This is a genomic window from Paracoccus beibuensis, from assembly GCF_026162625.1.
Lineage (GTDB): Bacteria > Pseudomonadota > Alphaproteobacteria > Rhodobacterales > Rhodobacteraceae > Paracoccus > Paracoccus beibuensis.
The window spans coordinates 1-46,489 of sequence record NZ_JAOTBD010000029.1 but is presented as its reverse complement, the minus strand read 5'-3'; the positions used below and the strand labels follow the sequence as shown (position 1 = coordinate 46,489).

Below are 46,489 nucleotides of genomic sequence, written 5' to 3'. Positions count from 1 at the left end.
TGAGACCCGCGGGAGGGAACCGGCCGCCGGTCCCAGGCCGGTGACCCACGGTATCCAGCGCCTCTTCCGGAAACCCCAAGAAACGCCGTTCCTGATCGGGGACTAATTCAGCGTCCTGCTAAGGGCTGATGCCCGACGGAAGCAGCTGCGTCAGGCGCGGTGCCGCCGGGTCGGTCACGTCATAGACGCCGATGACCGAGGCGCGCTCGGACGCGACGAAGGCATCGGGTGTGCCATCGAAGGTGGCCACGTCGATGCTTTCGGGTTCGACGCCCTTCGCATCCGAGCGCTTGTCCGGATGGTGGCCGATCTGCACGATGGCCTGTTCAAACGTGGCGCCCGAATCGTAGACCACGTTGTCCTGGCGGTCGAAGATCGACCAGCCGCGCGAGCCGCCTTCATAGTCGCCCTCGTTCGCGGTGGCGAAGTGGTCGTCGTCTATCCACTTCACACCGTCCGGCTCTCGGGGAAGGTCGGCTAGGCTGTCGGCGAACGACAGCGCGCCGTCTTCCATGGCATCGACGCCCTCCACGACACGGTGCCGGCGCTGAAGTCCGCGGCGACGGTGCCGTCAGCGCCGATGATGGCGATGTGGTTGTTCTCCTGAAGCGTGACGACGATTTTGCCCTGGTCGTTGATGTCGACATATTCAGGCTCGGAGTCGTCGCCCGCAATGTCGGCCAGCCCCGTCAGCTCGATCCGCTGCAGGCCGTCGCAATCCACCTCTCGGTCACGCACCGGAAGCTTGACCACGAAGCTGCCGTCCGGGGCCTTGGCGGACCGAGTCGGGCTGGCCGCCCAGGTCGCAGGACTGCACGACCTCTCGGCTGGCCAGGTCGAGGACCCGCAGTTGCCCCGAAGGTTCGGCGAACGAGGTCGAGGTGTCGACCCCGGCGACCGATGATGACGGCAGTGGTCGGCTCGCCCTCCATCGCGGCATTGCCAAGCGGCTTCGGCGCACCGGCGTCGGTGATGTCCAGGAAGCCCAGCACGCCCAGGGGGCTGTCGGAATAGACCAGCGTGTTGCCGTCTTCGGAAACCGAGATGACCTCGGCCGAGGCTTCGCGGCCCCGGTCCTCGTCCACGGCCATGTTGCCGGGCATCGCGAAGGACGCGATGCGGTTGAAGGTCGTGTCGGCCATGGCGGGCATGGCGGCCGCAATGGCAAGGGCCGAGGTCAGGAGGGCGCTTTCGTGCAAAGTTTTCATCCCGGTCATCGTTTCGTTGCGGCCTGCGTGCCGCAACAACGCGACAGGTCGGTGACGGCGCGGTGTCGGTTCGGTGACGGCAACCGCAGGAAAAGAGGAACCTCTTGGGGCGCCCGAACGTTGTGCGCCACGGCCGATCCCGCCGTCCAGCAGCCGCACTTGAGAGCCAGAAGGGGAACCCGCCATGATCAGCCTCAGCGTCAACGGTGAAGACCGTCAGTTCGATGGTGACCCGGACATGCCGCTTCTGTGGTACCTGCGCGACGAACTGGGGCTGACCGGCACCAAGTTCGGCTGCGGCATCGCCCAGTGCGGGGCCTGCGTGGTGCACATGGACGATTATCCGACTTTCGCCTGCGTCACGCCGATGGCCGTGGCCGAGGGCACGCAGGTCAAAACGATCGAGGGGCTGTCACCCGACGGAAACCACCCGGTGCAGGTCGCCTGGCGGGATCTGAACGTGTCGCAATGCGGCTACTGCCAGGCGGGCCAGATCATGCAGGCCGCAGCCCTGGTCGATTCGACGCCCGATCTGACCGACGAGGACATCGATACGGTCATGACCGCGAACCTCTGCCGTTGCGGAACCTATCCGCGCATCCGCGCCGCGATCCAGCAGGCCGCACAGGCGGGGGGCAAGTAATGCGCATTGCAAATGTCAGCCGCCGTTCGGTCCTGCTGGGCATGGGGGCGGGCAGCCTCGTTCTGGCCGTCGGTCTGCCGCCCCGCGCACAGGAACCGGAAGAGCCCGTGAAGTTCGGTGCCGACGCCATGCCCAATGGCTGGCAGGACGACCCGAACGTCTTCATCTCGATCGCGCCCGACGGGATCGTCACCGTGACGGTGCATCGGTCCGAGATGGGGCAGGGCGTGCGCACCTCGATCGCAATGGTGGTTGCGGACGAACTGGACGCCGAATGGGAACAGGTTCGCGTGACGCAGGCGCCGGGTGACGAGCCGCGATATGGCAACCAGGATACCGACGGATCGCGTAGCCTGCGGCATTTCTTCCAGCCCATGCGCCGCGCCGGGGCAGCCGCCCGCACCATGCTGGAGGAAGCCGCGGCCCAGCAATGGGGCGTACCGGTCGAGGAGGTCCGCGCCGCGAACCACCAGGTCACGCACGAAGCATCGGGAAGAACCCTCGGCTATGGCGAACTGGCCGCCGCCGCCGCCGAGCTGGCCGTTCCCGATCGCGAGGGGCTGCGCCTGAAGAACCCGGCCGAGTTCCGCTATGTCGGCAAGGACAGCATCGGCCTTGTGGACAACATGGACATCACCACCGGCCACACGACCTACGGGATAGACGTGCGGCTGGACGGGATGCTCTATGCGGTGATCGCCCGCCCGCCGGTCTTCGGCGGCCGCGTCGCCAGCCTCGATGACAGCGCCGCGCTGGAGGTTCCGGGTGTCGAGCGGGTAATCACCATCGACCCGCCCACCGTCCCGACCGCCTTCCAGCCCCTGGGCGGCGTCGCCGTGGTAGCACGAAACACCTGGGCCGCAATGAAGGGCCGCGAGGCGCTGAAGATCGAATGGGAGGACGGCGAGCACGGCACCTATTCCTCGGACAGTTTCCGCGCGCAGCTCGAGGAGGCGGTCAGCACCGCCGACGGCAAGCTGGTCCTGAACCGGGGCGACGTGGACGAGGCGATGGCTGGCGCGTCCGAACGGGTGGTGGCAGAATACTACATCCCGCACTTGGCACAGGCCCCGATGGAGCCCCCGGCCGCCGTGGTCGATGTCCGCGACGGCAGCGCCGAGGCTTGGGCCTGCGTGCAGGCGCCGCAGGTGACCAGGCTGCGCCTGGCCGAAAGGCTGGGCATCCCCGAAGACAAGGTGACCGTCAACGTCACCCTGCTCGGCGGCGGTTTCGGGCGCAAGTCCAAGCCCGATTTCGTGCTTGAAGCCGCGATTCTCAGCCAGGCGATGGGCGCGCCGGTCAAGGTCACCTGGACGCGCGAGGACGACCTGCATCACGGCTTCTACCATACCGTCTCGGTCGAGCGGATGGAGGCGGGGTTGGACGAAGCGGGCAAGCCGGTCGCCTGGCTGCACCGCACTGCCGCGCCCACCATCGGGTCGATCTTCGCCCCGGATCCCAAGGAAAAGCTGCCGTTCGAGCTGGGCATGGGCCTGACCAACATGCCGCTGGACATCCCCAACGTTCGCGCGGAAAACCCGCAGGCGCCCGCGCATGTCAGGATCGGCTGGTACCGGTCGGTGTCAAACATCCCCCACGCCTTCGCGATTCAGTCCTTCGTCGCGGAACTGGCCCACGCGGCGGGGCGCGACCCCCGCGACTATCTGCTGGAGGTGATCGGCCCCGAGCGGCTGATCGACCCGAGCGAGATCGGCGACGTCTGGAACTATGGCGAGAACCCTGAACGCTATCCCATCGACACCGGTCGCCTGCGCCGGGTGACCGAAACCGTGGCCGATGCCATCGGCTGGGGCCGCCAGATGCCGGAGGGTAGCGGGCTGGGACTGGCCGCCCATTACAGCTTCGTCACCCACGTCGCCGTCGCGGCCGAGGTCGAGGTCACGGACGGCACCGTCCGCGTGCCGCGGGTGGAAATCGCCGTCGACTGCGGCGCGCATGTGAACCCCGACCGCATCCGTTCACAGATGGAAGGGGCGGTCATCATGGGCGTCGGACAGGCACTGACGTCGCAGATCACGTTCCAGGACGGGCGTGCGCAGCAGGACAACTTCGACACCTACCTGATCCCCCGGATGGAGACGGCGCCGCGCCAGATCAACGTCCACCTGGTCAGTTCGGGTGGCTACGACCAACCGATGGGCGGGGTGGGCGAACCTGGCCTGCCGCCCGTCACCCCCGCCATCGTCAACGCGATCTTCGCGGCCACCGGCAAGCGCATCCGCAGCCTGCCCGTCGGCGACCAGTTGCGCAGCTGAGGAGAAACCCATGGCACTGACCAAGATCCTGCTGGCCTTGGGCATCGGCATCGCCGCCGGCCCCGCCGCGGCAAATTGCGCCGATCGCATCGCCTTTCTCGAGGAGGTGCTGGACGAGGCGGCGAAGCTGTCGATGTCGACCTCGTCCGGCGGCCAGGGCGTCGCCGGTGCCCGCGAATCGCAGGCCATGAACGAGGGCGAGGTGATCGAGCCGACCGTCCCCTACCAGGACCCGCCCGAAGAGGCCGAAGCCGTGGAAGAGGCCGACGAGGCGGGCGAGGGTGGCGACGAGATCCTGCAGGCCCGCGCCCTTCTGGGCGAGGCACAGGCCTTGGAGGACGACGGCGAAACCGCCGCCTGCGAGGCGCAACTGCGCGAGGTCCTTGTGGAACTGATCCGCGACTAGGCGGGCGCCGCCATTGCGCGGGTCGAAAACATCGGGTCGCCCGGCATGCTGCGCAAGAGGTAGGCCGCCGCCACCGACAGCAGAAGCGTCGCCGGGACGATCAGCGCCAGGATCGTCACGCCCGGGGCCTGTCGGGCCAGCGGGCGCAGCGCCATGAAGAAGCCGTCGACGAAGAACTGGTGCAGCAGGAAGATTTCCAGCGCGCGGCGACCCAGGAAGGCCGTTGCCTGCGCGACTGCCGACAGGCGCGCCAGCAGGAACTGCAGCATGTGAACCGTCGCCAACGTGGCCGGGACCGCCAGCGCCAGCCGGTGATAGCTGCGGAACGCGTCGGCATCCAGATAGAGCAGATAGGAACCGGCCCAGGCCAAAATCGCCGCCACGCAGGTCGTCCAATGACCCCGGCGCGGTTTCCTCAGCTGCTGGGCGAAGACGAAGCCCACGGCGAAGAACAGGAACCCGCGGATCCCCAGGTTCCAGGTGGTCAGGTGCAGGCCCTGCGGAAGGTTCATCCGAAAACGTTTCCATCATCAGCACCGACGCAAGGACCGCCACCGCAACGATCGCCGCGCCACCTGCCGGGCGCAGCACCATGCAGAAGGTCCCGAGAAGCGCGATGGCATAGACGAACCACATGTTGCCGATCGGGTCGAGCAGCAGAAGATTCAGCCGCGTCGGCAGGTTGCTACCCAGCCACGGATAAAGCGGCACGCCGATCTGGAGCCAACCCCAGACCAGAACGATCCACAGCGTCCAGCCAAGCCGCCGCCGGACGAACCAACCTCAGCCACGCCTTGGGGGGGGGCGGAGAAGACGATGCCGGAACAGATCAGGAGGGCCGGGATGCGGACAAGGCCGATCATGTCGTGGATATTGTCGATCAAGTGATGGAAGTGCGTTCCCGCGTCTTTCAGCTTGGCGGTGATCGCCAGGCGGCAATGGTGCAGCACGACCTGCGCCACCTTCACCTCGCGCAGCGCATCAAGCCAGATTTCACGGTCCTTTGCCAAGCGGACCGCCAAAAATAGCGCCGTGCAGTCTTCGCAGGCCATTCTCCGGGTTGATCAATCGGGAATTGCTTCATTCGGGTTGCGCTGGTGGGCTGCAGGCACGCTGCGGCTGGCGCCGGATCGAGCAGTTGCCCTGCGGCTTGCCGCATCGGACGGCGTGCGCTTGACGTGTTGCGGGACTACGGCCGCGCTTGCAACAGGCTGCGACAGGATCGTGCAGAAAAGGACATCGTGATGAAGGCACTGGCCGTATTCGTGTGGCACAACATCTCGGGCGCGCTGGCGGCCAGCGTGATGTCGCGGATGACCGACGACGGCAAGGCAACGGTCGCGGCCCCGCGCCGCAGCGCCTAGGACGGGTCCTGCCGGAGGGCGGGCAGGCCGACGCCCGCCGCCTCGAACCCACCATCGGCGGCCAGCACCTGGCCGGTGACATAGGACGCGCGGTCTGAACAGAGGAAGGCGATGGCTTCGGCGATCTCGGATTCGCGGCCATAGCGGTTCAAGGGCAGGGCGTCGTGATAGGCCGCGCGGATCGCCGGCGTGTGAACCGCCAGCGCCAGCTTCGTGCCGACAGGGCCGGGGGCGACGCAGTTGGCGCGGATGCCCCATTCGCCCAGTTCCACCGCCTGCTGGCGGGTCAGGTGGATCACCGCCGCCTTCGACGTCCCGTAGGCCACGCGCAAGGTGCTGGCGCGCAGCCCCGAGATGGATGCGATGTTCACGATCGACCCGCAACTTTCACGCAGATGCGGGATCACCGCCTGAGAGGTCAGGAACACCCTGTCCAAATTCACGGCCATGATCCGGCGCCACGTCCCAAGGTCCGTCTGGGCCAGCGGACGGAAGTCCGCGACGCCTGCGTTGTTCACCAGCGCGTCGATGCGGCCGGACCAGCCGACCACCTCCGCGACCATCCGCGCCACCTGATGGGGGTCGGACACGTCGCAGGCGAAGGTCTTGCAGCCGGGGATGTCCAGCGTCTGCAGCTCTGCTGCGTCGACGTCGACAAGGGCCACCTGCCAGCCCTGCGACTGCAGAAGGCGGGTGGTGGCAAGGCCGATGCCGCGCGCGGCACCGGTGACTATGGCGGTTTTCATGCTTGCGCCTCCTTTCAGCGTAGCCATTCGACCAGCCACAGCGACATGGCGGGAAAGGCCGCGACCACCGCCAGCCCTACAAGTCCCGACAGCAGGAAGGGCAGCGCGCCGCGTGCCACGCTCTCGATCGGCAGGCGCGACACGTTGGCCGCGACATAGAGGTTGACTCCGACCGGCGGAGTGATCAGGCCGATGGCCAGGTTGATCATCACGATGACCCCGAACCAGACCGGGTCCCAGCCCAGTTGCCGCATCACCGGCAGGATGATCGGCAGGGTGATGAACATCACGGTTATCGCGTCCATGAACATGCCGGCGACCAGCAGGATCAACATGATGACCAGGAGGATCACCCATGGATTCTCGCTTATGCCCAAGAGTCCGGTCGAATAGGTGCCGACCAGATCCTCGACCGTTACGACCCAGCCGAAGAGCGCGGCGTAGGCGACGATCAGCATGACCGTCGCCGACGATGCCGCGGCCTCGGCCAGCGTCTCGTAAAGCATGCCCCAGGTCAGGCTGCGATAGATCAGGGCGCCGACGAACAGCGCATAGACGGTGGCGACCAGCGCGGCTTCGGTGGGGGTGAACATGCCGGAATAGATGCCGCCCAGGATCACCACGGGCGTCAGAAGCCCCCAGAAGCTGTCGCGGAAGCTGCGCCACAGGCGGGCGCGATAGGGCAGATCGGCGTAAGGCGGCGGGGCCAGCGCGGCCATTCCCGGCCCCGTGGCGGCGTGGCGCGGCAGCAGCGGCACGACCGCGACCATCGTCAGGCCCACGAACAGCCCCGGCAGGATCGCGGCGATGAACAGCTGAGAGATCGAGACCTCGGCGATGACGCCGAAGATCACCAGCCCGATCGAGGGCGGGATGACGATCGACAGCGCCGCACCAGCGCAGACGAGGCCGGCTGCATGGGCGCGGTCGAACCCGTCCTCCTCCATTCCCTTGATGATCATCGGGCCGATGGCCGCGACCGAGGCCGGGCCGGACCCGCTGACCGCCCCCCAGAAGAGGCAGACGACCGTGCCCACGACGCCCATGCCCCCCGGAAAGCCGCCGACAAGGACGCGGAAGAAGCGGATCATCCGCTCGGCGATGCCGGTCGAGCCCATGAGCGCGCCGGCCAGGATGAAGAACGGGATCGCCAGCAGCGAATAGCGCGCGATGCCGGCGGTGATCAGGTCGCCCACCAGGTCGAGGCCAAAGCCCATGCGCCACATGGCATAGATGGCGGACAGGCCGAGCGCGAAGGCCACGGGCACCCGCAGCGCCAGCGCCAGGAAGAACAGCACGATCATCTGCGTGCCCGGCTGGGACAGGATCTCGGTCATCGGGCGGCCCGCATCTGGCGCAGTTCCTCGGCGCTGTGCTGCAGGAAGCGCAGCACGATCAGCAGGAAAGCGAACGGCACCGCCGCCTGATAATACCAGGCCGGGATGCCAAGCGCATAGGATTTCAGGCCGTTCCCATAGAGCGTCAGCAGCGCCTGCCAAGCGAACCAGGCCGACAGCACCAGCAGCAGGACCGACAGCGCCACCGACAGCAGGAAGACCGGGACCCGAAGCGCCCGGGGCAGCGCGTCGACCAGCGCCGTCACCGCAAGATGCTGTCCATGACGCGCCGCGATGGCCGCCCCCAATACGGTCAGCAGCAGAAAGCCGTTGGTCAGCAGCTCCTCGCTGGAGGCGAGCGAGTAGTTGGTGGCGTAGCGCACGACGACATTGGCAAAGCCCACGGCCGTCATGACCAGGAACAGCAGGGCGCAGAGCAGCTTTTCAGCGTCCCGCAGGATGAAGGCAAGCATGATGACCTCAGGGGGGGCGGGGGGCGGGCCCAAGGGGGCCCGCGCCGTCAGTTGGCGCCGTCGATGGCGGTCTGGAAGGCGCCCACGATCTCGGGGCCGACGCGTTCCGCCCACTGGTCGAAGGCGGGCTGTGTCGCCTCGCGGAAGGCGGTCAGTTCCTCAGGCGTCGGCTCATAGACCTCCATCCCGTGGTCGCGCAGGAAGCCGATGCCCTCGGCCGTGCCCTCGCGTGTGATCTGGCGCTGCCAGGTCATCGCCTCGGCGGCGGCCTCGCGCAGCATGGTCTGGGTTTCGGCGTCGTAGCTGTCCCATTTCTGCTTCGAGATCCCGAGGAAGATCGGGTCGTAGGAATAGTGCCAGGTCGTCAGGTGCTTCTGCATCTCGTAGACCTGCTGCGGGATGATCACCGCGCCGATCGGGTTTTCCTGACCGTCCACGACACCCTGCTGCAGCGCGGTCAGCGTCTCGCTCCACTGCATCTGCTGGGGGTTGGCACCGAGCGCGTTCATCACGTCGATATACATCGGCCCCGCAACGCGCATGTTGAGGCCCTTCATGTCCTCGGGCGACTTGATGGGCCGGGTGTTGTTGGTGACCTCACGGAACCCGTTCTCGCCCCAGGCCAGGACGACGATGCCCTTCTCCAGCAGGATCTCGGACAGCATGTCCGCCGGGCCGCCCTCGGCCGTGGTGGCGTCGACCTGTTCATAGTTGTCGTAAAGGTAGGGCAGCGAGAAGACCGCCATTTCCGGCACCAGCGGCGTCACGTTGATGGCCGAGGTCACGACCAGGTCCAGCGCCCCGCGGCCGACCATGTCGGCCTGGCGCATCTGGTCGCCGCCGGCCAGTTGGGCGTTCGGGAAGACGCGGACGTCGATCTCTCCGCCGCTGCGTTCCGCCAGAAGCTCGCCGAACTTCTCGGCCCCTTTCTGCCAGGTGGTGCCGTCGCCGACATTGTGCGACAGGCGCAAGGTCTCGGCCGAGGCCGCGCCCAGGCCCAACGTTCCGGACAGTGCCGTGGCCAGGGCAATGCTTGCCCAACGTGCAAAACTCATCTGCTGTTTTTCCCCCAGTTTCCGAATGCGTGCGGTCGGCACGCGGCAGCCACCCTCCCGTGGCCTCGGTCCACATGATGAACTTTGGCGAGAGCCGTTTGCAACCGCATTGTGTCGTCCAGAAGGCTTTCGCCCTTCGCCTCGCGCGGCTACTCTGGCCGAATGAGATGCGCGATCCTTCTTCCGGTCCTGGTGCTGACGGCACTGCCCGCCTGGGGCGCCGATCCACTGGCAGGCGTCTGGCGGACGCAGCCGGGGCGCGACGGCGGCTATGGGCATGTCAGGATCGCGCCCTGCGGCAGCACGCTCTGCGGGACGCTGGAGCAGAGCTTCGATGCGACAGGTCGCGCGGTCATGCGTGCCGGGACGGGTGCGCTGATCCTCAGCGGGATCGCGGCGACGGCGGATGGCCGCTATGGCCAAGGCCGCATCCTGAACCCCGAGACGCAGAAGGATTACGCCGCGCGCCTGACGCTGAAGGGCGACCGTCTGGAGGTGGCCGGGTGTGTCATGACGATCTGCCGTGTCGCGGGCCTTTGGCAGCGGGTGAAATGACGCGGTGTCGACCGATTACATGCGGGACGCCTGCAACGCCGCCTGAAGCCTGTTCTGAACCCCCAGCTTGCGCAGCACCGACCTGATGTGAATCCGGACGGTGCTGTGGCTGATCTCCAGCTTGGCCGCGATTGTCTTGTCGCAGCTTCCCGAAGAGAGGTGCTTGAGGATCATCCGCTCGCGCTTCGTCAAGCTTTCGAACGCCAACGGAGCAGGCATCGGCGCCTGACGAGGCTGGACGAGCCGTTCGACTACGGCGCTGGGCAGAATGCAGACATCACGCTTCATCGCGCCAGCGTAGTGCCTGAGGTCCAGGGCAGAGACCGAGGGCGGCAGGATCGCGCCGACCTTTCCCACCAGGCTGCGCAGCGCGTCGAACTGGTCGTTGTGTCGCAGGATCAAGAGACAGTGGTGCAGATCCAGACCTTCTTCAGCGAGCGATTCGATTTTCGTGATGCAGGTTTCCGGATCAGAGATTTCCCAAAACAGCAGCCCCGCAAACATTTCCGAGTTCAGGTAATCATCAGGGTCGGCAGCACTTTCCACGTCCCAGAAATGTTTCTTGAGAGCCGTGTGCAAGAAATTTCTGATAAGGTCGCTGTCGCTAGCGATACGGATGCAAATGCTCATGGGCTCTCGTAAATTCAGGGGAACCTTAACAGAAGCGTGACCGCATTTGCACGGAAGGCAAGAACAAGTGGGCCTGTACTATCATAAGCTGTACAAAAAAGCAGGTCGCAATCCAAGTACCCGCCCTTGCCGCAACCTGCGGTAGATAATCTCTTAAATTCCGCAACTACTGCGTATATATTTCTGCCTCAGCCGATTCGTGCATTCACTGAAGTATTTTGTGCAGACGTTAGCGGAAGCACTTCCGAGGGTTCTGGTGGGACTAGGCAACCTGTTTAAGTTGGGTTGCGAAATAGAAAACTGAGACCGGGTTTCTAATCACTTTGACGATAGGCGATACTGTGCCGCCGACCGACACTGGCCTCGTGTTGAAGGCAAGTGAGCCAATTGAATGTTCGGTTTTACCAAGTTGCGCTTTTGTCGGCCGCCAGGTCCTCGGCAGCCTTTGTCCCAAGTATCGAGCAATGGCAGATCGCGCTGTTTCAAGGCTGCCTCTCCTTCATCCGTTTCAAGTCCGCGACCGCTGCATCGGGTTGCCGTGCCAGCGGTCGCGGACAGCTGTTTCTGTCGCGTTCCGGTGTTGCATGTAATCGATGCCAGAACGGACGCCGCTCAGCGGCCTGTCCTCGACCCGCCATTTCCGGACCAGGATCGAACTGCCCGCCGACGATGTCGACCCAGCCGGCATCTCCAGCGATCGCGCCACAAGGCTTGATCGATCTTCTCCGCATGCTCGTCATTAAATCTCTGTGCCAGCGAGGCAACCAATGGCCCTTCCGATCGTCTTCCAGGATACCGATTTCCAGATCATCGACACCGCCACGACCGTTTTGCGTAACGCAAGCAATCCGGAGGCGAACGCCGGTGATCCTGCTCAATACACCCCAGAGGGGCTGCGTCTGGGTTATTCCGGAACCGGCTATCTGGATCTTGGAGGCTTGAACGGACCGAAGTTCAAGATCGCCATACCGGCATCCGAACTCGACGGTTCGGGCAATTACGGTTTGGTCATCAAACTGGCCAACGGCGGCACCGGTGCCGCAACGAATCGGCCGATTCAGGTTCGCCACGGCGACACGGTGATTGTTGACGTCCCCAATACGAACACCACCAGCTTTTCAGTGTGGGAGACGCTCAACTTCAACATCACGCTGAATCAGATCAATGGTGACGGCAATTACGAGCTGACCTTCTTTCAATCGGGCGATGCTGGACCCAACTTCGATGGCGTCGCGATTGTTGCGGAAGGCGAGACCTACAGCTTCCTCGCTCCTGAAATCGACGGCGACAGCTTCACCCTGGCTGAAGGCGAAACTGCCGCCGGGGCCGTCAAAGCAACGGATGCCGACGGCCAGTCGGTGACCTACGAGATCACTGGCGGCGCAGATGCGGCAGCCGTCGCGATCGACGCGGGAACGGGCGCCATGACGCTTGTGGCGCCGGCCGATTTCGAAGCGAAAGCGGCTTATGAAGTCGAAGTGACGGCGACGGACAGGGCCGGTGACGCCACCGTGCAGATGGTCTCGATCGCCGTGACCGATGTGAACGAGGCGCCTGCGGCCCCCGTCTTCACCCTCACGGCACCACTGACCGAGGATACACAATCTGGCGAGGTTGTCGGGGTTGTTGTCACCTCCGACCCCGAGGGAACTGCCGTCACCGTCTCGATCAGCGATGCGCGGCTGATGGTGCAGGACGGGCAGGTGATCGTCGCCGAGGGCGCGTCCTTCGCCGCAGGCGAGAGCGTCGAACTGACCTTGACGGCCACTGACGGTACGCTCTCCTCCACCAGCACGGTCAGCCTCGACGTCGAAGCCACGGAAGAGCCGGTGGAAGCCGGGATTCCCGTCACCTTCTCGGCATCGAGCGTCGTGACCTATGCGGGCGTTCAGGACGCCGGCAGCGATTTTGCCGTCACCGACGGCGGTGCGACCCTGCAGTTGAATGACAATCACTGGAAACGCGCCTTCCTGAGCAGCGACTATGTGATCACCGCCGATACGAAGATTTCGGTCGACGTGATGATCGGCGCCAACAAGCCAGAGCTGATCCTTGTCGGGTTCGACCAGGACGAGCAGATGAACGACCGGGAAGGCAACCTGTACCTTCTCGACGGCGAACACACGGACAAGCTGTTCGTGAACATGAAGGGGACCGGCACGCCGCTGGAAAATGGCGCCGTGCGCTATGTGATCGATCTGGGTGCCCATGCCGGCAAGTCGATCGACTCGCTTGTCTTCGCTTCGGATGACGACAATCCCACTGTCGGAGGTCTCGGCTCAGTCAGCTTTACCAACGTGAAGCTGATCGACGACAGCGTCCCTGTCGATCTCGCGCCGACGGTGCCCGTGTTCACCGGCTCCACGACGCTGCCGAGCGGCCTGTCGGAAGGCGACGTTGTCGGAACTCTTGCCGCGACCGATCCCGAAGGAAAGCCGGTGACGTTCACGTTGAACGACGACCGCTTCCAGGTCGCCGGGAACCAGGTCGTCGTTGCGGCAGGTGCGACCTTCGCAGAGGGCGAGGCGATCACCCTTGCGGTGACTGCCTCCGACGGCAGCCTGACGTCCAACTCCACCTTCACGTTGACCGTGGAAAGTGATGACGAAGAGCCTGCCGGAAGTTCCCTCGACGTCATGTTCGACAATGTGGTCGGCTATGCGGGGCGACAGGACGGTGGGCGCAACTTCACGGTCACCGACGGCGGCAGCACGCTGGAGATGAACGACAATCACTGGAAGCGCGCGTTCCTTGGCAGCAGCTATACGATTACGGAAAACACGGTCATCGCCGTCGACATCGTGATCGGCGCCAACATGCCCGAACTCGTCGGCATCGGATTCGATTTGAACGAGGACCCGATCGACCGGCAGGCCAGCATCTACCAACTCGACGGAACCGAATCCCAGGTCCGGTTCGTGAACATGGTCGGAACCGGCACTCCTGTCGAGGGCGGCGCCACGCGCTTCCTGATCGACTTGAGTGCCCATGCCGGCAAGACGATCGACTCGCTGGTCTTCGTGGCCGATGACGACCGGGCATCGGACGGCCTCGGCTCGGTCAGCTTCGGAAACGTCCAGCTGATCGAGAAAGGGTTGATCCCGGACACGAACCAGGCACCCGAAGTTGTCGGCGGCGGCTTCGTGGACATGAGCGTGGTCGAAGGCGGGCCGATCGAAGTCGATCTGCCGTTCCTCGACCCCGAAGGCGCCGATCTGAACTTCAGCTTCACCGTGACCGATTCAACGGGTGCGGATGTGACGGCGCAGTTCGGTGGACTGTCCTTCGACGGCGTGGTCATGACCGGGACGCTGCCCAAGCTGCCCGGCACGTTCACGGTGACGGTGACGGCAAACGATGGCGAGGCACAAAACGCCACGGCCAGTGACAGCTTCCAGCTGACGCTGCAGAACGTCAACGACGCGCCGGTCACCGAAGACGTCGCGCTCGAGCCGTTCTTCGGCGCGATCAACGAGGACTTTCCGGCCATCCGGATCAGCGACTTCGCAGAATACTTCAATGATCCGGACGGCGATGCCCTGGTGCTGTCGGTCAACCCCGACACCTTGCCCGAAGGCATGACATTCGATGCCGCAGCGGGACTGATCCTGGGAACCCCGACCGAAGGCGGCAACTTCGCGGTCGAGATCATCGCCACGGACCCGGGCGGGCTTCAGACGACGCTGGATATCCAGGTCGCGATCGACGCGCCTCAGGTCGGAGATACCTTCACCATCGAGGCCGAGAACTTCACCGGCCTGGACGAGGCGACCGGCTTCTTCGCAGCGCCGGCCGTCGGGGCCTCTGGCAACCAGCTGATCCGCACCAACACGAACGAAGCCGGTGTGGTGTCGACTACCCTGGGCAACGTTCCTCCGGGATTCTACACGATCTCGATCACGGTTTATGACGAGACGGACGGCGACGCCCCCTTCTCGATCAGCGTGGACGGCGTCTCGGTCAGCGGCGACGCGAACTTCAACGACGAAGGCACCTGGCTCAACGGCAACGGATCGACGGGACGCGGCGACGCGGGCCAGATCGGCAACCGCAAGATGCTGAGCTTCGACCAGGTCGTGTATATCGGGCCCGACTCGGTTCTGACGCTTTCGGGCATGGCCGACATGGAGGTGCTGCGGGTCGACAGCCTGACGCTGACCCGCACGCTGGGTGGCAACCTGCCGCCCGCTGCCCCGTCGCTGGACAATGCCACGGTGGCAGAAAACGCCGCAGGTGCCGTCATCGGCACCCTTGATGCGACGGACCCGAACGGCGACGCGGTCACCTTCTCGACCGACGATGCACGCTTCGTCATCGAGGGCGACAGCCTGCGCCTTGCCGATGGCGTCTCGTTGGACCACGAAGCGGGCGGGACGGTGCAGGTCTCGGTCACGGCGACCGATGCCAGCGGCAACGCGACCACCGCGACGCTGGACATCGCGGTCGAGGACGTGAACGAGGCACCGGTCATCGCCGATGGCGCCACCATCGAGGACGTCGCGCTCGAGCAGGGGGCGGGCGTCAGCATCGACGTCGCGACCGCTCTTGGTGCGACCGATCCCGAAGGCGACGGGGTCACCTATGTCGCGCAGCTGGCGGACGGATCGCCGCTGCCGGCCGGCATCACGCTGGAGGGCGGCACCCTTGTGGTGGCGGCGGACATGCCGCAGGGCAACTATCCGATCCAGATCGTCGCAAGCGACGGCAGCCTGACCAGCGCACCGGTCGAATTCACGGTCAATGTCGGCGCCGCGCCCGAGTTCGTGCCGTTCACGATTCAGGCCGAGGACGCGACGATTTCGCTGTCGACCGCCCCTGACGGCGATGCAACGGTGACGGTGGTGCGCGACCCGGCCAACCCTGAAACGGGCAGCTTCACCGGCTTGCGCCCTGGCTTCACCGGCACCGGCTATATCGACTATGGCGACGACGCCGGCGACACGCTTGGCTTCGACATCAACGTGCCCGAGCCGGGCGAATACATCATCAAGATCCGGTACGCATCGCAAAGCGCTGCCGGTGCGCCCCGCGTGCTGGACATCGCCGTGAATGGCGAGGCGGCAACGACCACCGTCTTCCCGTCGACCGGCGACGATACGAACACGTCGACGGGCGGGTTCAACAACTGGGGCACGCTCAGCATCCCGGTCACCCTGAACGCCGGCGCGAACAGCTTCAGCCTGGCGATCCCCGCCGGTATCACTGCCGGTCCGAACATCGACAGCATCGAGGTCACGCGCGCCGAGTTCGAGGACATTTCGGCCGATGCCGACGAGAAGCCGCTGTTCATCAGCGGACCCGACGGCGAGCTGTCCGAGACGCAAGCCGCGTCGATCAACTTCAACCTTGCCGGCATCGACGCCGACATCGTCAAGACGCAGGTCAGCTTCGACGGAGGCGCGACGCTGGTCGAGGTCTTCCCTGACGCCGATGGCGACTTCACCGTCGATGGCTCGGCGCTGGAGCCGGGGTCCTACACGGTGACGTTCATCGTCACCGACGAGGTCGGCAACCAGGCGCAGGTGACGATGCCGATCACCGTTGCCGCGCCTGACGTCGACGGCATCCTCATCCAGGCCGAGGACGCATCGGCCGTGGTGGTGGACGACACCGGCGCGCCCACCGATGGCGGCTTCACGCGGGTCGTCGATCCCGACAATCCGGACGCCTTCGGCAACTATCGCGCCGGGGCCGTCGGTGACGCCTATGTCGACTTCGGCGCCAATGCCGGCGACGCGATCACGATCACGGTCGATGCGCCGACGGCGGGCACCTACCTCGTGTCGATCCGCTATGCCAACGGCGGCGCGACGAACCGGCCGCTGGACCTGTCCGTGAATGGCACCGACTCCGGCTCGCTCGACTTCGCACCCGGTCCCGTCGTCAACGTGAACGGCCAGCCGAACGGCTGGGAAAGCTGGGTGGTCGAGACGGTCGAACTGCAACTGGCCGAGGGGACCAATCAGATCCGGCTGGAGATCCCGGCCGGCGCCACCTCGGGACCGAACATCGACCAGCTGCTCTTCGAATATCAGGATGGCGACGTGGTGGTGCCGCCCTTCTCGGCCACGATCGAGGGTGAGTCCTTCACGATCACCGATCCCGAGCCGACGCCCGACACGGTCGCCCGCACGCCCGAAAATCCCGAGGCCGGTGCGAACGCCGGCAATAGCGGCCCCGGCCTGGAATTCGACGCCGACGGCCTTCGCCAAGGTCATGAAGGCGACGGCTACCTGGACATGGGCGGCGAGGTCGGCGACAGCGCCGGCTTCTCGATCGACGCGCCCGGCGCCGGTGTCTATCAGCTGACGATCCGGTATGCCAACGGCTCGACCGCCGACCGCCCGCTGAGCCTGTCGATCAACGGCGCCGAACAGACGGTGTCGTTCCCCAACAGCGGGGGCACAACGGGTACGGGTCTTGACTGGAACGTCTGGGCCGAGGTCACGCTGGACGTTACTCTGGCCGCGGGTCCTAACCAGATCAGCTTCACCAACCTGACGACGGCCGGTCCCAACATCGACAACGTCACGCTGAGCCGCGACGGGGACGAGGTGCGCGAACAGGCGACGTTCGAGGAGGTGGTGAAGATCAACTTCCAGCCGCCTGCCGGCCAGACCACCAGCGGCCTTCCGGCCGGTTTCCAGACGCCGGACGGCTATGTGGCCGATACCGGTGCCGCCTTCGGCGATCGCGGCAACGGCCTCAGCTTCGGCTGGGTCACCGAAGGCAGCGTCGCTGACGGCACCGCGAACGGAACGACGCCGGCGGCGCAGCCTGCCAACGCCCATTGGTACAAGGGCACCGTGGACGGGGCGAGCGACCTGCAGAAGACCTATGCCCATTTCGAGTTCCCCGGTGCCGGGTCGACCGGTGCACGGGCCTGGGAAATGGCGCTCGAAGACGGAACCTACCAGGTCACCATGTCCGTGGGGGACACGGCAGGGGCGTTCGACAGCACCTACGTGATCAATGTCGAAGGGCAAAGCTTCATGCCGACGTGGGTGCCGGCGAACCCGGTCGACGGCTCGACCGACGGCGAGGGCTTCCGCTCGACGCTGGTGACGGGGATCGTGACGGTGACGGACGGCCGCCTGACCGTCGACTCGATCGGCGGGCAGAACACCGAGATCCAGTATCTGGAAATCGAGAAGATTCCCGACCTGACCCCCGACGACGATCGCAGCGCCGACCAGGACTATTCCTTCTTCGTGGCGCCGGTCGCGGCCTCGCTGGACGGCCAGACGTCGATTGCTATCGGCGAGGACGGCAGCCTGCCGACCGACATCGATCCGACTTCGTCCTTCGTGGTGGGCGTCAACCTTCAGGCGCCGGGGAACCGTGGCCCGAACATCTCGTATGTCGACAACGTCAAGCTGGTCGAGACCCTGACCGGGGTCGAGGTCGCCATCGACGTCCAGATCAGCGGCGGCGCCGACTCCATGACGATCCGCCCGCTGGGGAACCTCAAGGAAAACACCAGCTACACGTTGAAGGTCCAGGACGTCCTGGACCTGGGCAGCGTCACCGATGCGGATGCTCCGCTGCGGCAGATGCAGGACCTGACCACCACCTTCGTCACCGGCCTTGCGCCCGTCGACGTCCCGCGCGAGGTGGCCTTCGACACGACGGTGCTGCTCAATGGCTTTGCCGACGGGGCGGGCGGCTTCACCGGCGTCGAGTTCGGCCCGGACGGGAAGCTCTATGTTGCGACGATCACCGGAGAGATCCACCGCTGGACCGTCAACAACGACGGCTCGCTCGACCGCAATTCGCACGAAACCCTGTCGCTTGATTATCTGGATGCCGGCGGTGGCGAGCGTCGCGGCATCGTCGGGATGGTGTTCGATCCGAACGATCCGAACACGATCTACATCACCGACAACGCGCCGATCCCGCGGGAATCCAAGGCCTTCGAAACTCCCGAATTCTCGGGTCGGATCAGCAAGATCACCTTGGGCGAGAGCGGCTCCTTCGAGGATGTCCAGGCGGAAACCTTCGCCTTCGGCTTCCCGCGGTCCGGTGGTGACCACCTGACCAACAGCCTGGAATTCCGGCCCAATCCGGCCTTCGGCGCCGAGGGAGAGCCGGAATACCTGCTCTATCTGACGCAGGGGTCGAACACGGCCGCCGGTCAGGCTGACAATGCCTGGGGCAACCGCCCCGAGCGCCTGCTCAACGCGGCCATTCTGGAGGTCGATGTCAGCAAGGAGGCGCCTCCGGGCGGCTTCGATGTCCGGACAGAGCCGATCAGCCTGGCGGACAACCCGACGAAGACCTTCCCGGCGTCCGAGTTCAACGAGGACGGCACCTACCCCGGCAGCTACAATCCCTTTGCCGAAGATGCGCCCATCAAGATCTTCGCCACGGGCGTGCGCAACGCCTATGACCTGGTCTGGCACTCGAACGGGCAACTTTATGTGCCGACGAACGGGACCGCGGCCGGCGGCAAGACGCCTGCCGACCCGACCCAGCCCTATGACGAGACGATCGACAATTCGCCAAAGCAGTACGACTATTTCTTCACGGTCGAGGAAGGCGGCTACTACGGTCACCCCAACGCGCTGCGTGACGAATACATCCTGAACGGCGGCAACCCGACCAGCGGTCTGGACCCCAACGAGGTCGTCGGCGGCAACGACGGCAACTCCAGCACCGATGGCTATCAGGTCGGCGTGCAGCCGGATGCGAACTACGACCTCGATGGGGTCTACAACCTCGGCTACAACCGGTCGCCGAACGGTGCGACCGAATACACCGGCAACGCCTTCGGGTCGAACCTCAAAGGCGCCATCCTGTTCGCGCAGTTCTCGACCGGCGACAACGTCCGGGCGATCCTGGTCAACGAGGCGGGCGAGATCATCGGCGACGACGTCCTGCGCCGTCCCGACGGGTCCGTCATCGACGACTATATCGACCCGCTGGACATCATCGAGAACCCGCTGACCGGTCAGCTGTACCTGATGACGCTGAACCGGGGCACGGGTGCCAGCCAGCTGATCCTGCTGACGCCCGCACCGGGCGGCATCACCCAGGACATCAGCGCAGATGCGGATGGCAACCTGGCGCTGGCGGCCTTCGACGTCAGCGATCCGGCGGCGGCGGTCTTCCAGGTCAACGGGCTTGACGACGACATCACCGCGATCCGCGTGTCCTTCAACGGCGGCCCGGAAACGACCGTCACGCTGGATGCGAACGACCGCTTCACCATCGATCTCGGCGCGCTGTCGGGCGATGTTGTGGCAACGATCGAGGTGACGGACGACGCGCTGAACACGGCCACCGCCAGCACGACCTTCGTGCCCGGCGACGAGCCCGAGCAGCCCGACTTCGTCTCGCTGATCACCATCCAGGCCGAGGATGACACGGCAGTGACGCTGCCCACGTCGCCCGATGCCCAGATCGCGATCCGCGACATCGACAGCGCCGATACCGGCGCCGCCGCCTTCCCGTTCAGCCTGCGCCCCGGCGCCTTCGGATTGGACGGCAACACCGACAGCAGCGACGGCGTTCCTGGCGGCTATGCGGACTTCGGGTCGACCAATGCCGACTTCATGACCTTCACCTTCGACGTTCCCGCAGGCAATGCGGGGCAGGCCCAGCTGCAGTTCCGCTATGTCAACGGCGGCGCGGGCGACCGGCCGCTGCAGGTCGAGGTCAACGGCAGCATCGTGACCGTCACGCCCTTCCCCCCGACCGGCACTGGCGACGCGGGATGGAGCAACTGGCAGGTCGTCACCATCCCCGCCGCCCTGGTCGCCGGCACGAACACGGTGACGCTGCGCGCCGTGAACAACATCGGGCCGAACATCGACCAGTTCGAGGTTCTGGTGTCCAATCAGGACGAGGAACCGGGTGGTGACGGAACAGAGGTCGTGGATGGCGTCACCTACGTCGTCTACGAGGCCGAGAATGCCGACACCGGCGGCGCGGCCGTGGTCAACGAGGACCGGAACCAGTCGGGCGGCTTTGTCGACTTCAACGGCACCGCGAACCAGACGCTGACCTGGACGGTCAACGTGTCCGAGGGCGGGAGCTATGCCCTCGACATCCTCTATGCGTTGGCCTCGACCAAGACGGCGCGGCCGATGGTGCTGACGGTGAACGGCGCCGTCGTCGACACCCTGGCCTTCGTTCCGAACTCGGACACGGGCGAGACGATCTGGGGCCCGCAATCGGCCTTGGTCGACCTGGTCGGGGGGGCCAACACGATCAGCGTCACGGCGCCTGCCGGAAACGGTCCGAACGTGGATTACCTGCGCGTGACGCAGGAACCGCTGGAGGCGTTCGAGCCGGTGCCCGCCGAAATCGACGGGTCGGGCCGGATCGAGCTGGAGGCGAATGACGGGTCTGCCGACATCCGCACCGGCAGCGAGGTGGTGTTCTACTTCACCGTGGCCGAGGACGGCGTCTATCGCCTGGATGCGGCCGCCAACATGGGCGCGCCGAACGGCCAGGGCCTGACCTGGTTCCTCAACGGCGTGGAGCTGGACGAGACGGCGTTCCCCGGCGCCGGCGTGGCCGGAGAGGAATCGGTCTTCGCCAGCCTGGAAGCCGGCACCACCTACGAGATCCGGGTGGTCTCGGACGCGCCGGGGGCCAGCCAGATCGACTATCTGGACATTTCGCCCTCGGGCGGGAACCCGAACGCCAGCATTGCGGTGGCCAGCCTCGACCCGGCCTTCTTCGACGACCGCCTGCACTTCTCGTACCTCGAAAACCCGGTGCAGGACGGCGTGACCCGCGACTACAAGGACGCCGGCACGATCCGCATCAGCAACACCGGAACCGAGCCGCTCAGCATCGAGGAGGCGGGCCTGACGGGGCCGTTCCAGATCACCCAGCCCGCCTCGCTGGCCGGGGTCAGCATCGCGCCGGGCAGCTTCCTGGACGTGACGGTGACCTTCGACCGGTCGGCCTATAGCCCGCCGACCAGCAATATCGACGGCACCTCGACCGTGTTCGAGGGACGGCTGCGGCTGCAGACCAACGATGCCGACGACCCGATCACCGACATCGATCTGGCGGGCTTCTGGCAGGCGCGTCCCGAGGGCGGGCAGGAACCCAACGTCAACGAGGTCTGGCGGATCTTCGGTTTCGGCAACCGCATCGAGGGACTGACCTTCAACGGCGGCGGCGAGAACAGCACGCTGAGCACCAACGACGTCTTCGCCAAGACCGACGAGACCGAGGTGCTGTCGCCCTACTGGAAGCTGGCCGACGGCGTGACCCAGGCCCGGATCACCCATATCGCGGCCTTCCACGGCCCGGGCGGTGCCACGATCGGCATCCACAACCCCGGCAACAAGGGGCAGGATTCGACGCTGTGGGATCACCAGGGAACCGACAACCAGCGTCTGCTGCCGAACTGGGGCAACGACACGACCTTCGCCAGCCGCGTGATCGAGGCCGGCACCATCCCCGCGGGCTGGGTGGGCAACGGCGTCTTCGGGATCGAAGTCGCGGGACTGTCCACGGACCCGCGCCTGAACCCGACCGGCGGCGTGGTCGTGCCGGGGGCCCAGCAGGGCCACACCGTCAAGATGTTCCAGGCGCTGGACGGCAACGGCAACGTCATCCCCAACGTCTACCTGGGCGTGATGGACTATACCGGCATCAACTACGACTATAACGACAACATGTTCGTCATCGAGGGCGTCGCCCCGGTGGGCTTCGGCCAGAACCTGGAACTGTCGGGTCTGGACGATGCGGCGGCCGATGACCGGCTGGTCTTCACCTCGATCGACGAACCCGCCACGGCCCAGCAGCAGTTCCGCAACGAGGCCGTGGTGACGCTGACGAACGATGGCTTTGCGGCCGTCGACATCTCCAGCATCGTGGTCGGTGATCCGTCGAACTTCCAGATCGTCGGCACCATCCCCGACACCATCCCGGCGGGCGGCAGCGCGCAGGTGACCGTGCGCTTCATCGGCACCCATGCGGGCACGTCGGCGGGGGCCGAGATCCACAAGTCGACGCTGACCGTCACCTCGGACGACCTGGCGAAGCCGCAGATCGTCGTACAGCTGGCCGGTATCGCGCAGGAATTCTCGGAGCGCGGGTCCGAGCCGACCGTCAGTCAGGTCGTCGAAGCCTTCGGCTATTCGACCGACATGGCCGAAAGCCAGCTGGCCAATGGCGGCCAGGTGGAAACGGTCGGCGACGAGGTGCTGATGCCCTACATGCAGGCGCTGGATCCCAGCCAGGGCGTGCAGGTCATCCAGCTGGCGGCATTCCTGCAATACGGCAACGTCGCGCGGCTCTCGATGCACGGGTTGCAGTCTGCCGACACGACCGAGCTGTTTGCCCAGGACGACCTGCAGGCGCAGACGGTGCTGCCAGACGGCCACGTCGCAGGTGCCGCGAATTCCGGCGGCACGGCGCGGGCCACGATCACCGGCGATGATCCCTTCGGGTTGTTCATCGCGGTCGACGGGCGCCCGACCTATGCGTCCTGGACCGACCCCGAGGCGAACCGGATCGACCCCGACTTCGGGCAGCTGGTGGGTGAGAACCAGGGCCACCTGGTGCGCTTCTTCCAGGCGCTGGACGGCGACGGCAACGTGATCGACGGGACCTATATCGCCATCCAGGATTATCCGGGGGCGGGGAACTACGACTACAACGACCACATGTTCATCATCAAGAACGTCAAGCCCTACCAGCTGACCGATGCCGATGATGCGGATGGGGACGGGGTCAACGATGCCCTTCAGCTGGACCTGGACGGCGACAGCGTGGTCGACTTCTTCGACCCCGACACGGTCGTCGATCCGGGCCCCGGTGGCCAGGGGGCGTTCGTGCTGGGCGTCAACTTCGGCGGCGGGGCGATTGCCATGGACCCGGTCCTGGGCGTGCCGCTGGTCGGTCAGTCCGACAGCCGTGTGACGCTGACGGGCCAGATCAATCCGGGCGCGGGGGTCGATGCACCCTCGAACCTCAACGGTGCCGGCGCGACACCTGGTTCCGCCTTCACCACCTACGAGGACGGGGCAAACTGGACGGCCAATATCGCGGTCGACAACGGCACCTACCTGGTGACGCTCTGGACGCAGGAGACCTACTGGAACTCGGCCGGAAAACGCCAGTTCGACGCCTATGTGAACGGGCAGCAGGTGATCAACAACCTCGATCCCTTTGCCGAGGCGGGCGGTGACGAGCCGATTTCGGTCCAGGTGGTCGTGACGGTGACCAACGGCCAGATCAGCATCAACATGGATGCCGATATCGACAACGCCCCGCTGAATGCCGTGACCATCCACGAGTATTCGACGAACGTCGCCGAGCCTGGCCAGACACCCTTCGACGGCACGCCCTTCGTCGTTGCCGACGATGCCATCGCCATCGACGCGTCCGACTATGACGACGGCGGGCAGGGCGTGGCCTATAACGACCAGGCGGGCCTGCAGGGGGGCACCAACGGCGGCCGCGCCGGCAGCGACGTCGAACAGACCGGGGCCGGCCATATCGGCTGGATCCAGAACGGCGAATGGCTGGAATACACCATCGACGTGGCCGAGGACGGGCTCTACGACGTCAACTTCCTGTCGGCCTTCGGGGCGACCGGGGCGCGGTCCATCGAAGCCAGCTTCCGCAAGGGCGGCGTGCCCTACGAAAGCACGGGTGCGGTGACGGTCGATCCGACCGGCGGCTGGACCACGTTCGCGGAAACCGACAGCGCGACCGTTCAGCTGGAGGCGGGCGTGCAGGTCATGCGGGTCGCCTTCTCGGGCGGGTCGATGGACCTTGCGGCGATCAACCTGACCCCTGCGGCGGTTGCGGCCCTGGCGGCCATCTCCGGCGACAGCCGGCAGGCCATCCTGGCCGAGCCCTTGGAAGCCGAGGTCCAGCAACCGTTCGACCTGCTGCCGGAAGATGCGGTGAACGAAACCCATGCACCGTTCGGCCATGTCTTCGATCACGACCTGATCGCCTGACCAGGACGGCCGCGCCCGGAACGGCGCGGCCATCATCTTTCAAGGAACAGCTGCCGTGAAGAACCCAAAGCCCCCGACCGTCAGGCGCAGCATCAGCGCCTTTCGCCTTGCCTTCGTGGCGATCTTCGCCATCAGCGCGGTGCTGAACCTGCTGATGCTGACCGGCCCCATCTTCATGCTGCAGGTCTATGACCGGGTGCTGGCCAGCAACAGCGTGCCGACGCTGCTGGCGCTGGCGGGGATCGCGATCCTGCTCTACCTGGTCAGCGGCATGCTGGACATCCTGCGGCTGCGGGCGCTCAACCGGATCGCGATGGGCGTCTATGCGCGCCTGTCGGGTCCGACCTTCAGCGTCAACCTGCGCATGCCGATCCTGATCGGCCGGGCCGCTGCGGGCGTCAGCCCGTCGCGCGACCTGGACGCGATCCGCCGCTTCCTCGGCTCGCCGGGGCCGGCGGCGATCTGCGACCTGCCGTTCATGCCGTTCTATTTCCTGATCATCTTCCTGTTCCATCCCTGGATGGGCATCCTGGCCGTGGCGGGCGGGGCCGCCATCTTCGTGCTCGTGGTCCTGAACGAGATCCTGTCCCGCACGCCGTCCAAGCAGCTGTCCGAAAGCAGCGGGCTGCAGTCGGCGCTGATGTCGACCGCCCGCCGCAATGCCGAGGCCATCAACGCCATGGGCATGGGGGACAGCCTCGGCACGCGCTATTCCGCAGCGGTCGAGCGGCACTACCTGCGCCAGCAGGCGGTGTCGGATCACGGCAACCTCTTCTCATCGATCATCAAGACGCTGCGTCTGATGCTGCAATCGGCCATGCTGGGCCTCGGCGCCTACCTCGTGATCTATCAGGAGGTCTCGCCCGGCGTCATGATCGCATCATCGATCATCATGGCCCGCGCCTTGGCCCCGATCGAGCAGGCCGTGTCGCAGTGGCCCGCCTTTGTCGCCTCTCGCCAGGCGACGGTGCGTCTGGACCAGGCGCTGCAGGCCTGCGCCCAGTCCGCCGCGACCGCCGGGCTTCCGGCCCCCACCGTCGATCTGCGGGTCGAGGGGCTGGCGACCGCCGCGCCGGGATCACAGGCGCCGTTCCTGCAGAACGTCGCGTTCGAGCTGAAGGCCGGCGACGGGCTGGGGGTCGTCGGCGCATCGGGGTCGGGCAAGTCCAGCCTGGCGCGCGCCCTTGTCGGCGTCTGGCCGTCGATGGCGGGGTCGATCCGCCTGGACGGCGCCACATTGGACCAGTGGAGCGACGGGGAACGCGGCCGCTTCATCGGCTATCTTCCCCAGGACGTCGAGCTGTTCGACGGGACGGTGGCCGAGAACATCTGCCGCTTCTCCTCGGAGCCCGACATCGACCAGATCCTGCAGGCCGCCAATGCCGCCGGCATCCACCACATGATTGCCGGCCTGCCCGACGGCTATCAGACGCAGATCGGCGACAGCGGCAATTTCCTGTCCGGTGGTCAGCGCCAGCGTCTCGGCCTGGCGCGGGCCCTTTACGGCAACCCGTTCCTGCTGGTCCTGGACGAGCCGAACTCGAACCTCGACACGCTTGGCGAACGCGCGCTGACCGACGCGCTCAAGGCGGTCAGGGCGCGGGGCGGCATCGTCATCGTGATCGCGCACCGCCCGGCCGCGCTGGCCGCCGTCAACAAGACGCTGATGATCCAGAACGGCACGCAGGTGCAGTTCGGCGACCGGGACGAGGTGTTGCGCAAGGTCGTGCCCGCCAACCGGGTGCCCGCACAAAGGAGACAGCTCGATGCGGTATGAACAGATCGACCGGTCGATCACCCGGTCCCTGCGCCGGCAGATCCTGGGCGCCTTCGCGATCTCGATCATCCTGGTCGGGGGAACCGGCAGCGTTGCCGCCGTGACCGAGATCAACGGGGCGGTCGTCGGCCACGGCAAGCTGATCGTCGAAGGCCGGCCGAAGAACGTGCAGCACCTGGACGGCGGCACCATCCGAGAGATCCTGGTCGAGGAAGGGCAGACGGTCGAGGCGGGTCAGATCCTGTTCCGCCTGGACCCCACCGTCGTCGAGGCGAACCTGGAGATCGTGAACGACCAGATCTCGACGCTCGAGGCCGAGCGGCTCCGGCTTGAAGCGGAACTTCTGGAGGAAACCGAGATCGACTTCCCCGAGGCGCTGCTGGCTGCGGAAAGCCCGCGCCTGCGGGCCCTGGTCAAGGGCCAGCGCGACCTGATGGCCGCCCGCCTGGCCGCCCGCGCCGGGCAGCGTGCCCAACTGACCGCACAGATCGCACAGCTGCGCAGCAAGATCGGCGCGCTGGAGGCGCAGCGTGACGCCACCACCCAGGCCGTCGTCCTGGCGGACGAGGACCTGGCCGACAAGCAGTACCTGTCGGACCGCGGCCTCGTCTCGGACGGTGATCTTCGGGCGGCCAAGCGCGAACGGGCCGACCTTGATGCGCAGATCGCGTCGCTGGATGCGCAGCTGGCCGAAACCGGGGACGAGATCCTGACGCGCGAGCTGCAGCACGCCCAGATCGACGAGGTGTTCCGGGAAGAGGTCCTGACCCGCCTTGACGAAGTCCGTGCCGAACTGGCCCGGTTGCAGCAGGAACGGATCGCGGCGCTTGACCGGCAGGACCGGCTGGCCGTCCGTGCGCCGATTGCCGGCGGTCTGCACGAGCTGGCGGTCCACACGCGTGGGCAGGTGGTGTCTCCGGGCGAGCGGCTTGTGACGCTGATCGCGCAGGGCGACCGCCTGGTGGTCGAAACCCGGCTGCCACCGCAGGACGTGGACCAGGTGCATCGGGGCCAGGTGGCGCGGCTGCGCTTCTCCGGGTTGGACCAGCGCGTGACGCCGCAGGTCAACGCCAGCGTCATCGACGTGTCGCCGGATGCCAGCACCGACGAGGCGACGGGCGCGACCTACTTCCTGGCGCGGCTGGCGGTCGACGCGGACCAGATGGCCCGGATCGAGGGGTCGGTGCTTCGCCCCGGCATGCCGGTCGAGGTGTTCATCCAGACGCAGTCGCGCACGATCATGTCCTATCTGGTCAAGCCGATCGTCGATCAGGTCCAGCATGCCTTCCGCGAGGGCTGACGGTCTTTGCATTGACGCGGCGCGCCGAAAGGTCGAACAAGCGGACAACGTCAACATTCCGGGGGAAACCTTGCCATGACCGACCTGCGCCGCAGCCTTGCCCTTGCCAGTCTTCTGGCGGGGGCGTTCGTCACCTCGGCCGCCGGCGCCCAGGATTGGCCGGCCGAGCCGGTGCATGTCTTCGTTGGCTTCCCAGCCGGGTCATCGCCCGACACCATCGCGCGGCTGGTGGCCGAACCGCTGGCCGAGGCGATGGGCCAGCCGGTCGTGGTCGAAAACAAGCCCGGCGCCGGCGGCGTCATCGCCATCCAGCAGATGCTGGCGCGCGGCAACGACGACTACAGCTTCGGCATCAACATCAACGGGCCGCTGACGACCGCGCCGCGGCTGATCGCTGACCTGGGCTATGACCCGGTGGCCGACATCGCGCCCGTGGGCCTGATCGCGACCAGCCCGCTGGTGCTGGCCGTCGGTGCGGACTTTCCGGCCGACGACGTGCAGGGCTTCATCGACGCCGCGGCCGAGCCCGAAGCGATCAGCTATGGCTCGGTCGGCGAAGGGTCGGGGGCGCATCTGACGGCGGAGCTGTTCGCCGATGCGGCGGGTGTCCAGCTGTTCCACATCCCTTTCCAGAGCTATGCCGAGGTCACAACCTCGATCCTGGGCGGAGAGATCGACAGCGGTTTCATGGCACCCTCGGCCGCGCTGCCGCATGTCGAAGCGGGAACAATGAAGATGCTGGGCATCACCTCGGCCGAGCCCTTCGCGCAGGTGCCTGATGTGCCGGTCCTGGCGGGGCAGGCGGGCCTTCCCGACGATTTCCGGGCCGAACTGTGGAACGCGATGATCGCACCTGCCGGCACCGATCCTGCCATCGTGGAACGCCTGAACGCCGAGCTGAACAAGATCCTGAAGAACCCCGAGGTTCAGGACAGGCTGCTGGCCATGGGCTGGCAGGCGCAGCCCGGCACATCCGAGGACCTGGCAGAGCGCATCACCGACGACACCGCCATGTGGGGCGGCGTGATCGACCGGACCCAGGCGGCGAACTGATCGCGGGAGTTGCGATGCGACGGGACCTGTACGATGCCGCCTGGGGCGGCGTCCTGGCGCTGCTGGGACTGGCCGTGGCGGGCTGGGCGGCCAGCAACTATGACTTCGGCAGCCTGCGCCGGATGGGGCCAGGCTTCTTTCCTGTTGTGCTGGGCCTGGTGCTGGCGGCGCTTGGCGCGCTGATCGCGGTGCCGGCGCTTGCCCGTCGCGGCACGCAGCGCCACTTCGCCTGGCCCGAGACGGTGGGCGTCGTCGGTTCGCTGCTGATCTTCGGGTTGCTTCTGAACCGCGCCGGCCTTGTGCCCACCACGGCGCTGACGGTGCTGACCGCATCGGCCGTGGCGCCGCGCCCCGGCATCATCTGGCGGCTGGTGCTGACCGTTGCCGTCACCGCGCTGACGTGGGTGCTGTTCATCGGCGGCCTGGACATGCCGATCCCTGCCTGGCCGCGGAGCCTCTGACATGACTACCCTCGAGGGCCTCTCTCACGGGCTGACCGTCGCGTTGCAGCCGTCGGTGCTGATCTACAGCCTGTTCGGCGCGCTGCTGGGCACGCTGGTCGGCGTATTGCCCGGCATCGGCGCCATGGCAGCGATCACGCTGCTGCTGCCGATCACCTATTACATCTCGTCCGAGGCGGCGCTGGTCATGCTGGCGGCTGTCTATTACGGCGCGCAATACGGCGGGGCGGTGGCATCCATCCTGCTGCGCCTGCCGGGAACGCCGCAATCGGCGGTGACCACGCTGGATGGCTATCCGATGGCCCAGCAGGGTCGGGCGGGCGTGGCACTGTTCGCGGCAATGGTATCGTCCTTCGCCGGGTCGATGCTGGGGATCGTCATCCTTGTCGCGCTGGCGGGTTGGCTGGGACGACTGGCGACCAGCTTCGGTGCGGCTGAATATGCGGCGATGATGGTCATGGGGCTGGTGGCGGCATCGACCATCGGCGAAGGGCGGCCGGCGAAAAGCCTGTCGATGGTGGTTCTGGGCGTGCTGCTGGGCTGCGTCGGCACCGACGTGAATTCCGGCGTGCAGCGGTTCACCTTCGGCCAGGTGCAGCTTCTGGACGGGATCAACCTGGTGGCGCTGGCGATGGGCCTCTTCGGTCTGGCCGAGGTCATCGGCAACATCCGCAAGGCCGAGCGCGACGGCCCGCCGCCGCATGTATCGCTGCGCCAGCTGGTGCCCACGCGCGACGACCTGCGCCGCATGGTGGCACCGATCGGGCGCGGCACGCTTCTGGGCGGGTTCTTCGGGGCGCTGCCGGGAACGGGCTCCACCATCTCGTCCTTCCTGGGTTACGCGCTGGAGCGGCGCGTCGCGCGGCAGCCGGAACGCTTCGGCAATGGCGCGATCGAGGGCATCGCCGGTCCCGAGGCCGCCAACAACTCGGCCGCGATCACTGCCTTCGTGCCGACGCTGACGCTTGGTATCCCGGGTGATCCGATCATGGCGCTGATGCTGGGTGCGCTGGTCATCCACGGCATTCAGCCCGGCCCGATGATGCTGGAGGCCCATCCCGACATGTTCTGGGGACTGGTCGTCAGCTTCGGGATCGGCAACCTGTTCCTGCTGGTCCTGAACCTGCCGCTGATCGGTCTGTGGGTATCGATGCTGCGCATCCCGTTCCGCTGGCTTTACCCGGCGATCATCGTCTTCGTCTGCCTGGGCGTCTATTCCGTGCGCGGATCGACCTTCGACATCGTCATGGTCGCGGGCATCGGCGCCATCGGCTATGCGCTGGCGGTCGCGGCTTTCAGCCCGGCGCTGCTGCTTTTGGGGTTTGTTCTGGGCCCGCTGATCGAGACGAACCTGCGCCGTGCCCTGCTGGTGTCGCGCGGCGACCTGGTGACCTTCGTCGAACGCCCCGTCGCCTGCGGCTTCGTCATCGCGACGGCCGCGCTTCTGGCGCTGCCGCTGCTGAAGGGGCTGCGCAGGCGGAATGGCTGAAAAGGGGAAAGGTGCAGGATTCTGTTGCCAGGCTCCTGCGGGCCCCGCCTTACGCTGCTAAGCGCAAGGGCTTAGGTTTCGATCTTGCGGACTGCTTACGCAGCCAGCGCGACCGGAGCACGGTTGTCGTTGGCAACTGTACAATTTGCACCGATATCGGTGGTAGCTCACCGAGACAAAGCATAACCCCTTTAGACGTTCGTCGATCCTGTTTCGGCCCCATTGTCCCCCAACGAGGGTGATCTGGTGGAGCCGCCGGGTACCGCCCCCGGGTCCGATCCGCTTATTACGAGCGCGTTTATGTCCATAGTCCGGATTGCTCCGGACACCCCAGATATAGGGCAGGCGGACGGGCACCGCAAGATGGCGTCAGCCGGCCCGGCGGTCGCCCCAGGACGAGGCCGCGGCCTCGGTGATCGTGTCGAGGAACAGGGCGAACTGGTTGTCCAGCTGCATCTGCGGGCGCTTTGAAAATTCGAAGGCAGCGTCCGACAGCCGCTGGTAATGCGCCTGGTCCGACCAGAGCCGCCTGACCGCGTCTACCCAATCCCCCAGCGGGGCGTCGTAGTCCAGCACGACCCCGCCCTGGCCCACCGCTTCGGGAAGGCCGCCGCGGCGGGACCCCACGACCGGGATGCCGCTGCAATGCGCTTCCGATGCGACGCGGCCCCAGGCTTCTTCCCATTTGCTGGGCGCCAACAGGATCCGCGTCCGGCCATAGACGGTCTTCATGTCGTTCGTGCGGCCCTCGAGCCGGACGTTCTTCAGCGGGGCGATGGTCTTTTCGATCCGCGCGCGGTGATCGTCGTCCAGCTTCCAGCTTTCGACGAACAGGAACGGGATCTCGGGGCACTGCTCGGCGATGGCCACGGCCTTTTCGAACCCCTTTTCGGCATAGGGGTTGATCAGCGTGACGAAGTCCTTGGAGCTGCGGGTGCGGTACTGGACCGGATCGATCGTCGGCGGGATCACGATCGAGTCGATGCCGAACTTGTCCTTGTAGGCGCGGGCGGTGAATTCTGAATTCGCGATGTAGCGGGCCGAGGTAAGCTCCCTCAGGTCACCGGCCAGCTCGTGGAACTCGACGTTCCGCAGGTAGACGACCAGCGGCACGTTGCAGGCCTGAAGCGCCTTGCCGATGGGCACGGACTTGTGGCACTGCACCACCGCCACGTCTGGCTGCAGCTTGCGCGTGGCGAACTCGGCCGCCTCCCACGGGAACCATGCGCGGACGACGGGATAGCCCGGATAGTCGTCGATAACCGCGGGCTCGCGCGACAGCTTCAGCTTCGCGCGGCTCTTGAAGCCGAAGAAGCCGCCGCCGAACAGCGCCGCAAGGACGGCCGGCCGGTGTCCCGCCGCCTGCAGCTGCGTGGCCAGATGATGCGTGCTGGACTGGACGCCGCCGCTGAATTCGGGCGTATAGCCGTTGCCGCCTGCGAAAAGAACGTTGACCATGAACGCCTTACCTTCCTGAGATCGGGGACCCTGCGGGTCGTTCGTCGCGCGTCACCGTCATCCCTTCGACCGGATCAGCCGTTTCAGCGTCTGCAGGCCGCTTTCGCCCACCACGCTGCGCGTCAGGTTGCCAAGCCCCCCCTGCGCCATAGCGCGCCGCTTGAGGCCCGCAGGCAGGTTCTGGACCTTGCGCCGCACCGCGCCCGAGGATAGCGCGCCCGGGACGTGGATCTCGTGCGTTTCGACCGAAAGGACGGGCTTGCCGGACAGCTGCGCAATGGTCTGGGCCTGCCGGTCCTCGCTCTCGATAAACAGAAGCGCGTCGGACTTGCGATAGAAATCGGCCTTGAAGCTGCCATGCGCGCCAAGGCGCTGCCGCTCGACCTTGCTGGGCAGGTCCAGCATGACCAGCTGGCCGTATTCGATGCCCTGCCGCGCCAGCCAGGCCTCGGTCAGGTCGCGATACTTCTCCAGCCGGCTTGTCACCAGCCAACCCAGGCGGCGCGAGGTCGTGTGCAGCGGGATCGCCTCGGCCAGGAAGCGGCGGTAGGTCTCGCCATCGTCGTTCTCCTGCTCGGTCGGGTCCAGGCAAAGGACGCCGTCGATGTCGACGCAGGCCTTTTCCAGCATGACGTGGTGCATGAAGTTCCACTGGAACATCCGCGGGTGGGGGACCTTCTCGAAGATGAAGTCGGCCTCGGGGTGGCTTGTTTCGACGCCGTAGACGGCGGCAAAGATGATCTCGGCTTCAAGGCTGGCGGCGGCGACCTTCTGGCGCGCCTCGAGCATCGACTTGCCGCTGCCGATGCTGTCGTCCAGCACCAGGATCCTGCGGAGATCGCCCAGCCCGCGGTCGAGGCGCGCGGTCCGCTTGGTGCGACCCGAGGCATAGATGCGCCCGTCGATCAGCGAATCGAGGTCGGTCAGCGGGATGTTCGTCACCAGGCTGAGAAGGTTCGCGGCCAGGAGGCCGCTGCGGGGGATGCCCACCACCAGGTCGATGTCGCCCGGCAGGCGGTGCAGGTTGCCAATGATCGTGGCGTTCATGTCAGCCAGAGAGCGGTAGTTCATCTTCTCCATCCATGTTGACCGGCACCGGACACTATCAGGCCATCCTGTTGCGGGTTCGTGACGACAGCGCCTTTGACGCAAGTGTCCGTATCTCGGCCAGCGTGTCCCGCCCCGAGGCGAAGAGGGCGCCGAATGCGGCCACGATGGCATAGCTGGCCAGCGTGGCGGCCAGAAGCGCCGCGACCGGGTGCGCCGGCAGGTGCGGCGCCAGCAGCATCACTGCGGCGACCGCGATATGAGCGCCCAGGACGAAGGGCAGCGTGGCCCGCAGCACGTGCCGCGCCTGGACCGGCCCCGTCTTCCCGACATAGAGCCACAAGAGCGGCGTTCGCAGGTATTCGTGGATCGCATAGGCCAGCGCCACGCCGAAGGCACCGAAGGGCAGGCCGATCACGAAGGCGATCGCGGTGGTCACCGCCCCGAAGATCCCCCAGCGCATGAAGTCCATCGACCGGCCCTGGCTGATGAACAGCCAGCCCGCCGGGCTGTTCAGCGGTTGCAGCAGGCCCGCGAACCCCAGCGCCTGGAAGATCATCGCGCTTTCCTGCCACTGCTGCCCCAGGGCCAGCGGGATCAGCAGGTCGGCCATGGCGATGGCCACCGCGACGCCCGGCAGCGCCACCAGAAGCAGCAGCGGCGCGACGCGTAGATAGGCCCGGCGGTAACGGTCGGGGTCCGATCCCATGCGCGACAGGGCCGGGACCATGACCTTCCCAAGCGGATAGGTCACCTGCTGCAGCGGGAACAGCAGCAGTCGGTTCGCCCGGTCATAGAGGCCAAGTTCAATGTTGCCCCAGCGGCGGCCGATCAGGATGTGGTCCAGGTTCCGCGCGAAATAATTCGCAAAGTTGAAGCCCGTGATGCCCGCACCGAAGCTGACCATGCCGCCTGCGCCGGTGACCCAGCGCGGCATGCCCGGCCGCCACCGGGAACTGGCCCAGACCCCCAGCGTGCCGACGGTCATCGTCGTGAGGCCGCCGACGAACAGCGCCCAGAAGGACCGCGTCACGAAGGCGAAGACGATGGCCGCCCCCAGGCCCAGCAGCGCCGCGATGCTGTCGATGATCGCCAGCCGGCCGAAATCCATCCGCCGCGTAACCAGCGCCGCGTGCTGCGCCCCCGCCCCCAGGATCAGCAGCTGCAGGCTCATGGCGGCGACAAGGGGCGCGACCTGCGGTTCCTCGTAAAACCGGGCCACCAGCGGAGAGATCAGGATCATCACCGCGCCCAGCATCGCGCTGACGGCCATGTTGATCCAGAAGAGGCTGTTCACCTCGGCATGGGTCAGGCCCTTCTTCTGGACCGTCGCCTGGGTCAGGCCCATGTCCTGGAAAAGGCCCACGAAGGCCACGACCGGCGCCGCCATGGCGACGATGCCGAAATCCTCGGGCTGCAGCAGCCGGGACAGCACGATCACCGAGGTAATCTGGCATCCCAGCTTGACGATCTGTGCGCCGCCAGTGACGGCGGCGCCCCGGCTCACCGACCGGACGAGCGAACGCTCGGGCGGGTCGAAACTTTTTCCGTCTTCGCCTGTGCTGTCTGATCCCATGTCCGATGATCGCGATGTGCCCGGTGTCGACAAGACCTCATGCTAGGTCCTGCGGTGCAGGGTGACCATCTAAAAATGCGGCACTGCAGCGTAAATTCTGCCCCGCCGCAATTTGACCAATCGCTGGGCAGTCCGCGCCGGATCAGCAGTCCGGATCGTCGGCCGTGCCGCGCAGGGTCAGGTCTTGGTCCAGCCAAACAAGGTCCGCCGGACGGCCTGCCGCAATCCGGCCCAGGGGCGCGCCGATCAGGTTGGCCGGGATCGAGGTCGCCATGGCCAGCGCCCGCGCCCGCGACGCGCCTGCCGCGACCACGGTTCGCAGGGCGCGGTCCAGCCTCAGGTCCGCGCCGGCCAGCGTGCCGTCGGGCAGGGTCAGCCGACCCTCGCGGCGCAGGATGCGGCGGCCCTGCAGCGTGAACTCGGAAAGCGCGCTGCCCGCGACGGCCATGCAGTCGCTGACTAGGAACAGCCCGGTGCCGCGCGCTCGCAGCGCCACCGCAAGGGCGGTGGAATCGACATGGATGCCGTCGGCGATGATTCCCGCGTGAACATCGCCCGCCAGCACCGCGCCGACAAGGCCGGGCTGGCGGTGGCCCATCTGGCTCATGGCATTGAAAAGATGCGTGGCCGACCTTGCGCCCGCCGCGAAGGCCGCCTGCGCCTCTGCCGCGGAACAGTCGCTGTGGCCCAGGCTGACGATGATCCCGGCGCGCGACATCGCCGCAACCTGTGCCGGAGTGGCGGCCTCTGGCGCGACGGTGACCATCAGCGCGGGCAACCGGGATGCCGCCTGCACCAGTTGCGACAGGTCCGCGTCCGACATGGGCCGGATCAGTGCCGGATCATGCGCCCCCGCGCGCCGCGGGTCCAGATGCGGCCCCTCGAGGTGCAGGCCCAGGAAGCCCGGGACGTTGCGCCGGGCGGCCTCGATCCCGGCGCGCAGGACGCGCGCCGTCACCTCGGGCCGGTCGGTGATCAGCGTCGGCAGGATGCCGGCGCAGCCCAGGGCGCGGTGTGCGGCGCAGATCCGGGACAAGGCGTCGGCATCGCTACTGGCGTCCACCATCAGGCCCGCGCCGCCGTTCACCTGGAGGTCCACGAAACCCGGCGCGACGATGCCCGGCTGCGGGCGGATGTCGGCGGGGCGGGGGACCACCTGGGCGATCGTCCCGTCCTCGACCACGACGGCCATGTCGGCCAGCAGGTCGTCGCCGTCGAACAGCCACTGGGGCGCCAGGATGCGGCGGGTCATGGGGCGGCCCATTCGCGGGCCAGCGACAGGGCGCCGTCGACGCCCGTGCCCTTGGCGGGATGCACCGGCCAGTCGGCCTTCAGCCGTGCGGCGTAGACGTGGCCAAGCCCGCCCATGCAGACCAGCGGCAGCCGGTCACCGTCCTGCAGGACGCCGATGGCGGCAGAGAACTGCGCTGCGGCCTCGTCCAGGATATGCAGCGCCGCGGGGTCGTCCGATCCGGCCAGCCGAGGCGCAAGGGCCGCGAAATCCGCCGGTGTGGCGCGGGTGCCGAAGGCGATGATCCCCTCGAAGCCGCCGAAATCCTCTCGGATCTGCGCCAGCAGCGGCGTGTCGGGGGCGAAGCCGTCGGCCGCGCGCATCGCCAGCCCCAGAAGCGTTCGCCCAAGGACGGCGCCGCTGCCCTCGTCCCCCATCAGGAAGCCGCGCCCGCCATATTGCCGCAGTTGCCCCTGTCGCTGCACGGTCAGGACCGATCCGGTACCGACCGCCAGCAGGATGCCGTCACCGGTATCAAGGGCCCCGCGGGTGGCGGTGACGGCGTCGTTCACGACGCGGCTTCGGGCGAAGGGCAGGCGGGCCTGCATGGCGGCCGCGGCCTGCGCCATGCCGCCGCCCGCAAGTCCCAGAACGGCCGTCAGGTCCGGGGGGCGCACGCCAGCCTCGACCATGGCGGCAGTGGCTGCCGCCAGAATGCTGACCGTCGCCCCCGGAGGGTCCGAGTTGATGTTGGCTGGCCCGCCGGTGCCGCGTCCCAGGATCTGCCCTTGGGCATCGGCGATCGCGGCCCTGCAGCCGGTCCCGCCGCCATCGATTCCCAGATACAGCACCTTCCGGCCTCCTTCTGCGGCGCCCGCCTGCGGTTGGTCATGAACGGCCCGGATGCACTGGGACGGCGGGGTCGGTCAATCGTCTTGATGGTCGCCCGAGGTCGCTCAGGCTGGATCGGCTTCGGGCGTCCAGGTCAGCGGGGCGGGGTCCTCGCGGTGGGCAAAGCGCAGCAGGTGGCGTTCGAGAACGTCGCGCAGCCGCTCCATCCGGTCGGCATCGGAGGCCGACAGCGCCAGGTGCAGGCCCGCGGGCGTGACGGCGATTTGCGCCTCTCCCATCTCGAACTGCAGCTGAGCATGGGCGTCGGTCAGCGTCACGGGGATCTTGTGGCCGAAATGCTTGGCGGTCGTGCCCATCAGGGCCTGCCCCCGGGCGGTCGGGAAATCAGCGGTCATCTGCATGAGGAGGTCCTTTTCAAGAAGGAGGCCCGGCTAGAATAACAAAGTGAATTTGTCAAGAAATCGTACTAGCCCGAGGGCGGCATGTGTTCGAAGATCTCCTCGAGCCCCAGCAGGATGGCGGCGATGGTGGCAGGGTCATCATGATCGTCCGGCGCGGTTGTGGCGCAGCGACAGATGGGGCAGCGGCGGCGGGTGGTGTCTGCGATCACGATTGGCAGCGGCGCATTGACTTGCCGCACCGATAAGAACAAAAACGGAACACAGAGTCGTTTCAGCCGTTGGTCATCCATGCCCGCCCATGCCCGCAACCTTCCCTCGCTTCGCGCCTGCATCGCCCACCTGGAGGGCGAGGCGGCGCACGCCCGTGAGGTGCTGCCGTTCGGCGTGGACGCGCTCGACCGGCGACTGCCGCAGGGCGGCCTGGCGCTTGGCTGCCTGCACGAGGTGGCGGGCGGCGGCAATGGCGCCGTCGACGGCGCGGCGGCGGCCTGCTTTGCGGCGGGCATCGCCGCGCGGCTGCCGGGGCAGGTGCTGTGGTGCGTGACCGAGGCCGATCTTTTCGCGCCGGGGCTGGAGCAGGCGGGCCTGCCGCCTGACCGGGTGATCCATGTCGAGGCCGGTGACGATCGCTCGGTCCTGGCGTCGATGGAGGAAGGCCTGCGTCACGGCGCTCTGGCCGCGGTCGTGGGTGACGTCGCGCATCTGTCGATGACCGCCTCGCGCCGGCTGCACCTGGCGGCCAAGGGGACGGGAACGATGGGCATCGCGCTCCGCCGCTGGCGGCGGCAGGCGGATGCCAGCGACTTCGGCCAGCCCACGGCGGCGATGACGCGCTGGCGCATCTCGGTCCTGCCCTCGGCGCCGCTGCCGGTGCCGGGCGTGGGCCGCGCCCGCTGGCTGATCGAACTGATCCGCGCGCGGGCGGGCGAATGTATGGATATGGAACTGGAGGCTTGCGATGGCTCGGGTCATCTCGGTCTTCCTGCCGATGTGGCCGATCGACCGGCTGCGGCGGCAGGCGGACAGCACGCCTTCGGCTGAAGCGCCGCTGATCCTGGCGGGCCGGGTCGGCAACCGCCGCGTGGTCACCGCCGCCTGTCCCGAGGCGCAGGCCCTGGGGCTGCGAGTCGGCATGCCGGTCAGCAAGGCGCAGGCGCTGGTCCCGGACCTGCAGATCAAGCCCGCCGACCCGCAGGCCGATGCCGAAAGCCTGGAACGGCTGGCGCTGTGGGTCCTGCAGCGCATCTCTCCGATCGTCGCCGCCGATCCGCCGGACGGGGTGGTGATCGATTCCACCGGCGCGGATCACCTGCACGGCGGCGAGGCGGCCATGCTGGAGGCGCTGATGGGCCGCATGGCCCTCTCCGGCATCACCGCCCGCGCCGCCATCGCCGACAGCTGGGGGGCCGCGCATGCGCTGGCGCGGCATGTGGCGGATCCCACCGTCATTGCTGCGCCCGGAACGGCCGAGGCGGTGCTGGCGGCCCTGCCGCTCGAGGCGCTGCGGCTGCCGCCTGCGACGGCGGCGGGGTTGCGGACCTTGGGCTTCGCCACGATCGGCGACCTGATCGGCCAGCCCCGCGCGCCCCTGACCCGCCGCTTCGGCCCCGAACTGTGCCGGCGGCTGGACCAGGCGCTTGGCGACGCCGCCGAGCCGATCGTGCCCCTGCGCCCCGAGGGCCTGATCGAGGTGCGCCGCGCCTTTGCCGAACCCATCGGCGCGGCCGAGACCATCGCCCGCCATATCGGCAAGCTGGTCTCCTTGCTCTGCAAGGCGCTGGAGGAGAAGGGCCTCGGCGCACGGCGGCTGGACCTGCTCTGCACCCGCGTCGACAACCGGATCGAGACGGTGCGCGTGGGCCTTGCCGTCCCGCAGCGCGACCCCGCGCGCCTGACCCGGCTTCTGTGCGACAGGATCGAGACCATCGCCCCGGGCTTCGGGATCGAGATCATGACGCTGACGGCAACCATTGCCGAGCCGCTGGTGCCGCGGCAGGCGGCGACATCGCTGCTGGAGGAGCCGGCGCCGGACATTTCGGGCCTGATCGACGCGCTGGTGAACCGCGTCGGCGCGCGTTCCGTCTATCGCCTGGCGCCGGTGGCCAGCGACGTGCCGGAGCGGTCGGTGACGCGCATCCCGCCGCTGGCAGAGCCGGTGGGCGCCGGCTGGCCGAACCACTGGCCGCGCCCCGCCCGCCTGCTGCCGCGCCCCGAGCCGATCGACACGATGGCGCTGCTGCCCGACCAGCCACCGAACTGGTTCTCGTGGCGGGGCATCCGCCGCCGGGTGCGGCGTGCCGACGGTCCCGAACGGGTCTACGGTGAATGGTGGAAGCGCGACGCCGAGCTGAGCGCCGTCCGCGACTATTTCCAGGTCGAGGACGAGGCGGGCGAGCGCTACTGGGTCTTCCGCCAGGGCGACGGAGAAGACCGGACGACCGGCTCGCACGGCTGGTTCCTGCATGGGGTCTTCGGATGAGGGGCTATGCCGAGCTGCAGGTCACCTCGCACTTTTCGTTCCTGCGCGGGGCGTCCTCGGCCGAGGAGTTGTTCGCCACCGCCGCGCTGATGGGGATCGGGGCGCTTGCGGTGACCGACCGCAACAGCCTTGCCGGGATCGTCCGCGCGCACGAGGCGTCCAAGGACACCGGCGTAAGGCTGGTGGTCGGCTGCCGGCTGGACCTGCGCTGCGGCATGTCGGTGCTGGTCTATCCGACCGACCGCGCCGCCTATTCCCGGCTCTGTCGCCTGCTGTCCATCGGCAAGGGGCGGGCAGGGAAGGGGGCGTGCCACCTGGACTGGGCCGACCTTCAGGCCCATGCCGAAGGGTTGTTGGCGGTGCTGGTCCCCGACATGGCCGACGACACCTGCGCGCTGCACCTGCGCCGGTTACGCGACACGTTCTGCGACCGCGCCTATCTGGCGCTGACCCTGCGGCGGCGCCCGAACGACCAGCTGCGGCTGCACGATCTGTCGAACCTTGCCGCGCGGATGCGGGTGCCGACGGTGGTGACGAATGACGTGCTGTTCCACGAGCCGGGCCGCCGCATCCTGCAGGACGTGGTGACGGCGATCCGCCACAACACCACCGTCGATGCCCTGGGCTTTCGCCGCGAGCGTCACGCAGACCGCTACCTGAAGCCGCCGACCGAGATGCAGCGCCTCTTCGCGCGCTACCCGCAGGCGCTGGCCCGCACCGAGGAGATCGCCGCGCGCTGCCGCTTCTCGCTGGACGAGCTGCGCTACCAGTATCCCGAGGAACGCGACGACCCGGCGCAGACCGCGCAGCAGACGCTGGAGCGGCTGACCTGGGACGGCGCGCGGGAGCGTTATCCCGATGAGCTGCCGGACAGCGTGGTGGCGTCCCTGAAGCACGAGCTGCGCCTGATCGCCAAGCTGGAATACGCCCCCTATTTCCTGACGGTAAACAGCATCGTCCGCTTTGCCCGCTCGAAGGGCATCCTCTGCCAGGGGCGCGGGTCGGCGGCCAATTCGGCGGTCTGCTATGTCCTGGGCATCACCTCGATCAACCCGATCGAGGTCAACCTGCTTTTCGAGCGCTTCGTCAGCGAAGAGCGGCGAGAGCCGCCCGACATCGACGTGGATTTCGAGCATGAGCGCCGGGAGGAGGTGATCCAGTGGATCTATCGCACCTATGGCCGCGACTGCGCGGCGCTGACCGCCACGGTGATCCGCTATCGCACCAAGGGTGCGCTGCGCGACGTGGGCAAGGCGTTGGGCTTGCCCGAGGACCTGATCCGCGCGATCTCGTCCCAGATCTGGGCCTGGTCCGAGGAAGGGGTTCCCGACGCCTATCTGCGCGAACTGAACCTGAACCCCGCCGACCGCCGGCTGCGCCTGACCCTGCAGCTGGCCGAGGAGCTGCGTGGCACGCCGCGGCACCTGTCCCAGCACCCTGGCGGCTTCGTGCTGACCCATGACCGCCTGGATGAGCTGGTGCCCATCGAGCCTGCGACGATGGAGGACCGCCAGATCATCGAATGGGACAAGGACGACATCGACGCCCTGAAGTTCATGAAGGTCGACGTCCTGGCGCTTGGCATGCTGACCTGCATGGCAAAGGGCTTCGAGCTGATCCGCCGCCACAAGGGGCAGGTCCATGATCTCGCTTCGGTCCCGCCCAATGATAAGCGCACCTACGCGATGATCCGCAAGGCCGACACGCTCGGCACCTTCCAGATCGAGAGCCGGGCGCAGATGGCCATGCTGCCGCGCATGAAGCCCAAGACCTTCTACGACCTGGTGATCCAGGTCGCCATCGTCCGCCCCGGCCCGATCCAGGGCGACATGGTCCACCCTTATCTGCGCCGCCGCGAGGGGCTGGAAACTGTCCATTACCCCAAGCCGGAACTGGAAAAGGTTCTGCGGAAGACCCTCGGCGTGCCGCTCTTCCAGGAGCAGGCCATGCGGGTCGCCATCGAATGCGCGGGCTTTACGCCGGGCGAGGCCGACATGCTGCGCAAGTCCATGGCGACCTTCAAGTTCACCGGTGGCGTCAGCGCCTTTCGCGACAAGCTGGTCGGGGGCATGGTCGAACGCGGCTATGACCGCGACTTCGCCGAACGCACCTTCCGCCAGTTGGAGGGCTTCGGCAGCTATGGCTTTCCCGAAAGCCATGCGGCCAGCTTCGCGCGGATCGCCTATGCCTCGGCCTGGCTGAAGTGCTGGCATCCGGACGCTTTTTGCGCGGCGCTGCTGAACAGCCAGCCGATGGGCTTCTACGCGCCCGCCCAGATCGTGCGCGACGTCCGCGACCATGGCGTGCAGGTCCGGCCGGTCAGCGTTACCGGTTCGGACTGGGACTGCACGCTGGAATCCCTGTCCGGAACGCCAGCCGCCGCTGGCGAGGGTGGCGCCCGCGCCTTTGCCGTTCGCCTGGGGCTGCGGATGGTCAAGGGCCTGCGAGAGGCCCATGCCGCGGCTATCGTGCTGGCCAGGGCCGAGCGTCCCTTCACCTCGGTCGAGGATCTGTGGCGTCGCGTCAAGGTGCCGTTCGCGGCCCTGACCATCCTGGCCGAGGCGGACGCGTTCCAGGACCTTGGCCTGACCCGCCGGCAGGCGCTGTGGGCGATCAGGGGGCTGCCGGATGCGGAGCTGCCGCTGTTCGCCCTGCTGCGCGACGACGACATCCCCGGCTCCGGTCATTCGCCGCCCGGCGCCGAGCCCCTCGTTCCCCTGCGCCCCATGCCGGCTGGCCGCGAGGTGGTCGAGGATTACAGCCGCACCGGCCTGTCGCTGCGCCGCCACCCGGTCGCCTTTCTGCGTGACGGCTTGGCCCGCCGCCGCATGCGCAGCTGCGCCGACGCGATGTCGGCGCCGGGCGGTCGCTGGCTGGAGGCGGCCGGCCTAGTGCTGGTCCGCCAGCGCCCAGGATCGGCCAAGGGCGTCATGTTCATCACGATCGAGGACGAGACCGGCATCGCCAACCTAGTCGTCTGGCCCAAGGTCTTCGAGGCCCATCGCCGCATCGTTCTGGGGGCCGGCATGATCGGCGTGGCGGGCCGCGTCCAGCGCAGCGGAGAGGTCGTGCACCTGGTCGTCCACCGGATCACCGACCTGTCGGCCGAGCTGGCCAGCGTCGGGCAGCAGGGCAGCTTCCCCCTGCCGCACGGACGCGGGGACGAGTTCCACCGCGGCGCCTCGTCGCCGGACCCGCGCATCGCCCAGGCACCGAAACCTCGCGACATGTATATCCGCGATCTGCATCTGGACAGCATCAGCGTGAAGACCCGTGACTTCCGCTGACGCCGCCGTCCGGTTGCCGTACCTTCGCCCCCCGCGTGCGGCGTCCGGTCGAGGAACGTGGGTCCAGCGCCTAGCGCTGCCTTGCGTCGATCAGGAGGCAATCGCATGGACGAAGTCGAGCTCAAGTTGTTGGTAGTCGACGGCCCCGAGCGTTTTGCAGCCTCGGGGTTTTTGCCGGGCAAAGGACGCACGGCACGCCAACGGTCGACCTATTTCGACACTGCCGACGGCGCGCTGTCGGCGGCGGGGGTCTCGCTGCGGATCCGGCAGGTCGGCACGGACCGGACGCAGACGATCAAATCATCGGCCTCCTTGTCCGCCGGGCTCTTTGTGCGCAGCGAGTGGACAAAGCCCGTGAACGGAGGCCTGCCCGTCATTGATGACGAGACGCCGGTCACCAAGTTGATCGATCCAGCGACCGATCCGTTCCAGCGGGCCTTCTAGGTCGACGTGACCCGGCGCATCTGGAACATCCGATTCGACGACACTTCCATCGAGGCCGTGCTGGACGAGGGTGACATCCTCGCCGGCGACCGCCGCACCCCGGTCTGCGAAATGGAGCTGGAACTGAAATCGGGCGACGCGCGCGCGCTCTTCGACCTGGCGCGCCAGCTGGATGCCGAGGCACCGCTGCGACTGGCCGTCCTGTCCAAGGCCGAGCGTGGCCACCGGCTGACACAGGCGCTGACCCCGGCCGTTACGGCGGAAACGGTGCCTCTGACGCGAGAGATGACGGCCGCCGAAGGCCTGCAGGCGATCCTGCAGGCCTGCCTGGCGCAGTTCCGCCTGAACGAGGATCTGCTGCTGGACAGCCGCGCCGCCGAACCGCTGCACCAGACCCGTGTCGCGCTGCGGCGCATGCGATCGGCTTTTTCCATCTTCAAGCCGCTGCTGGGGCCTGACGAGGCGCGTGACCCGCGCGACCGCCTGGGTCAGCTGGCCAAGGAACTTGGCCATGCGCGCGATCTGGACGTGCTGATGCAGCGCGCGGCGCCGGGGCCATTGCGCGACCGCATCCGGGCCGACCGAAAGGCTGCCTATGACCGGGCGGTCGAGGTGCTGGACCGGGCGGAGACGCGCAGGCTGATGCTGGAGCTGGTCGAGTGGATGCACTGTGGCCCCTGGCTGACTACCGCCGAAACCGCGGACCGGAGCGACCAGCCGGCGAAGGTCTTCGCAGCCATGGCCCTGAAGCGGTTCCGCCGAAAGGTGAAAAAGAAGGGCCGCACCTGGCCGATCTCGACGACGCGTCGCGGCACGAGCTTCGCAAGGAAGCCAAGAAGCTGCGCTACGCGGCCGGCTTCTTCAAGCTGCTGTTCGACGGCAAGATGGAAAGGCCGCGACAGAAAGCCTTCATCGTGTCGCTCAAGAAGGTCCAGGACAGGCTTGGGAAGCTGAACGACATGGCCACCGCGCCAGAGCTGCTGGAGAGGCTGGGCCTGGCCGACGACCCGGATTCGACCGGTCTGTTGGGAAGCGGCAAGAAGAAGGCGCTGCTGGCCTCGGCCGAGGATGCGCATGGCGACCTGATCGACGCCCGACGCTACTGGCAGTAGCCGTCGCGATTCGGGAACGCCTCTTTGGCCGCTGCGAGGCTTCCGGCGCAGCGACGTGGCACTCTCCGGAACGGGCCGCCGACGGCAGGATGCAGCGGCCCTGCATTGCCTTGGGGACTGCCTGACAAGATCGGCACAGCCGGCCCATCGTTTGGCAGTCATCGACGGCAAGTTTGCTGAAGAACATAGCCCGTTCGTATGAGGTCCTGCGGGGGCGTGGTCACCGACGAACACATCGTCATGGACGGTCGGCTGACAGGCAGCGGCCGTTCGCCTGTCCCGGCAGTGCCGAACGGTTCCACATCTGTTCCCTTGGGTGCAGAGCGGCTATGTTCGGAAACCACACCGACCCGGCCGATAATCATTGCAGAAGAAACTCCACCTCCTTGCGCGCAGCCTTGCCTGGTTCGCGATGGCTCTCTGCACCCTGGTCACTGGACTTGGCGTGTTGCTGCTTGCCGACCTTCATCGCCAGCAAGAGGCCCTTGTGGCGCTTGGGTGTGCGCTGGTGCTGTTGCCAAGCTGGGTGCTGCGCCGCCCGGGCCGCCGGCGTCGGCGGAAGACCCGCTCGCGCCAAAGGAGCCGCCCGAGGCAGGTGGTCCGCAAGCCGCGCCCGCCAAGCCCGCCCTCGACCGCGGGCATTCCCGATGACGGGCACGAGTTCGAGCTTTGGGTCGCGCGTCGTCTGCGGCAGCAGGGCTGGAGGACCCGGCTGACGCAAGCCAGCGGCGATCAAGGCATCGACATCATAGCCACCATGGGGCACACGAAAATCGGCATCCAGTGCAAGCGCTACAAGGGCTCGGTCGGCAACAAGGCCGTGCAGGAGGCGATGGCCGGGAAGGTCTTTCACGGGTTGCACGTCGCGGTCGTGGTCACCACCGGCACCTATACCCGCGGCGCGGAGGAACTGGCGCGCAAGGCGGGCGTCCACCTGTTCGACGTGGACGACATTGCCGAAATCCGCCGGTTGGTTCTTGTGGGGCGATAGCCGGTCGAGCCCTGAGGGCCAGCCGGCCTACACCTCGCCCAGGCATTCATGTCGCAGAGTTCCCGTTCGGCAACAAATCCCGTGGCTGCGGATCAAGCTGAGGCCTGCCGCCCTTGTGTTCACGTTCTAGCATGGGGGAGGAGCGGGCGGCGAATCGGGCAAGCCGTGCAGCACCGTTGAACTCTCCGGATCCCTCGTGACCATTGGCGCGTTAATCATGTGCCTGAAACGCCGTGTCCGCACCGACACCGCTGGCTGTTGGCAAAGCCTGTGCGAAGGACGTCGCGCGCGGCATCCGTCTTTGACAACAGGCTGGACAAGAACGCGCTGGACATCCTGAAGCCGATCAACTGGGTCTGCTTCCGCAGTTCCCGACCTGGAGGCGCGGCCAGAGGATCCTTGCGTCGAGATGGCGGAAGGAAGTGATGCGGGCCTTGACCGTTTTCGGCCTCTATTCGCAGGCCGTGAACTTGGGCCGCATCGGCCAACCGGGACTTGTGGCAGACACGATGTCCGTTAAAAGAAGTCGTTGCGAAGGTCAGACGCCTCGCATGAAGACGCGGCGCGGCGTGTGCGGTAGTGGCTGGCGGCTACGCCTTCAGGCTGCCCCAGCAGCGGTATAGGCATGCGCGAGTTGACGGCAGACAAGGTGAAACCATCTCCTGAATCCGGGCGCGTTGATTATTTTCGATCGGAAGTCATTTTTCTCTTGCGCGTTGCATCATGTCGGCCTAGATAACGGCCTCCGACAGACGGTCCTGCTGGATTGATCGGGTCGGCGAGACAATTAGGGGATGGGTGACCTGGTTTGGTGTTGCTTTTTGCGGCGCTTGATCGGTGATTTTGTTTCTTCTGCTTTTTGACATTGATGGATATCTGAAGAGATATGCGGGCGGTCTGG

29 protein-coding genes, 1 other RNA gene and 2 pseudogenes are annotated in these 46,489 nt (G+C 66.9%); 15 read left to right on the top strand and 17 right to left on the bottom strand.

Going from position 1 to position 46,489, the window contains the following annotated elements:
- Positions 1-121: 121 nt before the first annotated feature.
- Positions 122-1,208, bottom strand: a pseudogene (locus tag OC159_RS20210) (esterase-like activity of phytase family protein); the annotation flags it as partial.
- Between the two features lie 184 nt (positions 1,209-1,392).
- Between OC159_RS20210 and OC159_RS15275 the strand changes: the two are divergent.
- The 3 genes from OC159_RS15275 to OC159_RS15265 are packed head-to-tail and all read left to right on the top strand — an operon-like array spanning position 1,393 to position 4,533.
- A complete protein-coding gene (locus tag OC159_RS15275) occupies positions 1,393-1,851 on the top strand; it encodes a (2Fe-2S)-binding protein (RefSeq protein WP_265502035.1) in 459 nt (152 codons plus the stop codon).
- Positions 1,851-4,127, top strand: a complete 2,277-nt coding sequence (locus OC159_RS15270; protein ID WP_265502034.1) for a xanthine dehydrogenase family protein molybdopterin-binding subunit — start codon at positions 1,851-1,853, stop codon at positions 4,125-4,127. Before OC159_RS15275 ends, OC159_RS15270 begins: the two co-directional genes overlap by 1 nt.
- A 10-nt stretch (positions 4,128-4,137) precedes the next feature.
- A complete protein-coding gene (locus OC159_RS15265; RefSeq protein ID WP_265502033.1) occupies positions 4,138-4,533 on the top strand; it encodes a hypothetical protein in 396 nt (131 codons plus the stop codon).
- On the opposite strand, the gene OC159_RS15260 is transcribed toward OC159_RS15265, so the two are convergent.
- From OC159_RS15260 to OC159_RS15235, 6 genes are all read right to left on the bottom strand, one after another.
- Positions 4,530-5,045: an acyltransferase family protein gene (locus OC159_RS15260; RefSeq protein WP_265502032.1), complete on the bottom strand. Its 516-nt coding sequence runs from the start codon at positions 5,043-5,045 to the stop codon at positions 4,530-4,532. The two genes, OC159_RS15265 and OC159_RS15260, sit on opposite strands and share 4 nt — an antisense overlap.
- A 153-nt stretch (positions 5,046-5,198) precedes the next feature.
- Entirely contained in the window at positions 5,199-5,585 is a 387-nt protein-coding gene (locus OC159_RS15255; protein ID WP_265502031.1) for a hypothetical protein, read from the bottom strand.
- Positions 5,586-5,893: 308 nt separating this feature from the next.
- Entirely contained in the window at positions 5,894-6,643 is a 750-nt protein-coding gene (locus OC159_RS15250) for an SDR family NAD(P)-dependent oxidoreductase (RefSeq protein WP_265502030.1), read from the bottom strand.
- Between the two features lie 14 nt (positions 6,644-6,657).
- Positions 6,658-7,980: a TRAP transporter large permease gene (locus OC159_RS15245; protein WP_265502029.1), complete on the bottom strand. Its 1,323-nt coding sequence runs from the start codon at positions 7,978-7,980 to the stop codon at positions 6,658-6,660.
- Positions 7,977-8,453 carry a TRAP transporter small permease gene (locus tag OC159_RS15240; protein WP_265502028.1) on the bottom strand — a complete coding sequence of 159 codons (477 nt, stop codon included), beginning with the start codon at positions 8,451-8,453 and terminating at the stop codon, positions 7,977-7,979. Before OC159_RS15240 ends, OC159_RS15245 begins: the two co-directional genes overlap by 4 nt.
- 47 nt (positions 8,454-8,500) lie before the next feature.
- Complete coding sequence (locus OC159_RS15235; RefSeq protein ID WP_265502027.1) at positions 8,501-9,508, bottom strand: DctP family TRAP transporter solute-binding subunit; 1,008 nt, start codon at positions 9,506-9,508, stop codon at positions 8,501-8,503.
- Between the two features lie 162 nt (positions 9,509-9,670).
- Between OC159_RS15235 and OC159_RS15230 the strand changes: the two genes are divergently transcribed.
- On the top strand, positions 9,671-10,063 hold the full coding sequence (locus OC159_RS15230) for a DUF2147 domain-containing protein (RefSeq protein ID WP_265502026.1): 393 nt from the start codon (positions 9,671-9,673) through the stop codon (positions 10,061-10,063).
- Between the two features lie 15 nt (positions 10,064-10,078).
- Here the strand turns inward: OC159_RS15230 and OC159_RS15225 are convergent, their stop codons facing one another.
- Positions 10,079-10,693: a helix-turn-helix transcriptional regulator gene (locus OC159_RS15225; RefSeq protein WP_265502025.1), complete on the bottom strand. Its 615-nt coding sequence runs from the start codon at positions 10,691-10,693 to the stop codon at positions 10,079-10,081.
- A gap of 767 nt (positions 10,694-11,460) precedes the next feature.
- Between OC159_RS15225 and OC159_RS15220 the strand changes: the two genes are divergently transcribed.
- The 6 genes from OC159_RS15220 to OC159_RS15195 all read left to right on the top strand — a co-directional run bounded on the left by OC159_RS15220 (position 11,461) and on the right by OC159_RS15195 (position 30,710).
- Entirely contained in the window at positions 11,461-24,630 is a 13,170-nt protein-coding gene (locus OC159_RS15220; protein WP_265502024.1) for a carbohydrate-binding protein, read from the top strand.
- Positions 24,631-24,685: 55 nt separating this feature from the next.
- Entirely contained in the window at positions 24,686-26,407 is a 1,722-nt protein-coding gene (locus OC159_RS15215) for a type I secretion system permease/ATPase (protein ID WP_265502023.1), read from the top strand.
- Positions 26,397-27,707 carry an HlyD family type I secretion periplasmic adaptor subunit gene (locus OC159_RS15210; protein WP_265502022.1) on the top strand — a complete coding sequence of 437 codons (1,311 nt, stop codon included), beginning with the start codon at positions 26,397-26,399 and terminating at the stop codon, positions 27,705-27,707. The genes OC159_RS15215 and OC159_RS15210 overlap by 11 nt, the downstream gene beginning before the upstream one ends.
- Before the next feature lie 75 nt (positions 27,708-27,782).
- Positions 27,783-28,760, top strand: a complete 978-nt coding sequence (locus OC159_RS15205; protein WP_265502021.1) for a Bug family tripartite tricarboxylate transporter substrate binding protein — start codon at positions 27,783-27,785, stop codon at positions 28,758-28,760.
- A gap of 14 nt (positions 28,761-28,774) precedes the next feature.
- A complete protein-coding gene (locus OC159_RS15200) occupies positions 28,775-29,221 on the top strand; it encodes a tripartite tricarboxylate transporter TctB family protein (protein WP_265502020.1) in 447 nt (148 codons plus the stop codon).
- 1 nt (position 29,222) lies between these two features.
- Positions 29,223-30,710, top strand: a complete 1,488-nt coding sequence (locus OC159_RS15195) for a tripartite tricarboxylate transporter permease (RefSeq protein WP_265502019.1) — start codon at positions 29,223-29,225, stop codon at positions 30,708-30,710.
- 10 nt (positions 30,711-30,720) lie between these two features.
- On the opposite strand, the gene ssrA is transcribed toward OC159_RS15195, so the two are convergent.
- The 8 genes from ssrA to OC159_RS15155 all read right to left on the bottom strand — a co-directional run bounded on the left by ssrA (position 30,721) and on the right by OC159_RS15155 (position 37,565).
- Positions 30,721-31,076: a transfer-messenger RNA gene (ssrA, locus tag OC159_RS15190) on the bottom strand.
- Between the two features lie 3 nt (positions 31,077-31,079).
- On the bottom strand, positions 31,080-32,168 hold the full coding sequence (locus OC159_RS15185) for a glycosyltransferase (protein WP_265502018.1): 1,089 nt from the start codon (positions 32,166-32,168) through the stop codon (positions 31,080-31,082).
- Between the two features lie 57 nt (positions 32,169-32,225).
- Entirely contained in the window at positions 32,226-33,239 is a 1,014-nt protein-coding gene (locus OC159_RS15180; protein ID WP_265502017.1) for a phosphoribosyltransferase family protein, read from the bottom strand.
- A 34-nt stretch (positions 33,240-33,273) separates the two neighbouring features.
- The gene (locus OC159_RS15175; RefSeq protein ID WP_265502016.1) at positions 33,274-34,722 is read right to left on the bottom strand and encodes a lipopolysaccharide biosynthesis protein; all 1,449 of its coding nucleotides are present in this window, start codon (positions 34,720-34,722) and stop codon (positions 33,274-33,276) included.
- Positions 34,723-34,933: 211 nt separating this feature from the next.
- Positions 34,934-36,043, bottom strand: coding sequence for an N-acetylglucosamine-6-phosphate deacetylase (nagA, locus tag OC159_RS15170; RefSeq protein ID WP_265502015.1), 1,110 nt, complete (start codon positions 36,041-36,043; stop codon positions 34,934-34,936).
- Positions 36,040-36,873: a BadF/BadG/BcrA/BcrD ATPase family protein gene (locus OC159_RS15165; protein ID WP_265502014.1), complete on the bottom strand. Its 834-nt coding sequence runs from the start codon at positions 36,871-36,873 to the stop codon at positions 36,040-36,042. The genes nagA and OC159_RS15165 overlap by 4 nt, the downstream gene beginning before the upstream one ends.
- A gap of 105 nt (positions 36,874-36,978) precedes the next feature.
- A complete protein-coding gene (locus tag OC159_RS15160; protein WP_265502013.1) occupies positions 36,979-37,275 on the bottom strand; it encodes a DUF2218 domain-containing protein in 297 nt (98 codons plus the stop codon).
- Between the two features lie 65 nt (positions 37,276-37,340).
- The gene (locus OC159_RS15155) at positions 37,341-37,565 is read right to left on the bottom strand and encodes a hypothetical protein (protein WP_265502012.1); all 225 of its coding nucleotides are present in this window, start codon (positions 37,563-37,565) and stop codon (positions 37,341-37,343) included.
- Here OC159_RS15155 and OC159_RS15150 point away from each other — a divergent pair.
- The 5 genes and pseudogenes from OC159_RS15150 (at position 37,564) to OC159_RS15125 (ending at position 45,588) form a co-directional block, all read left to right on the top strand.
- The gene (locus OC159_RS15150; protein WP_265502011.1) at positions 37,564-38,316 is read left to right on the top strand and encodes an ImuA family protein; all 753 of its coding nucleotides are present in this window, start codon (positions 37,564-37,566) and stop codon (positions 38,314-38,316) included. The two genes, OC159_RS15155 and OC159_RS15150, sit on opposite strands and share 2 nt — an antisense overlap.
- Positions 38,234-39,754, top strand: coding sequence for a Y-family DNA polymerase (locus OC159_RS15145; protein ID WP_265502010.1), 1,521 nt, complete (start codon positions 38,234-38,236; stop codon positions 39,752-39,754). The genes OC159_RS15150 and OC159_RS15145 overlap by 83 nt, the downstream gene beginning before the upstream one ends.
- Entirely contained in the window at positions 39,751-43,041 is a 3,291-nt protein-coding gene (locus tag OC159_RS15140) for an error-prone DNA polymerase (protein WP_265502009.1), read from the top strand. Before OC159_RS15145 ends, OC159_RS15140 begins: the two co-directional genes overlap by 4 nt.
- Positions 43,042-43,146: 105 nt before the next feature.
- Positions 43,147-44,597, top strand: a pseudogene (locus OC159_RS15135) (CYTH and CHAD domain-containing protein).
- Positions 44,598-45,009: 412 nt separating this feature from the next.
- Positions 45,010-45,588, top strand: a complete 579-nt coding sequence (locus OC159_RS15125) for a restriction endonuclease (protein WP_265502007.1) — start codon at positions 45,010-45,012, stop codon at positions 45,586-45,588.
- Between the two features lie 681 nt (positions 45,589-46,269).
- Here OC159_RS15125 and OC159_RS15120 read toward each other — a convergent pair.
- The coding region (locus OC159_RS15120) for a hypothetical protein (protein ID WP_265502006.1) at positions 46,270-46,489 on the bottom strand (220 nt) is incomplete at its 5' end.

Bases quoted from the DNA above. Each gene is read 5' to 3' on its own strand.
- OC159_RS15275 (WP_265502035.1), top strand. From the start codon at position 1,393: ATGATCAGCCTCAGCGTCAACGGTGAAGACCGTCAGTTCGATGGTGAC.
- OC159_RS15270 (WP_265502034.1), top strand. From the start codon at position 1,851: ATGCGCATTGCAAATGTCAGCCGCCGTTCGGTCCTGCTGGGCATGGGG.
- OC159_RS15265 (WP_265502033.1), top strand. From the start codon at position 4,138: ATGGCACTGACCAAGATCCTGCTGGCCTTGGGCATCGGCATCGCCGCC.
- OC159_RS15260 (WP_265502032.1), bottom strand. From the start codon at position 5,045: ATGAACCTTCCGCAGGGCCTGCACCTGACCACCTGGAACCTGGGGATC.
- OC159_RS15255 (WP_265502031.1), bottom strand. From the start codon at position 5,585: ATGGCCTGCGAAGACTGCACGGCGCTATTTTTGGCGGTCCGCTTGGCA.
- OC159_RS15250 (WP_265502030.1), bottom strand. From the start codon at position 6,643: ATGAAAACCGCCATAGTCACCGGTGCCGCGCGCGGCATCGGCCTTGCC.
- OC159_RS15245 (WP_265502029.1), bottom strand. From the start codon at position 7,980: ATGACCGAGATCCTGTCCCAGCCGGGCACGCAGATGATCGTGCTGTTC.
- OC159_RS15240 (WP_265502028.1), bottom strand. From the start codon at position 8,453: ATGCTTGCCTTCATCCTGCGGGACGCTGAAAAGCTGCTCTGCGCCCTG.
- OC159_RS15235 (WP_265502027.1), bottom strand. From the start codon at position 9,508: ATGAGTTTTGCACGTTGGGCAAGCATTGCCCTGGCCACGGCACTGTCC.
- OC159_RS15230 (WP_265502026.1), top strand. From the start codon at position 9,671: ATGAGATGCGCGATCCTTCTTCCGGTCCTGGTGCTGACGGCACTGCCC.
- OC159_RS15225 (WP_265502025.1), bottom strand. From the start codon at position 10,693: ATGAGCATTTGCATCCGTATCGCTAGCGACAGCGACCTTATCAGAAAT.
- OC159_RS15220 (WP_265502024.1), top strand. From the start codon at position 11,461: ATGGCCCTTCCGATCGTCTTCCAGGATACCGATTTCCAGATCATCGAC.
- OC159_RS15210 (WP_265502022.1), top strand. From the start codon at position 26,397: ATGCGGTATGAACAGATCGACCGGTCGATCACCCGGTCCCTGCGCCGG.
- OC159_RS15205 (WP_265502021.1), top strand. From the start codon at position 27,783: ATGACCGACCTGCGCCGCAGCCTTGCCCTTGCCAGTCTTCTGGCGGGG.
- OC159_RS15200 (WP_265502020.1), top strand. From the start codon at position 28,775: ATGCGACGGGACCTGTACGATGCCGCCTGGGGCGGCGTCCTGGCGCTG.
- OC159_RS15195 (WP_265502019.1), top strand. From the start codon at position 29,223: ATGACTACCCTCGAGGGCCTCTCTCACGGGCTGACCGTCGCGTTGCAG.
- OC159_RS15185 (WP_265502018.1), bottom strand. From the start codon at position 32,168: ATGGTCAACGTTCTTTTCGCAGGCGGCAACGGCTATACGCCCGAATTC.
- OC159_RS15180 (WP_265502017.1), bottom strand. From the start codon at position 33,239: ATGAACTACCGCTCTCTGGCTGACATGAACGCCACGATCATTGGCAAC.
- nagA (WP_265502015.1), bottom strand. From the start codon at position 36,043: ATGACCCGCCGCATCCTGGCGCCCCAGTGGCTGTTCGACGGCGACGAC.
- OC159_RS15160 (WP_265502013.1), bottom strand. From the start codon at position 37,275: ATGCAGATGACCGCTGATTTCCCGACCGCCCGGGGGCAGGCCCTGATG.
- OC159_RS15150 (WP_265502011.1), top strand. From the start codon at position 37,564: ATGCCCGCCCATGCCCGCAACCTTCCCTCGCTTCGCGCCTGCATCGCC.
- OC159_RS15155 (WP_265502012.1), bottom strand. From the start codon at position 37,565: ATGGATGACCAACGGCTGAAACGACTCTGTGTTCCGTTTTTGTTCTTA.
- OC159_RS15145 (WP_265502010.1), top strand. From the start codon at position 38,234: ATGGCTCGGGTCATCTCGGTCTTCCTGCCGATGTGGCCGATCGACCGG.
- OC159_RS15140 (WP_265502009.1), top strand. From the start codon at position 39,751: ATGAGGGGCTATGCCGAGCTGCAGGTCACCTCGCACTTTTCGTTCCTG.
- OC159_RS15125 (WP_265502007.1), top strand. From the start codon at position 45,010: ATGGCTCTCTGCACCCTGGTCACTGGACTTGGCGTGTTGCTGCTTGCC.